This is a genomic window from Kribbella sp. NPDC050281 (assembly GCF_040655855.1).
Taxonomy (GTDB): Bacteria; Actinomycetota; Actinomycetes; order Propionibacteriales; family Kribbellaceae; genus Kribbella.
The window spans coordinates 1-56,362 of the sequence record NZ_JBFAKS010000049.1 but is presented as its reverse complement, the minus strand read 5'-3'; the positions used below and the strand labels follow the sequence as shown (position 1 = coordinate 56,362).

At 68.8% G+C, this 56,362-nt stretch carries 55 protein-coding genes and 1 riboswitch (1 of these 56 cut by a window edge); of the genes, 41 read left to right on the top strand and 14 right to left on the bottom strand.

All coding sequences use genetic code 11. The features are described from left to right. On the top strand, positions 1–1,352 hold the 3' portion of the coding sequence (locus AB0I34_RS37900; protein ID WP_360455247.1) for an alkaline phosphatase D family protein. It extends 187 nt beyond the left edge of the window; only the last 1,352 of its 1,539 coding nucleotides appear in the window; its start codon lies off the left edge, out of view; it ends in the stop codon at positions 1,350–1,352. Positions 1,353–1,502: 150 nt separating this feature from the next. Beyond that, positions 1,503–3,566 (top strand): prolyl oligopeptidase family serine peptidase, encoded by a 2,064-nt coding sequence (locus tag AB0I34_RS37895; RefSeq protein WP_360455244.1) that lies wholly within the window; start codon positions 1,503–1,505, stop codon positions 3,564–3,566. A gap of 11 nt (positions 3,567–3,577) precedes the next feature. On the opposite strand, the gene AB0I34_RS37890 is transcribed toward AB0I34_RS37895, so the two are convergent. After that, complete coding sequence (locus AB0I34_RS37890) at positions 3,578–4,942, bottom strand: aminotransferase class V-fold PLP-dependent enzyme (protein ID WP_360455241.1); 1,365 nt, start codon at positions 4,940–4,942, stop codon at positions 3,578–3,580. A gap of 16 nt (positions 4,943–4,958) precedes the next feature. Beyond that, positions 4,959–5,072, bottom strand: a riboswitch (SAM riboswitch). A 70-nt stretch (positions 5,073–5,142) separates the two neighbouring features. Between AB0I34_RS37890 and AB0I34_RS37885 the strand changes: the two genes are divergently transcribed. The 12 genes from AB0I34_RS37885 to AB0I34_RS37830 all read left to right on the top strand — a co-directional run bounded on the left by AB0I34_RS37885 (position 5,143) and on the right by AB0I34_RS37830 (position 17,101). Continuing rightward, positions 5,143–5,931 carry a hypothetical protein gene (locus AB0I34_RS37885; RefSeq protein ID WP_360455239.1) on the top strand — a complete coding sequence of 263 codons (789 nt, stop codon included), beginning with the start codon at positions 5,143–5,145 and terminating at the stop codon, positions 5,929–5,931. A 5-nt stretch (positions 5,932–5,936) separates the two neighbouring features. Then, complete coding sequence (locus tag AB0I34_RS37880; RefSeq protein WP_360455236.1) at positions 5,937–6,461, top strand: DinB family protein; 525 nt, start codon at positions 5,937–5,939, stop codon at positions 6,459–6,461. A gap of 72 nt (positions 6,462–6,533) precedes the next feature. Beyond that, positions 6,534–8,624 (top strand): DUF6351 family protein, encoded by a 2,091-nt coding sequence (locus tag AB0I34_RS37875; RefSeq protein ID WP_360455233.1) that lies wholly within the window; start codon positions 6,534–6,536, stop codon positions 8,622–8,624. A gap of 26 nt (positions 8,625–8,650) precedes the next feature. Further along, positions 8,651–8,863, top strand: a complete 213-nt coding sequence (locus AB0I34_RS37870; RefSeq protein ID WP_360455230.1) for a DUF4184 family protein — start codon at positions 8,651–8,653, stop codon at positions 8,861–8,863. Beyond that, positions 8,824–9,438: a DUF4184 family protein gene (locus AB0I34_RS37865; RefSeq protein WP_360455292.1), complete on the top strand. Its 615-nt coding sequence runs from the start codon at positions 8,824–8,826 to the stop codon at positions 9,436–9,438. The genes AB0I34_RS37870 and AB0I34_RS37865 overlap by 40 nt, the downstream gene beginning before the upstream one ends. A gap of 73 nt (positions 9,439–9,511) precedes the next feature. Next, positions 9,512–12,139 carry a DNA translocase FtsK 4TM domain-containing protein gene (locus AB0I34_RS37860; RefSeq protein ID WP_360455227.1) on the top strand — a complete coding sequence of 876 codons (2,628 nt, stop codon included), beginning with the start codon at positions 9,512–9,514 and terminating at the stop codon, positions 12,137–12,139. A gap of 1 nt (position 12,140) precedes the next feature. After that, the gene (locus AB0I34_RS37855; protein ID WP_360455224.1) at positions 12,141–12,707 is read left to right on the top strand and encodes a hypothetical protein; all 567 of its coding nucleotides are present in this window, start codon (positions 12,141–12,143) and stop codon (positions 12,705–12,707) included. A gap of 116 nt (positions 12,708–12,823) precedes the next feature. Then, positions 12,824–13,573, top strand: coding sequence for a RodZ domain-containing protein (locus tag AB0I34_RS37850; protein WP_360455221.1), 750 nt, complete (start codon positions 12,824–12,826; stop codon positions 13,571–13,573). 178 nt (positions 13,574–13,751) lie between these two features. Next, positions 13,752–15,428: a 30S ribosomal protein S12 methylthiotransferase RimO gene (gene rimO / locus AB0I34_RS37845; protein ID WP_360455218.1), complete on the top strand. Its 1,677-nt coding sequence runs from the start codon at positions 13,752–13,754 to the stop codon at positions 15,426–15,428. Beyond that, positions 15,425–16,042, top strand: coding sequence for a CDP-diacylglycerol--glycerol-3-phosphate 3-phosphatidyltransferase (gene pgsA / locus AB0I34_RS37840; RefSeq protein ID WP_360455215.1), 618 nt, complete (start codon positions 15,425–15,427; stop codon positions 16,040–16,042). The genes rimO and pgsA overlap by 4 nt, the downstream gene beginning before the upstream one ends. Before the next feature lie 83 nt (positions 16,043–16,125). Then, on the top strand, positions 16,126–16,659 hold the full coding sequence (locus tag AB0I34_RS37835; RefSeq protein ID WP_360455212.1) for a CinA family protein: 534 nt from the start codon (positions 16,126–16,128) through the stop codon (positions 16,657–16,659). A 151-nt stretch (positions 16,660–16,810) separates the two neighbouring features. Further along, entirely contained in the window at positions 16,811–17,101 is a 291-nt protein-coding gene (locus AB0I34_RS37830; RefSeq protein WP_360455209.1) for a helix-turn-helix transcriptional regulator, read from the top strand. A 20-nt stretch (positions 17,102–17,121) separates the two neighbouring features. Here the strand turns inward: AB0I34_RS37830 and AB0I34_RS37825 are convergent, their stop codons facing one another. From AB0I34_RS37825 to AB0I34_RS37815, 3 genes are all read right to left on the bottom strand, one after another. Then, positions 17,122–17,568, bottom strand: coding sequence for a DUF4262 domain-containing protein (locus AB0I34_RS37825; RefSeq protein ID WP_360455206.1), 447 nt, complete (start codon positions 17,566–17,568; stop codon positions 17,122–17,124). An 84-nt stretch (positions 17,569–17,652) separates the two neighbouring features. Then, positions 17,653–18,459: a DNA-formamidopyrimidine glycosylase family protein gene (locus AB0I34_RS37820; RefSeq protein ID WP_360455203.1), complete on the bottom strand. Its 807-nt coding sequence runs from the start codon at positions 18,457–18,459 to the stop codon at positions 17,653–17,655. A gap of 3 nt (positions 18,460–18,462) precedes the next feature. Beyond that, the gene (locus tag AB0I34_RS37815) at positions 18,463–23,073 is read right to left on the bottom strand and encodes an ATP-dependent helicase (RefSeq protein WP_360455200.1); all 4,611 of its coding nucleotides are present in this window, start codon (positions 23,071–23,073) and stop codon (positions 18,463–18,465) included. Positions 23,074–23,168: 95 nt separating this feature from the next. On the opposite strand from AB0I34_RS37815, the gene AB0I34_RS37810 reads away from it, so the two are divergent. Both AB0I34_RS37810 and AB0I34_RS37805 read left to right on the top strand, forming a co-directional pair. Continuing rightward, entirely contained in the window at positions 23,169–24,311 is a 1,143-nt protein-coding gene (locus tag AB0I34_RS37810; RefSeq protein WP_360455197.1) for a hypothetical protein, read from the top strand. Then, positions 24,308–24,502: a DUF3046 domain-containing protein gene (locus AB0I34_RS37805; RefSeq protein ID WP_131351713.1), complete on the top strand. Its 195-nt coding sequence runs from the start codon at positions 24,308–24,310 to the stop codon at positions 24,500–24,502. Before AB0I34_RS37810 ends, AB0I34_RS37805 begins: the two co-directional genes overlap by 4 nt. 3 nt (positions 24,503–24,505) lie before the next feature. On the opposite strand, the gene AB0I34_RS37800 is transcribed toward AB0I34_RS37805, so the two are convergent. The 3 genes from AB0I34_RS37800 to AB0I34_RS37790 form a co-directional block, all read right to left on the bottom strand. Then, on the bottom strand, positions 24,506–26,620 hold the full coding sequence (locus tag AB0I34_RS37800) for an MMPL family transporter (RefSeq protein WP_360455194.1): 2,115 nt from the start codon (positions 26,618–26,620) through the stop codon (positions 24,506–24,508). Positions 26,621–26,730: 110 nt separating this feature from the next. Then, the gene (locus AB0I34_RS37795; RefSeq protein WP_360455191.1) at positions 26,731–27,294 is read right to left on the bottom strand and encodes a GrpB family protein; all 564 of its coding nucleotides are present in this window, start codon (positions 27,292–27,294) and stop codon (positions 26,731–26,733) included. Between the two features lie 44 nt (positions 27,295–27,338). After that, the gene (locus AB0I34_RS37790; protein ID WP_360455188.1) at positions 27,339–28,130 is read right to left on the bottom strand and encodes a hypothetical protein; all 792 of its coding nucleotides are present in this window, start codon (positions 28,128–28,130) and stop codon (positions 27,339–27,341) included. A gap of 250 nt (positions 28,131–28,380) precedes the next feature. On the opposite strand from AB0I34_RS37790, the gene recA reads away from it, so the two are divergent. The 7 genes from recA to rny all read left to right on the top strand — a co-directional run bounded on the left by recA (position 28,381) and on the right by rny (position 37,145). Further along, complete coding sequence (recA, locus tag AB0I34_RS37785; protein ID WP_131351723.1) at positions 28,381–29,457, top strand: recombinase RecA; 1,077 nt, start codon at positions 28,381–28,383, stop codon at positions 29,455–29,457. Between the two features lie 1,504 nt (positions 29,458–30,961). Beyond that, entirely contained in the window at positions 30,962–31,456 is a 495-nt protein-coding gene (locus tag AB0I34_RS37780) for a regulatory protein RecX (protein ID WP_360455185.1), read from the top strand. A gap of 290 nt (positions 31,457–31,746) precedes the next feature. Beyond that, positions 31,747–33,174 (top strand): alkaline phosphatase family protein, encoded by a 1,428-nt coding sequence (locus tag AB0I34_RS37775; protein ID WP_360455182.1) that lies wholly within the window; start codon positions 31,747–31,749, stop codon positions 33,172–33,174. Positions 33,175–33,260: 86 nt separating this feature from the next. Then, the gene (locus AB0I34_RS37770) at positions 33,261–33,659 is read left to right on the top strand and encodes an MmcQ/YjbR family DNA-binding protein (protein WP_360455178.1); all 399 of its coding nucleotides are present in this window, start codon (positions 33,261–33,263) and stop codon (positions 33,657–33,659) included. A gap of 174 nt (positions 33,660–33,833) precedes the next feature. Then, positions 33,834–34,313 (top strand): antitoxin, encoded by a 480-nt coding sequence (locus AB0I34_RS37765; RefSeq protein ID WP_360455175.1) that lies wholly within the window; start codon positions 33,834–33,836, stop codon positions 34,311–34,313. Positions 34,314–34,455: 142 nt separating this feature from the next. Then, a complete protein-coding gene (locus AB0I34_RS37760; RefSeq protein ID WP_360455172.1) occupies positions 34,456–34,947 on the top strand; it encodes a hypothetical protein in 492 nt (163 codons plus the stop codon). Positions 34,948–35,453: 506 nt separating this feature from the next. Continuing rightward, positions 35,454–37,145 carry a ribonuclease Y gene (rny, locus tag AB0I34_RS37755; protein ID WP_360455169.1) on the top strand — a complete coding sequence of 564 codons (1,692 nt, stop codon included), beginning with the start codon at positions 35,454–35,456 and terminating at the stop codon, positions 37,143–37,145. Here the strand turns inward: rny and AB0I34_RS37750 are convergent, their stop codons facing one another. Continuing rightward, the gene (locus tag AB0I34_RS37750) at positions 37,146–37,517 is read right to left on the bottom strand and encodes a nuclear transport factor 2 family protein (protein ID WP_360455166.1); all 372 of its coding nucleotides are present in this window, start codon (positions 37,515–37,517) and stop codon (positions 37,146–37,148) included. 45 nt (positions 37,518–37,562) lie between these two features. Between AB0I34_RS37750 and AB0I34_RS37745 the strand changes: the two genes are divergently transcribed. Further along, complete coding sequence (locus AB0I34_RS37745; protein WP_360455163.1) at positions 37,563–38,054, top strand: GNAT family N-acetyltransferase; 492 nt, start codon at positions 37,563–37,565, stop codon at positions 38,052–38,054. On the opposite strand, the gene AB0I34_RS37740 is transcribed toward AB0I34_RS37745, so the two are convergent. The 5 genes from AB0I34_RS37740 to AB0I34_RS37720 form a co-directional block, all read right to left on the bottom strand. Then, entirely contained in the window at positions 38,033–38,335 is a 303-nt protein-coding gene (locus AB0I34_RS37740; RefSeq protein ID WP_360455160.1) for a DUF6458 family protein, read from the bottom strand. The genes AB0I34_RS37745 and AB0I34_RS37740 overlap by 22 nt on opposite strands. A gap of 84 nt (positions 38,336–38,419) precedes the next feature. Then, positions 38,420–39,583, bottom strand: a complete 1,164-nt coding sequence (locus AB0I34_RS37735; RefSeq protein ID WP_360455158.1) for an acyl-CoA dehydrogenase family protein — start codon at positions 39,581–39,583, stop codon at positions 38,420–38,422. 54 nt (positions 39,584–39,637) lie between these two features. Further along, complete coding sequence (locus tag AB0I34_RS37730) at positions 39,638–40,123, bottom strand: NUDIX domain-containing protein (RefSeq protein ID WP_360455155.1); 486 nt, start codon at positions 40,121–40,123, stop codon at positions 39,638–39,640. Further along, the gene (locus AB0I34_RS37725; RefSeq protein WP_360455152.1) at positions 40,120–40,695 is read right to left on the bottom strand and encodes a DUF1707 domain-containing protein; all 576 of its coding nucleotides are present in this window, start codon (positions 40,693–40,695) and stop codon (positions 40,120–40,122) included. Before AB0I34_RS37725 ends, AB0I34_RS37730 begins: the two co-directional genes overlap by 4 nt. Before the next feature lie 38 nt (positions 40,696–40,733). Further along, positions 40,734–41,456, bottom strand: a complete 723-nt coding sequence (locus AB0I34_RS37720) for a type 1 glutamine amidotransferase (protein ID WP_360455149.1) — start codon at positions 41,454–41,456, stop codon at positions 40,734–40,736. An 89-nt stretch (positions 41,457–41,545) separates the two neighbouring features. On the opposite strand from AB0I34_RS37720, the gene AB0I34_RS37715 reads away from it, so the two are divergent. From AB0I34_RS37715 to AB0I34_RS37695, 5 genes are read left to right on the top strand one after another with little or no spacing between them, the layout of a single operon-like run. After that, the gene (locus tag AB0I34_RS37715; protein ID WP_360455146.1) at positions 41,546–42,400 is read left to right on the top strand and encodes an FHA domain-containing protein; all 855 of its coding nucleotides are present in this window, start codon (positions 41,546–41,548) and stop codon (positions 42,398–42,400) included. 46 nt (positions 42,401–42,446) lie between these two features. Beyond that, a complete protein-coding gene (gene dxr, locus AB0I34_RS37710) occupies positions 42,447–43,658 on the top strand; it encodes a 1-deoxy-D-xylulose-5-phosphate reductoisomerase (protein WP_360455143.1) in 1,212 nt (403 codons plus the stop codon). Continuing rightward, positions 43,655–44,965, top strand: coding sequence for a M50 family metallopeptidase (locus AB0I34_RS37705; RefSeq protein ID WP_360455141.1), 1,311 nt, complete (start codon positions 43,655–43,657; stop codon positions 44,963–44,965). Before dxr ends, AB0I34_RS37705 begins: the two co-directional genes overlap by 4 nt. Positions 44,966–44,989: 24 nt before the next feature. Continuing rightward, positions 44,990–46,141 (top strand): flavodoxin-dependent (E)-4-hydroxy-3-methylbut-2-enyl-diphosphate synthase, encoded by a 1,152-nt coding sequence (gene ispG / locus AB0I34_RS37700; RefSeq protein ID WP_360455138.1) that lies wholly within the window; start codon positions 44,990–44,992, stop codon positions 46,139–46,141. 13 nt (positions 46,142–46,154) lie between these two features. Next, positions 46,155–46,703, top strand: coding sequence for a nucleosidase (locus tag AB0I34_RS37695; protein WP_360455136.1), 549 nt, complete (start codon positions 46,155–46,157; stop codon positions 46,701–46,703). Here AB0I34_RS37695 and AB0I34_RS37690 read toward each other — a convergent pair. Then, complete coding sequence (locus AB0I34_RS37690) at positions 46,684–47,190, bottom strand: NUDIX domain-containing protein (protein WP_360455133.1); 507 nt, start codon at positions 47,188–47,190, stop codon at positions 46,684–46,686. The two genes, AB0I34_RS37695 and AB0I34_RS37690, sit on opposite strands and share 20 nt — an antisense overlap. Positions 47,191–47,296: 106 nt before the next feature. Here AB0I34_RS37690 and AB0I34_RS37685 point away from each other — a divergent pair, with 106 nt between their 5' ends. The 12 genes from AB0I34_RS37685 (at position 47,297) to AB0I34_RS37630 (ending at position 56,339) form a co-directional block, all read left to right on the top strand. Beyond that, on the top strand, positions 47,297–48,082 hold the full coding sequence (locus AB0I34_RS37685) for a cyclase family protein (RefSeq protein WP_360455130.1): 786 nt from the start codon (positions 47,297–47,299) through the stop codon (positions 48,080–48,082). Further along, positions 48,079–49,689: a thiamine pyrophosphate-binding protein gene (locus tag AB0I34_RS37680; RefSeq protein ID WP_360455127.1), complete on the top strand. Its 1,611-nt coding sequence runs from the start codon at positions 48,079–48,081 to the stop codon at positions 49,687–49,689. Before AB0I34_RS37685 ends, AB0I34_RS37680 begins: the two co-directional genes overlap by 4 nt. 81 nt (positions 49,690–49,770) lie before the next feature. Next, on the top strand, positions 49,771–50,139 hold the full coding sequence (locus tag AB0I34_RS37675) for a MerR family transcriptional regulator (RefSeq protein WP_360455124.1): 369 nt from the start codon (positions 49,771–49,773) through the stop codon (positions 50,137–50,139). Beyond that, positions 50,136–50,471: a thioredoxin gene (gene trxA / locus AB0I34_RS37670; protein ID WP_360455122.1), complete on the top strand. Its 336-nt coding sequence runs from the start codon at positions 50,136–50,138 to the stop codon at positions 50,469–50,471. The genes AB0I34_RS37675 and trxA overlap by 4 nt, the downstream gene beginning before the upstream one ends. 164 nt (positions 50,472–50,635) lie before the next feature. Further along, entirely contained in the window at positions 50,636–50,800 is a 165-nt protein-coding gene (locus tag AB0I34_RS37665; protein ID WP_360455119.1) for a CopG family transcriptional regulator, read from the top strand. Beyond that, on the top strand, positions 50,797–51,444 hold the full coding sequence (locus AB0I34_RS37660) for a VOC family protein (protein ID WP_360455116.1): 648 nt from the start codon (positions 50,797–50,799) through the stop codon (positions 51,442–51,444). The genes AB0I34_RS37665 and AB0I34_RS37660 overlap by 4 nt, the downstream gene beginning before the upstream one ends. Beyond that, complete coding sequence (locus AB0I34_RS37655) at positions 51,441–51,923, top strand: GNAT family N-acetyltransferase (protein ID WP_360455113.1); 483 nt, start codon at positions 51,441–51,443, stop codon at positions 51,921–51,923. Before AB0I34_RS37660 ends, AB0I34_RS37655 begins: the two co-directional genes overlap by 4 nt. Before the next feature lie 18 nt (positions 51,924–51,941). Further along, complete coding sequence (locus AB0I34_RS37650) at positions 51,942–53,198, top strand: MFS transporter (RefSeq protein ID WP_360455110.1); 1,257 nt, start codon at positions 51,942–51,944, stop codon at positions 53,196–53,198. A 69-nt stretch (positions 53,199–53,267) separates the two neighbouring features. Beyond that, entirely contained in the window at positions 53,268–54,092 is an 825-nt protein-coding gene (locus AB0I34_RS37645) for a GNAT family N-acetyltransferase (RefSeq protein WP_360455107.1), read from the top strand. Positions 54,093–54,182: 90 nt separating this feature from the next. Then, positions 54,183–55,493, top strand: a complete 1,311-nt coding sequence (locus AB0I34_RS37640) for a M14 family zinc carboxypeptidase (protein WP_360455104.1) — start codon at positions 54,183–54,185, stop codon at positions 55,491–55,493. Between the two features lie 10 nt (positions 55,494–55,503). Continuing rightward, complete coding sequence (locus AB0I34_RS37635) at positions 55,504–55,875, top strand: hypothetical protein (protein ID WP_360455101.1); 372 nt, start codon at positions 55,504–55,506, stop codon at positions 55,873–55,875. A gap of 110 nt (positions 55,876–55,985) precedes the next feature. Next, positions 55,986–56,339: a YciI family protein gene (locus AB0I34_RS37630; protein ID WP_360455098.1), complete on the top strand. Its 354-nt coding sequence runs from the start codon at positions 55,986–55,988 to the stop codon at positions 56,337–56,339. Positions 56,340–56,362 lie beyond the last annotated feature (23 nt).

Here is a 56,362-nt window from a genome sequence, read left to right as displayed (position 1 = left end):
CCGACCGCCGCGCCCGGCTGGTCGTCGACCTGACCAGCAACGGCCGCTTCGACCGGGCGATCCGGTTGCGTGGCCCGGTCACCGGTCCCGACGACGACTTCACCGCACAGCTTCCGCTGAAGGGCCTGCGCCCGGGCCAGCGCTACGACTACCGGATCGCGTTCGAGGACTCCGAGGGCCGCCGCGGCGAGACCCTCGAGGGGTCGTTCGGTACGCCGGGCCGCAACCGCGGACTGTCGTTCGTGTGGACCGGCGACACCGCCGGACAGGGGTACGGGATCAACCCGGAGATCGGCGGCATGGCGGCGTACAAGGCCATGCACCAGACCCGGCCGGACTTCTTCCTGCACTCCGGCGACAACATCTACGCCGACGGCCCGATCGAGGCCGAGCTGAAGGTTGCCGACGGCACCGTCTGGAAGAACGTGGTGACCGAGGAGGTCTCCAAGGTCGCCGAGACGCTGGCCGAGTACCGCGGCCGGTACAAGTACAACCTGCTCGACCACAACGTCCGGGCGCTGTACGCCGACGTTCCGATCGTCAGCCAGTGGGACGACCACGAGACGCTGAACAACTGGTATCCCGGTGAGATCCTCACCGACGACCGCTACACCGAGAAGCGGGTCGACGTCCTGGCGGCCCGGGCCCGGAAGGCGTTCCTCGAATACCTGCCGATGGTGCACCCGGCCGGCCGGAACCGGATCTACCGCAAGGTGAGCTACGGCGCGTTGCTCGACGTGTTCTGCCTGGACATGCGGACGTACCGCGGCGCGAACCCGACGCCCGACACCGTCGGCCCGGTCGCGATGCTCGGCGCCGAGCAGGCCGCGTGGCTGGTCCGCGAGGCGGCCGCGTCGAACGCGACCTGGAAGGTGATCGCGAGCGACATGCCGCTCGGCCTGCTGGTTCCGGACGGCACGCTGATCGAGGCCGTCGCGAACGGCGTCAGCGGCGCGCCCGGCGGCCGTGAGCACGAGATCGCCTGGGTGCTGAGCCAGTTCAAGCGGCGCAAGGTCCGCAACACGATCTGGCTGACCGCGGACGTGCACTACGCCGCGGCTCACCACTACGACCCGTCCCGCGCGGCCTACACCGACTTCGACCCGTTCTGGGAGCTCGTGGCCGGCCCGGTCAACGCGGGCGCGTTCGGCCCGAACGCACTGGACTCGACGTTCGGTCCGAAGGTCGAGTTCGTGAAGGCGGCCGACTTCCCGAGCCAGTCGCCGGCCAGCGGCAACCAGTTCTTCGGTCATGTCTCGATCGACCCGCGCAGCGGCGTGTTCACCGCGTCCCTGCGCAACCTGTTCGGCACCGTGCTCTGGTCCCAGGACATCAACCCGGCCCGCCACTGAGGGCCCGTCGTACCCACCTGCCTCCGGCGCCTGCGCGGGATGCCGCCCACCGGGGGCGGTGGGTACGACGCTCGCGGCACGACGATGTCGACCCGCGGCCGACGTACGGGCTTGTGCTGAGAGTCGCACTGGCCGGATAGGTTGGATCGCATGACCGCCGCTTACCCCGAGAGCCGTCGCGACGACGTCGTCGACACGCTGCACGGCCACCAGATCGCCGACCCGTACCGCTGGCTGGAGGACCCGGACTCCGCCGAGACCCAGGACTGGGTCCGCCGGCAGAACGAGTTCACCCAGGCCGAGCTGTCGACGTACCCGGAGCGGGAGTGGTTCGAGGCCACGATGTCCGCGATCCTGGCGCGGCCGCGGGCCGGCGTACCGGCGAAGAAGGCCGGCTGGTACTTCGCCGGCCGCAACGACGGCACCCAGGCGCAGGACGTCGTGTACGTCGCGGAGTCGCTCGAGGAACTGCTCGACGGCGGCCGGGTCCTGATCGACCCGAACACGCTGTCCGCCGACGGCACCGACTCGCTGGGCTCCTTCACCGTCAGCCCGGACGGCAAGTACTTCGCCTACGGCATCAACGAGAGCGGCAGCGACTGGACGACGTTCCGGCTGCTCGACATCGCCACCGGCACCGCGGTGGACGACGGTGTCACTGAGGCGAAGTTCTGTGAGGCCACCTGGCTCCCGGACAGTTCGGCGTACCTCTATCTGCACTATCCGCCGACCGGCCGGAGCGAGGGCACGGAGACGAAGTCGCTGACCGGTGGACGGCTGATGCTGCACAAGGTCGGCGATCCGCAGTCGTCGGACGAGCTGGTGCTGAGCTTCCCCGACGAGGACCGCTACTTCATCACGCCCGAGGTGTCCGAGGACGACCGCTACCTGGTCGTGCACATCACCGAGGGCACCGACCCGGCGACCCGGCTCTGGGTCTTCCCGATCACGTCGGACGGCCTCGGCGATCCGGTCAAGGTCGTGGACGAGTTCACCGACGAGATCGCGTTCGTGCGGATGTCCGGTGATCAGCTCGTGCTGCGAACCGACCGGGACGCGTCGCGTGGTCGCGTGGTGCTCTCCTCGCTGGACGGCACGTTCACCGATCTGATCCCGGAGGGCGAGGCGACCCTGCAGGCGGTCCGCGGCACGGCGGCCGGCCTGACGACCCTCACACTTGTCGACGCACAGCCGGTGCTGACGCTTTACGCGCTGGACGGCTCCGGTGCTCGCGTTGTCGACGTGCCAGGCGGGGGAGTGGTCGGTCTCAACGCGTCGCCGGAGTACGACGAGATCTTCGTCGGCCTGTCGACCACCACCGATCCCACACTCTCGTACGTCGTATCGGCCGGGTCGGGCTCTGTGCGTGCGTTGCCAGAGCTGGTCCGTGGCGGAGGTGGCTTCACTCCACCGTCGGTCACGGTCACTCGCCGGATCGCGCCGGGCCGCGACGTGCCGTACTTCCTGATCACTCGCTCCGACCTGGACTTCTCACAGCCGCGCCCAACTCTCATGTGGGGGTACGGAGGTTTCCGCATCCCGGTCCTGGCCGACTACCGGCCGGGTTGGCCGGCGTGGCTCGCGGCCGGCGGAGTGCTGGTGATCGCCAACCTGCGCGGTGGTGGTGAGTACGGCAGCGACTGGCACGACGCCGGGCGGCTCAAGAACAAGCAGAACGTGTTCGACGACTTCATCGCCGTGGCCGAGCACCTGCGCGACACCCGCGTGACCACTCCGGAGCAGCTGGCGATCCACGGCCGCAGCAACGGCGGTCTGCTCGTCGGTGCGGTGATGGCGCAGCGCCCGGACCTCTTCGCGGTCGCCCTGCCGGGCGTGGGTGTCATGGACATGTTGCGCTTCCATCTGTTCACCGTGGGAGCCGCCTGGGCCTCCGACTTCGGGCATCCGGACGACGCGTCGCAGTTCGAGGACCTGCTGGCCTACTCACCGCTCCACAGTCTGCGCGACGGTACGTCGTACCCGGCGACGCTCGTGGTCACCGGCGACCACGACGATCGCGTCGTGCCGTTGCACAGTCACAAGTTCATCGCGACGCTGCAGCATGCCCAGTCCTCGGCCGCACCGATCTTGACTCGGATCGAGGTCAACACCGGTCACGGCTTCGGCAAGCCCGCTGCAATGGTCGCGTCGGAATGGGCGGACCTACTGGCGTTCGCTGCTCACCACGTAGGTCTCGTGACTCCTGAGCAGTAGGAGGCGGGTCTTCACCAGATCCGCGGTGCCTGGAGGTCGCGCGGGTCATCAACGGGCTGACAGCCGTGGGCGGCGTCCTCGTACTCCGTCCGCGGTCCGCTCGTGGCGAGCGTCCGTACGGCGTTGACGAGACGGTCCACGTGCTCACGCGTCGTACCGAGGCCAAGGCTCGCGCGGACGGCAGTGCCGTGCTCGGGGGAGCCGGCGAGCAGGTGGCCGACCAGGGGGTGGGCGCAGAACTTGCCGTCACGCACACCGATGCCGTACTCCGCACTGAGCGCCGCCGACACGAGCTTCGAGCTCAGCCCTGCGATCGTGAAACAGACAGTGCCGACGCGGTCCGCGTCCTCAGCGAAGATCGAGTACGTCGTGACGCCGGGGAGCTGGGCGAGACCGGTGCGGAGCCGGGCCAGCAGACTGCGCTCGTGCTGCTCGATGGCGTCGCGATGCTTGGTGATCGCGGCACACGCGGAGGCCAGTGCGATCGCACCGATGACGTTGGGGGAGCCGCCCTCATGGCGAGCCGGGCCGGTAGCCCAGACCACGGTGTCGCCCGTGACTGCGGTCGTGGCGCCGCCGCCGTACAGGTAGGGGGCGGCGGCGTCGAACCAGTCCACGCGACCGATGAGCGCACCAGCGCCGTACGGGGCGTAGAGCTTGTGGCCGGACAGTGCGACCCAGTCGACATCCAGCTTCTCGATGTCAACGGCGCGGTGGGGCGCGAGCTGGGCGGCGTCCAGGCAGACCCTCGCCCCGTGGGCCTTGGCTACTGCGGTGATCTCGGCGATCGGGAAGATCTCACCCGTGACGTTCGATGCACCCGTGACCACGACCAGCCGGGGGCCTTCGGGCGCGGCCCGGAGCGCGTCCGCGACGTTCGTCACGGCCTCGGTCGGGGAGCTCGGCGCGGCAAGGCGGACGGTCCGCTCGGCCGGCCAGGGGAGGAGCGCGGCGTGGTGCTCGGACTCGAAAACGATGACGGTCGCGTCCGCCGGCACCACATGTGCGAGCAGGTTCAGCGCGTCGGTGGTCTGCCGGGTGAAGATCACCTGGTCGTCCGCACGGGCGCCGACGAAGGCGTGCACCTCGGCGCGGGCCTGCTCGTACCACTGCGTGGTGATGCGGGAGGCGTAACCGTTGCCGCGATGCACCGACGCGTACGACGGCAGTGCGGCCTCGACACTGGCGCGGACCGACTCCAGACACGGCGCGCTGGCCCCGTGGTCGAAGTTCGCGTAGTCCGTCACTCGGCCGTCGGCCAGCGGGACCAGGAGGTCCGAGCCGACGGTGGCCGGGACGCTGCCGGTGGCGAGCCGGGCGACGGTCGGCCGCGGGGTCGCCGTACTGGCAGGCTCGAGGATGGAGAGGATCGACATGGTGCTGCTCCCAGGAAGTCCGCGCTTGCCGAACGGGGTATCCGCACGGCCCGGTCTTCACCCGGGGCACCCCACCGCGGAGGAGGGTTGCCGGCCAGCAAGCCGGGGCTTGACGCTGGCACTCATGACCTGCCGAGAACGGTAACGAACGGGCCTCGATCCACGCCAGCCCGATCTCGTGATGTGAGATCGTCGCACGCATGTTGAGACGCCGGTCCGGACCGCAACCATTCGCGCGGCTGGTGCGTCCGACCGGGCGGGAGGTGGTGGGGATGTGGTGGAAGAAGGCCAGCTGTCCGGTCCGGAGCGTGGAGCAGCTCTGGATCGAGGAGAATCTCGACTGGTTCGTCGCCGAGTTCGGTGACGAGCTCCTGCGCCGGCCGGTGGTGGTTCCCGAGGAGTCGTGGTTCCCGGCCGGGTACAGCGGCTCGGAGGACGACGTACGGGCGGTGTTCCGGACGTTGTGCGATCACGTGGAGGTGCCGGTGGACCGAGTCCGGCTGGACCTCGAGCCGGATGAGCCCGATGAGCTTGTCGCGAATCTGGGGTTGAACTCCGAGTCGTCCGGGGCGGCAGCGCACTGGCGTCAGCGCGACGGCGTCACCGTGGTGACGGTGGACATGAAGCAGGCGCAGCGGCCGGTGGCTCTGGTCGCGACCATGGTCCACGAGCTCGGCCACGAGCGGCTTCTCGGCGAGGACCGGATCGATCCGGACCGGCGCGACGGCGAACCGCTGACCGACCTGTTCACGGTCTTCGTCGGCTTCGGGATCTTCAGCGCGAACGCGTCCTTCGAGTTCTACCGGACCCATACGCACTACCGAACCTCCAAGCTCGGCTACCTGACCGAGGCGATGTACGGGTACGCACTCGCGCGCTACGCCTGGCTGCGCGGCGAGTCCGAGCCGGCCTGGGCGGAGCGGCTCGACACCAATCCGCGCGAATGGATGAAGCAGGGGCTGCGCTACCTGGAGGCTGGTGTTGGATAGGGGCCATGACGACGGAGTGGACAGCGCCTGACGTAGACCGGCCCGACGGCTCGCTGACCGCGCCGGAGCGCGAGCTCCTGCAGGGGTATCTGACCTTCTACCGCACCACGCTGCTGCTCAAGTGCGCCGGTCTGACCGCGGAGCAGTTGGCCGAGCGCCCGTCGCCGCCATCGAATCTCTCGCTGCTCGGGCTGATCCGGCACCTGACCAAGGTCGAGCGCATCTGGTTCCGCATCCACTTCGCCGACGATTCGCCGGCCGAGCCGCTGTTCGCGCCCGAACTGGGCAAGGACGCCGACTTCGAACTGATCGATCCGGCCGAGGCGCAGGCGGCGTACGACGATCTGATCGCGGAGTGGAAGCTGTCCGACGACGCGGCCGCCGGGCGGTCGCTCGACGATCGATTCACCTTCGGCGGTACTGAGTCGACGCTGCGGATGATCTACATCCATCTCATCGGAGAGTACGCGCGGCACTGTGGTCACGCCGACCTCGTCCGTGAGCAACTGGACGGCACCACCGGCGCCTAGTGGTCCACTCCAATCTGGAAATCGATTGCCTTGACCCTTCCGGTCTGCATCGCACTGTGATCGACTCGTCGCATGAAGCGACCGACCGCCCTCGTTCTGCTCCTGATCGCGTTGCTCTCCAGCCTGCTCGCGGTGCCCGCGCACGCCGCGGGTGTCCGGCTGGAGGTGCTCTCGTCGCCCCGACCGGACATGGTCAGCGACGGCAACGTGCTGGTCGGGGTCTACGGCCCGCACCTCGACCACCTCACCGTCCGGCTGGACGGGCGCGATGTCACCGACGCCTTCGCCCGGACCGGTGATCACCTGACCGGCCTGGTCGACGGCCTCGTGGACGGCCGCAACACCATCACGGCCGACCGCGAGCGGCTGGTGGTCACGAACCACCCGCGCACAGGTCCGATGCTCGCTGGGCCGCACGAGACGCCGTACATCTGTGGGACCGCCGACTTCACCACGCTCGCGAAGGTCAAGCTCGGACCGCCAACGGATGCGAACTGCTCGGTGCCGACCCGGGTCGACTACCTGTACCGGTCCACGATCGACCGCTCGCTGAAAGTGCTGCCCTCGGATCGGCCCGCGGACCTCGCGACCACGACCACCTCGGACGGCCGGACCGTGCCGTACATCGTCCGCGTCGAGACCGGCGTGATCAACCGGTCCATCTACGAGTACGCCGTACTCCACGACCCGGCGGCAGGCGAGCCGGACGTCCGGCACGCGCCGACCGGCTGGAACGGCCGGCTCGTCTACACCTTCGGCGGCGGCTGCCCGGGCGGCTGGTACCAGCAGGGCAGCGGCACCGGCGGCATCAACGACGACCTGATGCTCGGTCGCGGGTATGCCGTCGCGTCGTCGAGCCTGAACGTGTTCGGTGTCAACTGCAACGGCGTGCTCGCGGCCGAGACGATGTCGATGACGCGGGAGCACATCGCCGAGACCATCGGCGTACCGCGGCAGACCGTCGGCTGGGGCTGCTCGGGTGGGTCGTACCAGGTGTTCCAGATCGCCGACGACTACCCGGGGCTGCTGGACGGCATCGTCGCATCCTGCGTGTTCCCCGAGGTCGGGTTCGCGACCCTGCACACGATCACGGACGCGCTGCTGCTGGACCACTACTTCCAGTCCGCGACCGGCTGGACCGACGAGCAGAAGCGGGCCGCGGCGGGCTTTGGCAAGGTCGGCACGATCGCCAACCTGGCCGGCGCCGGGCGCCGCATCGATCCGCGGGTCTATTGCCCTGGGCAACTTCCGGTGGAGCAGCGGTACGACCCGGTGACGAACCCCGGCGGAGCGCGCTGTGACGTCTACGACCACCAGGTGAACGTCTGGGGCAAGGATCCGGCGACCGGCGCGGCGCGACGTCCGCTGGACAACGTCGGCATCCAGTACGGCCTGGACGCGCTGAACTCCGGCAAGATCACCGCGGACCAGTTCCTCGACCTGAACCGGGCGGTCGGCGGCTTCGACACCGACGCGAACTTCGTCCCCGCCCGGACTGTTGCGGATCCGGCGGCGATCAGTACGGCGTACCGGACCGGGCAACTGATCAACGGTGGCGGGGGACTGGCGAGTACGCCGATCATCGACTACCGGCAGTACTGGGACGAATTGCCGAACGGCGACATCCACCTGATCTTCCACTCGTTCTCGCTGCGGGAGCGGCTGCGCAAGGCCAACGGGGATGCGGCCAACCAGGTGATGCTGGTGCAGGCCGGCGACGCTCCGGGTGGATTCAGTACGACGAACCCGGTGCTGGCTGACGCACTGACGGCGCTGGACCACTGGATGGACGCGACGGACGCTGACACCAGGCCCGGCTCGCCGCACGCTCGGTTGCTGCGCAACAAGCCGACGTCGTTGGCGGAAGCCTGCTGGAGCCCGCAGGGCGAGAGGATCGTCGAGACGCAGATCAACGGCATCGGCACGACCCGGTGCAACACCTTGTATCCGGTGTGGCCGGCGCCGCGGCAGGTGGCCGGGGCATCCGTTGCCAACGACATCATCAAGTGCCGGCTCCACCCGCTGACGCCGTCGGACTACAAGGTGCCGTTCACTCCAGCTCAGTGGGAGTCGCTGCGGCAGGCGTTCCCCAACGGTGTCTGCGACTGGAAGGCACCCGGCGTCGGCCAGCAGCCGCTGGCTGGAAGCTGGCCCACCTTCTGACCTCTGGTCTACCTAGGCTGCGGGGCGTGCCGTTCACCCTCGCGCATCCCGCAGCCGTCTTGCCCCTGGTCCGACGTCCTCTGGTGGCGTCGGCCCTGGTGGCAGGTGCGGTGGCGCCCGACCTCTTGTACCTCGACCCGATCTACCGCTTCGCCACGCAAGGGATCAACGGCAACTTCACGCTGACCTCACGCACAAGCTGTCGTCAGGCCTCTGGCTGGACCCGCTCCTGGCTTTGATCCTGCTCCTGGCCTTCCAGGTTGTGGTGAAGCGGCCGCTGCTCGCCCTCGCTCCGTCCGGTCTGGCTGCTCGCCTGCCCACCCCCTCCTTGCGCATGCCCTCCACGGCTGTCCTGCTGTGGACGGTCGTGTCGGCGGTGATCGGTGCCCTGACGCACGTCCTCTGGGACTCGTTCACCCACTACGACGGCTACTTCGTCCGCCGGTACCACTCGTTCTTCGCGGCGCAGGTGACTGGTGCGTGGGACGTCAACCGCATCCTGCAGTACGTGAGCACCGTCGGTGGCTGCCTGGTCCTCGCCGTCTGGCTCTACCGCTGGTACCGCCGGGTCGACGCACGGCCCGTCGCCACGCACGACCACATCCCGTCGTGGGTCCGGTACGTCGTCCTGGCCGCGATGGTGCTCATCGGTCTGGCCGGAGCCGTCGTGCAGCTGAGCAGGGCGGACCTCGTCGGCGAAGCGGCGGCCCGGTCGGTGCTGACGGGAGTCGCCTCCGGATGCCTGGCGGCGCTCGCCTGGTACGTGGTCCTCTGGCACCTCTTCCGGCTTCGCAGCCGTGTGGCGGCGCTGTGACGCTACGGATGGGGCAGCGTGATCGGCGTGTGACACGTGGGACTCGAGAGGTAATCGGGGTAGCCTGCTAGATATGGCGACCCGCACGTCTTCCCCGGCGCGGGCGCAGAAGTCGGCAGCCAAACGACCGAGTACGGCTCGTTCGGCCGCTGGTGGACGCTCCCGTCCGTCAGGAGCCCAGAAGCGTGGGCAGAGCGCGAAGCGCGGTGGATCCTCCGCCGCGCGGACCAGTACGCCCAAAAACGGCGGAGCGGGCCCGTTCGCGGCCGCCATGATCGCTCTCGGCCGCGGTGTCGTGAAGATCTGGATCGGTATCGCGCACCTGCTCGGCAGCATGGTCCGCGGTATCGGCCACGGCGCCCGCGACCTCGACCCCGAGCACCGCCGCGACGGCGCCGGCATGTTCCTGATCGGCCTGGCGGTCGTGGTGGCCGCCGCCATCTGGTGGGACCTCCCGGGCGCGGTCGGCCATGGCATCCGGACCGTCGTCGGTGGCAGCGTCGGCATGCTCGGCTGGGCCGTGCCGCTGCTGCTGCTCTTCGTCGCGGTCCGCACGCTGCGTCATCCGGACCGCAACGGTCCGGCCGGACGTCAGGTGATCGGCTGGACCGCCGTCTCGCTCGGCGTACTCGGCCTGGTCCACATCGCCAACGGCCTGCCCCGTCCCGGCAACCCGGCCGACGCCCCGCTGCAGGACGCCGGCGGCGCGATCGGGTACGTCGTCTCCTCACTGCTCTCGGACCTGCTCACGCAGTACGTCGCCGCGCCGCTGCTGGTCCTGCTCGCGATCTTCGGTGCGCTGGTCATCACCGCGACGCCGGTCTATGCGATCCCGCTCCGTGTCCGCGCGGCGTTCGACGTACTGATGGGACGTACGGCGCTGCCCGAGGACGCTCCGTCCGTAGCGGCGGCCCCGACCGACGACACCGTGCGGCTGACCCGCAAGGAGCGCCGGGCCAAGGCTGCCGGCCTCGACGAGGACGGGGAGCCGACGATCAAGCCGTACGACTCGCCGGTGCTCGAGGGACGGGAGATCTCCAAGCGGGGCCGCAAGGCGAAGGCCGCCCCGCCGCCGGAGGACGACGCGTACGACGTCGACGTGGATGCCGCCGCGGCCGCCGGTGCCGCCGTCACGGGGCCCGTGGCCACCCCGAAGAAGGCGGCGGAGGCGCCGCCGGAGCCCCCGCCGCACACGCCGATCCCGCAGCGCGTGGAGCAGCTCAGCCTGTCCGGCGACATCACCTACACGCTGCCCGACGGCCAGATGCTCAAGCCGGGTTCGGTGCACAAGGCAAGGACCAAGGCGTCCGACCAGGTGGTCGACCGGCTGACCGAGGTGTTCGAGCAGTTCGGCATCGACGCGCAGATCACCGGCTACACCCGCGGTCCGACAGTGACCCGCTACGAGGTCGAGCTCGGCTCGGCGGTGAAGGTCGAGAAGGTCACCGCCCTGTCGAAGAACATCGCCTATGCGGTGGCGTCGGCCGATGTGCGGATCCTGTCTCCGATCCCAGGCAAGTCCGCGATCGGCATCGAGATCCCGAACACCGACAAGGAGATCGTCAGCCTCGGCGACGTGATCCGCTCCGCGACCGCCCGCAACGACCACCACCCGATGGTGGCCGGGCTGGGCAAGGACGTCGAGGGCGGCTTCGTGGTCGCGAACATGGCGAAGATGCCGCACCTCTTGGTCGCGGGTGCGACCGGCTCGGGCAAGTCGGTGTTCGTCAACTCGCTGATCACCTCGGTCCTGATGCGGGCCACGCCGGACGAGGTGCGGATGATCCTGGTCGACCCCAAGCGGGTCGAGCTGAACCACTACGAGGGCATCCCGCACCTGATCACGCCGATCATCACCAACGCCAAGAAGGCGGCCGAGGCGCTGCAGTGGGTCGTCCGCGAGATGGACATGCGGTACGACGACCTCGCTGCATTCGGGTTCCGGCACGTCGACGACTTCAACAAGGCGGTCCGCGGCGGCAAGGTGAAGCCACCGCCGGGCAGTGAGCGCGTGTTGACGCCGTACCCATATCTGCTGGTGATCGTCGACGAGCTCGCCGACCTGATGATGGTCGCCCCGCGCGACGTCGAGGACTCGATCGTCCGGATCACCCAGTTGGCCCGCGCGGCCGGCATCCACCTGGTGCTCGCCACCCAGCGGCCGTCGGTGGATGTGGTGACCGGTCTGATCAAGGCCAACGTCCCGTCCCGGCTGGCGTTCGCGACCTCGTCGCTGGCCGACAGCCGCGTCATCCTGGACCAGCCCGGTGCGGAGAAGCTGGTCGGTCAGGGTGACGGCCTGTTCCTGCCGATGGGTGCGAGCAAGCCGATGCGAATCCAGGGCGCGTGGGTGACCGAGTCCGAGATCCACGGCGTGGTCGAGCACTGCAAGACGCAGTTGGAGCCGACGTACCGCGAGGACGTCACCGCCGTGGCCGGGCCGAGCAAGGATCTCGACGACGAGATCGGCGACGACCTCGACCTGGTCGTGCAGGCAGCCGAGCTGATCGTGTCGACGCAGTTCGGCTCCACGTCGATGTTGCAGCGTAAGCTGCGCGTCGGCTTCGCGAAGGCGGGCCGCCTGATGGACATCCTGGAAAGCCGCGGAGTCGTGGGACCGAGCGAGGGGTCCAAGGCGCGCGACGTACTGGTCAAGCCGGACGATCTAGAGGACTTCATCGCGACCCTGCGAGGAGAGTGACGTGACCGCCGCTAGTGCGCAGCCCCGGACCGATCGCTTCGACATGGATCCCAGGCCGGTGCCGTTCACCATCCGTTCCTCCCAGAAGGTGCACGGGGGACTGGCGCTCGGCGCGGCCCTCGTCGCGGTGGGCTTCGCCGCGTCCGCCTCCACCAGCCCGACCGGCGTACTGCGCTGGATCGCGGCCGCGGCGTTCGCCGTACTCGCCGTGATCTGCGCGCGGGCGTTGACGGTCGGGGACATGCTGGTCGCCGACGATGTCGGGATCCGGTTGCGAATCGGCAACGAATGGATCGGGACCCGGTGGGAGGACATCGACCAGGTGACGGTGCTGAAGCGCCGCCATCCGCTCGACGACGGCCGGATTGCCGTTCATTTACAGGATCCTGGGCCCGTCCTTGGTGCGATGCCGAGTTCCAGTCGCAAGCGAACTGATGCGAATCGGCGGTTGACCGGCTCGTCACTCGCGGTACCGTTCGGGTTGACGGCACGCCCGTCGAACGGGGAAGTGGTACAGGCACTGCACATGCTGGCGGACGCCAGATGTCCGGTCAGGGAACAACTCTGAGTCTGGCGTGACCCCGTCGTACCAAGGCCGTTGACTTGATGTCGAGGGTCCTAGCCGTCGACGAAGACGACGACGGTCCGAGCATCCAGTCGGGCGATGGAGAGGACGGTGGGGACGTGAGCATCGGCAGCGAGCTCACGGCGGCCCGCGAACGGGCCGACATGACGATCGAGCAGCTGAGTGCCGCTACCCGGATCAGAACCGGGCTGCTCGTCGCCATGGAGGCCGACGACTTCTCTCGCTGCGGTGGGAACTTCTACGCCCGCGGGCATATTCGCTCGATCGCTCGCGTGGTCAAGGCCGACCCGGCACCACTGCTCGCGACGTTCGACGCCGAGCACGCCGTCGAGGAGGAGAAGTCCCGCCGCGAGGAACGTGCCGTGGTCAAACGGCCCTCGCTGCATCCAGCCCGCCCGCGCTGGGCGGTTGTGGTCGGCGCGATCCTGGTCGGCTTGATGGGCTGGGGCATGGTCCGCCTCTTCACGCTGCCGAACGACATCGAGGCCAACGCGTCCAACACCGCCAGCACCACCCCGGCCGTGACCACGCCGGTGGCGCCGAAGCCGACTCCCACGCCGAAGGCCACCCCCAAGCCGCCGCCGAAGCCAGTCGCCACTCACGTCAGGCTGGTGCTGACCGCGAAGGGCGATGGCTCGTACGTCACGTTGCGGAACAGCAAGGGTAAGCGCCTCTTCCAGGGGATGGTCGGTCCCGGCGTGACCCAGACCGTCATCAACAAGGGCATCGTCCGCGTCTCCATCGGCGTGCCCGCCAACCTGGTCCTGAGCCTGAACGGCGAGCGCCTGCGCACCACCCTCTACCGCTTCACCGTCAAACCCGACGGCACCATCCAAAAGCCGTCCTGACACCGCCAACCGGGAGCGTCATCCCGCTGACTCCTGTCGAACCGGTAGTCGGCGCTGCTGCGCTTCGGCGCCGCGTGCGCCGCCCGCCAGAACTGGCGCGTGCGGTGTGGTGTGCAGGCGGTACGGCAGGTGATGGCTGGTTAGGTGGGGGACTGCGCGGCGAGTCATACTCGTGGGGATGACTACGCCACCCACCACCGTCGCCCTGGTCACGCTGGGCTGTGCCCGCAACGATGTCGACTCCGAGGAACTCGCCGGCCGTCTCGAAGCCGGCGGCTTCCGGCTCGTCGAGGACGCCGCCGAAGCGGACACCGTGGTGGTGAACACCTGTGGCTTCGTCGAGGCCGCCAAGAAGGATTCGGTCGACACCCTCCTGGCCGCCGCTGACTACAAGGACTCCGGCCGCACCCAGGCAGTCGTCGCAGTCGGCTGCCTTGCCGAGCGGTACGGCGAACAACTCGCCGACGCGCTCCCCGAGACCGACGCAGTCCTCAGCTTCGACGACTACGCGGACATCTCCGACCGCCTCCGCTCGATCCTCTCCGGCACCAAGCACCAGCCCCACGTCCCGCGCGACCGCCGCAAGCTCCTCCCGCTGGCCCCCTCCGCCCGAGCCGCCACGACCGGCGTAGCCATCCCCGGCCACGGCGACCACATCCCAGCCGAACTCAAGCCGGTGCGGTCCACTGAGTCGGCGGAATCTGACGACGGACCTCAACCTCTCAAGGGACGCTTCGTCACGACTGCCCCCGAGGAGTTGACGATCGACGCGCCGGATCTCGCGTCGGCGCCGGCGAGCGGGCCGCGGGTTGTGCGTCGTCGGCTGGACGGTGGACCGATGGCTCCACTGAAGCTGGCGTCCGGCTGCGACCGGCGTTGTGCGTTCTGTGCGATCCCGATGTTCCGCGGCGCCTTCGTCTCCCGCCGTCCGACCGAGGTGCTCGGCGAGGCCCAGTGGCTCGCGGAGAACGGCGTCCGCGAACTGTTCCTCGTCTCCGAGAACTCCACGTCCTACGGCAAGGACCTCGGCGACCTCCGCCTGCTCGAGACCCTGGTCAGCGAGATCGCGGAAGTCCCGGGTATCGCCCGCATTCGGGTCTCCTACCTGCAGCCCGCGGAGATGCGCCCGACCCTCATCACCGCGATGACGTCGACCCCCGGCGTCGTCCCGTACTTCGACCTCTCCTTCCAGCACGCCTCCGGCCCGCTCCTGCGCCGCATGCGCCGTTTCGGTGACGCCGAACGCTTCCTGGACCTGATCGCCCAGGTCCGCGCCACGGCTCCCACGGCAGGCATCCGCAGCAACGTGATCGTCGGCTTCCCCGGGGAGACGGAGGAGGACGTCGACATCCTGTGCGACTTCCTGTCCCGCGCCGGCCTCGACGCGATCGGCGTCTTCGGGTACTCCGACGAGGACGGCACCGAGGCCGAGACGTACGACGGCAAACTCGATGAGGACACCATCGCCGCGCGCCTCGACCGCGTGACCCGCCTCGCCGAGGACCTCACCTCTGCCCGCGCCGAGTCCCGTGTCGGCGAGCTCCTCGAGATTCTCCTCGAGTCCGTCGACCCAAGCACGGACCCAGCCACCGAAGCCGACACGGAAGCCAACACGGAAGCCGACACCGACGCCGACACCGACCGGGCAGACGGGCGGTCGGGTGAGGGGCGGGCGGCTCATCAGGGCCCCGAGGTGGACGGTTCGACGACGGTGATCGGTCTTCCGGACGACGTGAACGTCGGGGACATAGTCTCGGCGAAGGTGGTCGGGACGGACGGTGTGGACCTGATCGCAGAGTTCGCGGCACTCGTGAGCCCCCAGGACAGCCGTCGGGCAGCTAATCTGACCGCGTGACCAACCCGCCGAACCCGGCGCCGCGCGCAGCCGGCCACCTCCACGCGCCCAGCGCGTGGAACGTGCCGAACGCGCTGACGGTGTTGCGGCTCGCGCTGGTCCCGCTCTTCGTTTGGCTGCTGCTGCGCGACGGTGGCACCGAAGACGGCAACCGGTTGCTCGCCACCGCCGCGTTCGTGGTCGCGATCGTCACCGACCGCTTCGACGGCGACATCGCCCGCCGGTGGAACATGGTCACGAACTTCGGCAAGATCGCCGACCCGATCGCGGACAAGGCGCTCACCGGAGCGGCCTTCATCGGCCTGTCCATCCTCGGCGAGCTCCCGTGGTGGGTCACTGTGGTCGTGATGGTCCGCGAGTGGGGTGTCACGGCCCTCCGCTTCTGGGTGATCCGGCACGGCGTGATGCCCGCCAGTCGCGGCGGCAAGCTGAAGACCGTCCTCCAGGCGATCGCTCTCGGCCTCTACCTCCTTCCGTGGCAATCGGTGGCGGTCCTCCACTGGACCGCCATGGTGGTGATGGCCGCAGCCGTCATCGTGACGATCGTCACCGGCATCGACTACGTAGGCCGGGCCATCCGCCTGCGAAACGCCGCCAAACGTCCCCTCCCATGACCTCCTGCGGTCGTTGGCCGGAGCGGTGTGTCGTCTGCGCGGTGGCTGGATAGGTGACTGGTGCTGAGCAGAAGGAGGGTGCAGTGACGGACGGCGTCGTAGTTGGTGGGGGAGCGGACGACGAGTTGGGCGAGGCAGTACGGCGGCTGGTCGCGCGGCTGAAGGACCGTGGCGAGACACTGGCCACTGCTGAATCGTTGACGGGCGGACTGGTCGGCGCAGCGCTGACCGACATACCCGGCGTGTCGGCCGTCTACCGGGGCGGCCTGGTCGTCTACGCAACCGATCTGAAGGCCCAGCTGGCCGGCGTGCCTGAGGACCTGCTGGCGGCTGTAGGGCCGGTTCACCCGGACACAGCCACAGCCCTGGCCAACGGCGTACGAGAGCGTCTGGACGCCACCTACGGGCTGGCGACGACCGGTGTAGCCGGACCCGACCCACAGGGAGGCATTGAGGCCGGGATTGTGTACGTCGCCGTCGCCGGACCGGGCACTGTGCGGGTGCGGAAGCTCGCGTTGAGCGGTGACCGGGCAACTGTCCGCAGGCGGAGCGTGCAGGCAGTTCTGGAACTCGCCGTCGATCTTGTGCCGGAAGATCTCGACTCATCGGTGTGTTGAGACCAGCATGGGGAGAGGTAAGGCAGACTGGCACGGCGCACCGAAGCTGGACATTGCGACGAGTAGTGACCCAGCAACGGGTACCGTTGGTTCCTACGGTCGAGCTACCGTGCGGGTAGAGACGACCGGACAGGCGGAAGGGAGAAAGCTCATGGTGCTGGTTCGTGGCCTGCTGGGCGACGTACTGCGGCGTAAGCGGCTGCGCCAGGGGCGCACTCTCCGCGAGGTATCCGCCGACGCGCGCGTCAGTCTCGGCTACCTGTCCGAGGTGGAGCGCGGCCAGAAGGAAGCCTCCAGCGAGTTGCTCGCGGCAATCTGCATGGCGCTCGAGGTCCCGCTGTCGACGGTGTTTGCCGAGGTCAGCGAGGACCTGGCCCGCGAAGAGGCCCTGGTCCTGACGCATCCGACCATCGAGCCCGAGGTCGTTGCCTCCGCCGCCTGACACCACACTCAGGCACGTCATCACACGCTCCGTCCGGGAGCGACCGGCTGGATCAGGCCGGTCCTGGTCGGCCAGATCAGCTGCAAAGCCGGTATCGGGCCGGCGCCGGGCTCCCTGAACATGCTGTTCGCAGTGAACAGATGTGTCGCCGAGTCGGGGAACCGCAGCAACTCGGCCTGCTCCGGCGGCGGGAAGTACTCCGACAGGTCGTCACCCTCGTCGAACGCCGCGCCACCCAGCACCGCCCAGGCGAGCGGCTTCACGCTCAGATAGGCCCACCGTGGATCGGCGTCGAAGACGATGATCTCCGGATGATCGTGCAGGCTGAGCCCGAGTGAGTAGCCGAACCCTGGATTGCGGTCGCCGTCGCCATCGACGTACTGCATCGTCCAGCCGTAGGTCTGGATGTTCTGGACCAATTGCCGCGAGTACTGCTCGTCGGTCAAACCACCGCACCGGTCGCACATCACCTTCTCCTCTCGTTCGAACAGATGTTCGATACGCCGGAGAAGATATCCGTGTTCCGGCCTGTCGCCGGGGTTGTCCACAGGTCAGTTCGCGGGCTCACCGTCCGGCGCGCCGGGCTGGCACACCGGACACCAGTAGCTGACCCGCTCGCGGGTCGGTTCGCCGATCGACGCCGTCCGAATCGTCGTGCCGCAGCGCCTGCACTGTTTGCCGGCGCGCTCGTGCACCCAAGACCGCTGGCCGGGCCGGTCGATGCCGGTACTCACCTGGGTGCCGTTGCGCAGGTTGGCTTTCATCAGCCGCCGGCTCAGGTCGACGGCGGCGGGGATGTCGACGTCCGAGACTGGTCTCCAGGGGTCGAGACCGAGCAGGAAGCAGACCTCGCTGCGGTAGAAGTTCCCGATTCCGGCCAGGTTCCGCTGGTCCAGGAGTGCCTCGCTGATGGTCCGTGCGGGATCGGCCTCCAGGTTCGCGATCGCCTGGTCGCGGTCGAACGAAGGAGACAGCAGGTCCGGCCCGAGGTGGCCGACCACGGTGTCTTCGGCGTCCGTCGCCACCAACTCGAGGACCGGCAGGCGGTAGCCGACGGCCTTCCACGCCGCGGTCTCCAGCACGGCGCGGATCTGGTGGTCCGGCCCGCCATGCCAACGCTCGCCAGGCCGGTACAGATGCCAGGTCCCGTCCATCCGGAAGTGGCTGTGGATCGTCACCCCGCCGGAGACACGCATCAGCAGGTGCTTGCCGCGCGCAATGACCTCGAGCATGGTCCGGCCGCTCAGATCGGTCGTCGCCAGCGTAGGCACGCGGAAGTCTGTCGCCGTCAGCTCCTGCCCGCTGAGCGCCTGGTGCAGCCGCTTGCACGCCCGCCACACGGTGTCTCCCTCGGGCATGGCTCAGGCCCGTAGCCGCAGGCCCCGCGGCGTCGCATGGAAGCCGGCCTTGGCCAGAGCGTCGCCGAACGCGGTATGCCGGACCTGCTCGCCGTCGGCTGTCTCCACACTCAGCTTCCCGAGCTGGCCGTCGCGGATCGAGAGCGCGAGTGCGTCAACAGCCGGCTGCAGCAGATCGGGGTCTTCGGCGAAGCTCAGCACCGTCCGCCCACCGCGCTCGACGTACACGATCAGCTGTCCATCGACCATCACGACCAACGCACCGGCCTTCCGCCCCGGTCGATGCCCGCTCGCACTCTCGCGCTCCGGCCAAGGCAGTGCCGCGCCGTAAGGGTTCGCCGGGTCGGAGGCCGCCAGTACGACGGCCCGTGCCGACAACTCGTCATCTCGGCGGTTGCGGCCCGCACCAACTCGGATAGATCGGATGTCGGCGCTCGGGGCCGTGCCAGGGAGCTCAGCCATCGCACGCAGCCGGTCGACTGCGCCGGGCAGCGCGAACTGCGCCGCACCGAGGCCGGCGACGAAGTACCCGCGACGGCATCGCCCGGACTCCTCGAACGCGCTCAGCACCTTGTAGACCGCCGCGAACCCGCCCGGCGTCCGCTCGGTGATCACTGATCCACGCGTGACGATCCCGTACCGATCGAGCAGCGTTTCCGCCGCGGCATGGGCCCGCCGGGTCGCATCCTCACTCCGCTCCGGCAGCAGCGACCAGCGCCCGCCAGCGGTCGGAGGGCCACTGCGCGCCGGCATGGCTGGGCGGCCGGGCCGGATCGGACGACCCGGCCGGGCACGAGGCGTCGTACGACGGGTCCGATGACTGCCGCGACCTCCGCCGACCAGTGATCGCACCGGTGCGAGCGTGTCGTTCGTCAGATGTCCGGCCCAAACGAGATCCCACAACACGCCGACCAGCGTCTGATCGTCCACCACACCCGAGGCTGCGCCGACGACATCACTCAACTGACGGAAGAAGAACGCACCGCCACCCGACAACGCGTCCAGCACTGCCTGATGGGTCTCCCCGGGCTCGAACGACGGATCCGGATCGGGCAGCGTCAAGTCGCAGTTGTCCGCGAGATGCAGCGACACCCACCCGTCAGTTCCCGGCAGCGAGCCCGAACCCGCCCACACGACCTCGCCAGTCGCCGTCAGCTCATCCAGCATCGACGGCTGATACCCGGGCACCCGCGACGGCAGCACGATCGACTCCAGCGCCGATGCCGGCACGGCGCATCCCGCCAACTGCTCGACTGCTCCGAGGAGTACGTCGTACCCGCGCCCGCGGCTACTGGTGATGCCTTGCCAAGCAGGCAGGAAGCGCGCGAGCGCCGACGGATCGACCGGCTCGACCTCCTTGCGGAGTGCCGCCAGTGACCTCCGCCGGAGCAGGCGCAGCACCTCGCTGTCGCACCACTCCAGCGCGATGCCCCCGGGCAGGAACTCGCCCTCGACCACGCGCCCCGCGGCACCTAGCCGACGCAACGCGTCGGTGACGACGGCGACACCGATGCCCAGATGCGTCGCAAGGTCGATCGCCCGGAACGGCCCGTGCGTCCGCGCGTACCGCGACACCAGATCGCCGAGCGGATCGGCGACCGGCTCGGCATGTGCCTCGGCAACCCCTGGTGGCAGCGGTACGCCCAGCGCGTCGCGCAAACGTGCGACATCCTCGACCACGGCCCACCGGTGCTCGCCGGCGATCCGGACCCGCACCACCCGGCGAGCGGCCGCGAGCTCGGTCAGCCAGGACTCCGCATCAGCACCCTCCACGCACCGCTGCGACGCCTCGGACAACGAGAGCGGACCGACCATCCGCAGTACGTCGAACAACCCTTCGCCATCGCGGGCGCGGCGATCCTCGGCGAGCCGCTGCAGCTCGGCCTCGGTCCGCAGAACCACCTCGGCGTCGAGCAACTCGCGCAGCTCGGTCCGCCCGAGGAGCTCCGCCAGCAGGCTCTGATCCAGCGCGAGCGCGGCCGCACGCTTCTCCGCGAGCGGCGTGTCGCCCTCGTACATAAAGGCGCCGACGTAGCCGAACAGCAAGGACTTCGCGAACGGTGAGGCCTCGGACGTCTCTACCTCGACCACCGAGATCCGCCGCTCGCTGATCCCCGTCAGCAGCTCCTTCAGCGCCGGCAGGTCGTAGACGTCCTGCAGCACCTCGCGCAACGTCTCCAGCACGATCGGGAACGAGCCGTACTTACTCGCCACACTCAGGAGCTGCGCAGACCGCTGGCGCTGCTGCCACAGGGGCGAACGCCGCCCAGGATTCCGCCGGGGCAGCAGCAACGCCCGCGCAGCGCACTCCCGGAACCGTGCAGAGAACAGCGCCGACCCGCCGACCTCTCCGGTGACAAGATCCTCGATCTCTGCCGGGTCGAACAGCACGAGCTCCGCACCCGGGGGCGCCTCGTCCGTCTCCGGCAACCGCAGCACGATCCCGTCGTCCCCCGACACCGACTGGGCATCCATCCCGTAGCGCTCGCGCAGTCTCGCCGCGATCGCCAGCGCCCACGGCCCGTGCACCTGACCGCCGTACGGCGAATGCACGCAGACTCGCCAGTCACCCAGCTCATCGCGGAACCGCTCGACGACCACGGTCACGTCGTCGGGCACCCGGCTCGTCGCGTCCCGCTGCTCGGCGAGGTACGAGACCAGGTTGTTCGCCGCGTACTCGTCCAAGCCGGCCGCTCGCGCACGCTCGACCGCTTTGCCCGCCGGGAGGGAGGCCATCTTCCGGATGAACGCACCGGTCGCCTCGCCCAGCTCGGCCGGACGGCCGACCGCGTCACCCTTCCAGAACGGCAACCGCCCGGGCTGTCCGGGTGCAGGGGAGACCAGCACCCGGTCGTGCGTGATGTCCTCGATCCGCCAGCTCGACGCACCTAGGGTGAACACGTCGCCCACCCGCGACTCGTACACCATCTCCTCGTCCAGCTCGCCGACCCGATGGTTGGTGGTTTCGCCGACCAGGAAGACACCGAACAACCCGCGATCGGGGATCGTCCCACCGCTGGTCACGGCCAGCCGCTGCGCGCCCGGCCGCCCCGAGATCTCGCCGCTGACCCGGTCGAACACGATCCGCGGTCGCAGCTCGGCGAACTCGTCCGACGGATACCGGCCCGACAACATGTCGAGCACTCCGTCGTACGCCGATCGTGGCAGCGTCGCGAACGGGGCACAGCGTCGTACCAAAGCAAAGAGCTCGTCGGCGTCGATCGTGTCCAGCGCGACGATCGAGACGATCTGCTGCGCCAGTACGTCGAGCGGATTGGCCGGGATGTGCAGGCTCTCGATCAGCCCGTCCCGCATCCGCTGCACGACGACAGCCGTGTCGATCAGGTCGCCGCGGAACTTGGGGAACAGCACTCCGCGCGACACCGCACCCACCTGGTGACCGGCACGGCCGACCCGCTGCAGCCCGCTGGCCACCGACGGCGGCGCCTCGACCTGGACCACCAGATCGACCGCGCCCATGTCGATGCCGAGCTCGAGACTGCTCGTCGCGACCACACACGGCAGCCGCCCCGACTTCAGATCAGCCTCGATCAGCTGTCGCTGCTCCTTGCTGACCGAACCGTGGTGCGCCCGCGCGACCAGCGGCGGAGCGGCGAGCGAGGCACCCGACTGAGCCATCACCTGCGCCGGCGAACCGGCTTCGGCAAGCTCCAGCTCGGCTCGCTCGGCGGCGATCTCGTTCAGCCTGGCGGTGAGTCGCTCGGCCAGGCGGCGTGAGTTGGCGAAGACGATCGTGGAGTTGTGCTGCGCGATCAGGTCGAAAACCTGCTCCTCGACATGCGGCCAGATCGATGCGTGCTGCGGCGGACCGGCGGCCGATCCGGACGTCTCCAGCTCGGTGCTCGCCAGCTCGGCCATGTCCTCGACCGGCACGACGACACTCAGGTCCCACTGTTTGGCGAACTTGGGCTGGACGACGGTCACCGGCCGCTCGCCGCCGAGGAAGCGCGCCACCTCGTCGACCGGTCGCACGGTCGCCGACAAGCCGATGCGTTGCGCGGGTTTGGGCAGCAGCGAGTCCAGCCGCTCCAGAGTGAGCGCCAGGTGTGCGCCGCGCTTCGTCCCGGCGACCGCATGCACCTCGTCGATGATCACGGTCTCCACGCCGCGCAGCGACTCGCGTCCCTGCGACGTCAGCAAGAGGAAGAGCGATTCCGGCGTGGTGATCAGTACGTCGGACGGCCTGGTGGCGAAGCGGCGTCGCTCGCCGGCCGGCGTGTCTCCCGAGCGCACCGCGACCTCGATGTCGAGCGGCGCCTCACCGAGCCGCCGCGCCGTCTCCCGGATCCCGATCAGCGGGGCGCGCAGGTTGCGCTCGACGTCGACCGCGAGGGCCTTCAGCGGCGACACGTAGAGCACCCGGCACCGCAGCTTCGGGTCGTCCGGCGGGGGAGTCGTGGCCAGGCGGTCCAGAGCCCACAGGAAAGCGGCAAGGGTCTTGCCCGAACCCGTCGGGGCGACCACCAGCGCATCCCGGCCAGCGGTGATGGCGTCCCACGCCTCGAGCTGGGCCGGGGTGGCCGCCTCGAAGACGTCGCCGAACCACGCCCGGGTCGCGGGCGAGAACCGGCTCAACGCGCTGGTTTTCGTCACGTCGCCATCTTGCCGGGTACCGCCGACAGTTTCACGCCCGCCCGGATCGCCCCGGACCGAGGGCGATGTCCGCACCGTCTGGAATGATCGTGGGCATGATCAACCGCGTACGTGCAGCGCTTGTCGTCGTGGCGTGCCTGGTCGCGCTCACCGGATGCGTGAAGCTCGACGCCGACCTCAAGGTCAGCTCGAACGAGACGGTCTCGGGCACGATGGAGATGGGCGTCGACAAGCAGCTGGTGGAGTCCAGCGGTCAGTCGCTGGAGAAGATCCGCAGCCGCGTCGAGGACGCCATCAAGGAGCTGACCACCGACGGTGTCAGCTGCAAGCCGTTCGAGGACGATCAGTACGTCGGTTCCACCTGCCAGTTCGACAGTGTTCCGTTCGAGAAGATGGGCACGTCGACCGGTGAGGGCGTCGGCTTCCGCAAGGAGGGCAACCGGATCATCGTCTCGGTGAAGGAGTCCGATCTCGGTCAGGTCCCGTCCGGCACGCAGCCGTCGGTGAACTTCAAGATCACGATGCCGGGCAGGATCCTCGAGCACGACGACGGTGCGTCGATCAGCGGCCGGACGGCGACGTACGACAGCCTGGACAAGCTCGGCAAGGTGTCGCTGATTTCGGAGGCGGGCAGCACCTTCCCGCTCTGGTTGATCATCGTGATCGCTGTGCTGCTGTTGCTGGCCGCTGCGGCGGTGGTGTTCTTCGTGCTGCGTGGTCGCAGGAGACAACAGGCGTACGCGCAGTACCCAGGGCAGTATCCGGGCCAACCGCAGCAGGGACAGTGGGGCCCGCAGTACGGCGGGCAGCCGGGGCAGTACCCGGGTCAGCCTGGGTACGGCGGGCAGGGCGGCTACCCGCCCGGCGGCCAGTACGGCGGCCAACCGGGGCAGTATCCGGGGCAACCGGGTCAGGGACAGCCGGGGCAGACGCCGTACCCGGGGCAGCCCGGGCAGCCGCAGTACCCTGGACAACCTCAGCAGGGGCAGTGGGGTCAGCAGGGACAGCCGCCGCAGCAGGGGCAGGGCAGCTGGGGGCAGCAGCCCGGCCAGGGCCAGCAACCCGCTCCGGGGCAGCAACCTGGTCCGGGACAGCCCGCTCCAGGACAGCCTGGTCAGGGACAGCCCGGTCCAGGACAGCGGCCGGTGCCGCCGCCTCCGCCGGGCCGGCCTGGACCGCAGGACGGCTCACAGGGTGGTTGGGGACAGCCACCGAAGGACGACGACGGGCAGGCATGAGACTGACGGAGTTCTGGGCGCGGATGGACCAGCATCTCGGTCCCGCGTACGCACGGACTTGGGCCGAGACGCAGGTCGTCCGCGACCTCGGCGGCCGGACGGTCGTCGAGGCGCTGGCCGACGGCGAGCACGCCAAGACGGTCTGGCGTGCCGTCTGGGCCCACCTGCAGTTGCCGCCCAGCGAACGCTGACGGTCAGGTGCTGGACAGCTCGGGCTCCGGCTCAGGCAGTTCGTCGGCAGGTTCCGGATCGCGCTGATGCGCCAGCTTGCTCGGCCACCACAGGTGCCGGCCGACGTCCAGGTTGAGCGCGGTGACCAGCACCGAGCGGACAATGATGGTGTCGAGCAGGACGCCGAGCGCGACCGCGATGCCGATCTCGGCGAACGCCACCACCGGGAGTGTCGCCAGCACCGCGAACGTCCCCGCCAGCACCAGTCCGGCCGACGTGATCACCCCTCCGGTCGCGGCGACGCCGATCAGCGCACCACGCCGGGTGCCGTGCACTTTCGACTCCTCGTGCACGCGCGTCATCAGGAAGATGTTGTAGTCGATGCCCAGGGCAACCAAGAAGACGAAGACGAACAACGGCAGCGACGTGTCCGCCCCCTCGAACCCGAGCGCGTCGAACACCAGCGCGCTGATCCCCAGCGCCGCGCCGAACGACAGCACGACCGTTGCCACCAGCAACACCGGTGCGAGCAGCGCCCGCAGCAGCAGGGCGAGGATGAGGAACACCACCAGGAGCACGATCGGGATGATCACCTTGTTGTCCTGATCGGCCGCCCGCTGGGTGTCGAGCAGAATCGCCGCGCCACCCCCGGCACGCGCGTCGGCACCCGGTACTGCGTGCACGGCGTCGCGGACGCGATCCACGGTGTCCTTCGCGGCCTGACTGTCCACCGCGTCCGTCATGGTGGCCTCGAGGTAGGCCAACCCATCGGCCGTCTGCGGTTCGGCCACCGACGCGATGCCTTGCGTCGAGGCCATCGCCGTACGGACCTCTTCTGCCTGGGCCTCGTTGCTGACCACGACCAGCGGGTTGCCCGCACCGGCTGGGAAGTGGGTGGCCAGGATTCTCTCGCCGACCACGGAGTCCGGCGTACCGACGAACGACTCCTCGTTGGACAGGCCGGTCGGGTCCAGGCGGAAGATGCCGAGGGCTGCGATCCCCAGGACAACGGACGTCGTGATCCAGGTCAGCCGCGGACGTACGGCGATTCGCCGTCCGATGCGACCCCAGACACTGTTCTCGGTGTGGTCGTCCGAGCCGTACGTCGGACGGAGCGGCCAGAACACCCAGCGGCCGCAGATGACGAGCAGAGCGGGTAGCAGAGTCAGCATGGCGAGTAGTGCGACGACGATGCCGACCGCTGCGACCGGTCCAAGGCCACGGGTCGAGTTCATCGACGCGAAGAGCAGACAGAGCATGCCCGCCACCACGGTTGAGCCGGAGGCGACGATTGCCGGGCCTGCGCGGTGCATAGCAAAGGCCATGGCCTCGTGCCGGTCCTCGTGCCTTCGGAGCTCTTCCCGATAGCGGGCGACCAGCAACAAGGCATAGTCCGTCCCAGCGCCGAACACCAGAACGGTCAGAATGCCTGCACTCTGGGCGTTGACGGTCAGATCCGCCTTGGTGGCGAGGTAGTAGACGACAGCCTGCGCTGCGAAGAGTGCGACACCTGCCGACACCAGTGGCAGCAACCAGAGCACCGGACTGCGATAGGTCAGCAGCAGGATGATGATCACCACAGCCGCGGCGGAGTACAGGAGTTTGCCGTCGATACCGGCGAACGCCTCCTGCGAATCAGCGGCGAATCCGCCTGGTCCGGTGAGGTGGAACGACAGACCGTCCGGCCGGTCCGCGGCAACGCGTCTGATGTCGTCCGCGCGTGCGCCGATCGTCTCCCAGCCTCCGCTGCCCGCGTTGATCGGTACGAGGACCTGCAGGGCCTTGCCGTCTTCGGACGGCAGCGGCCCGACCACCTCGCGGTCGACGTTCTCGAGTTGCGCGAACTGCGCCAGGTGTTGCGTGACCGCTTGCCGATCGGCCGCAGTGATACCGGACGATCGCTCGTACACGAGCACTGCCGGGATCTCATCCGGCGACGAGAACTGCTGCGTCGCCTTCAGGACCTCGGTGGACTCCGCCTTGCCCGGCAGCCACGAGACGGCGTCGTTCTCCTGAGCGCCCGTCAGCTTGCCGGCCGGACTGAACGCCGCGGCCATGGCCACGATCCACAGTCCCAGCACGATCCACTTCGACACCTTGCCGCACGGCAACGCCGCCAGCCGACCCACTCCGCCCACCCGAACCACGCCCCCTACGGAGGGACGCCACGTACCCCCCGAATCCAGCGTGGTGGCTGCACCGCGACAGGGTCAACGACCCCGGAGTAGTACTCCCCTCACCCTGTGTTTCAGGCAGTCCAGCCGGTACGGGCGGCCCACTCCTCGGCAGGCAGGTAGATGAGATCGCAGACCGGGTCCTTCAGATCGGAGTACTCCGCCGTCGACTCGATCGGCAACGCAGCCGCGCGCACCTTGAACTCCCCATAGGCGCGAGCGGTGTCCGGGTGGTTGCGGAGGTAGTCCCGGAACAGCAGCGCATAGCGCTGGTTGGCTCGACCAGCGACGCGGATGTGCAGGTTCACGCGCCGCCGGTACATCGGCTCCACCAGTAGTCGCTTGACCCATTGCAGGTCGTCGGCCGGGAGGCCAGGCACCGGGTGGTCGCGTTTCGGTGGGCGGACCTCCCAGTCCGCGGCGGCCATGCGTTCCACCACGTCGTCGAGCTCTGGTTCCGTCCCGACGGTCACCTGCATGTCGATGATGTCCTTGGCGGGCAGTCCCGGTACGGACGTCGATCCGATGTGATCGATCCGCTGTGCGGTCTCGCCCAGCAGTTCGCTCACCACCCGAGCGGTCTTCTCGTACTGCGCGGGCCAGCTGTCGTCCGGACGCACGATGACGATCCCAGTCATGCCGAGATCATCCCAGGCCGACGTCCGTACCCCCAGTCCTGGGCTCAGACCGGCTTGACCCGGAACGCGCTGGTGGTGAGGAGGTCCGCAGCCCGGTACGCCGCCTTGCGGATGGCCAGGCGCTCGTCGAAGAACCCACCGACCATCCCGACCACCGGCAGCTTGCCGACGAATCGGGCCCCGATGCTGCCGCGGGGGCGCTCCTCGAACACGTCGCCGAGCCCGCCGAACAGCTTGCTGATCCGCCACACCAGGCGGACGCCCTTGCGCAGGCCGGCTTCCTCGGACTCATCGCCGAATCCCAACTGCTTGGCGACGTCCTGGCCGGCTGACGTCGGGTCGTCGTACTCGAGGACGTCGTCCGGCGTGATGGGCCGGTCGGTGAGTACGCGTGCGATCACCGCCGTACGGTCGGCATGCGCTTCGACGCCGTACTCGCGGCAGACCGCACCGATGACCATGGCCTGGACGGCCGCACCGAGCGTGTCCTTGACCGGGAGCCGGTCCGCGGCCGCGCCGCCGATCCGGGGGAGGCCCGCGACGATCGCGGCGAACCCGCCGAGGCGCTCTACCCACCAGTCGCAGCGATCTGCCAACGGCAGCGTCGGCCACTCGGTGTGACCGGGCACCTTCATCTTCAACAGCCGGTCGATGGCCAGGATGAGGGCCTTCTCGGCCAGGTTGGGGCGCTCCTGCGCGGAGTACTCGACCAGGATGCTGCGGATGCCGAACGGGTCCTGGGTGCGGAGCGCGTCGAGCACGGAGTCGATGCCGAACTCGACCCGGCTGAGGGCCAGGACGACGGCTGCGTCGGGGACGTCGGGACGGTCTGCCACGCCCGCAAGAGTAGGGAGTGGGCGGTCCAGGATGGTTGCCCGGGCAGACTTCGGCGTGTCAGTTGCGATTCGAACAGGTGTTCGGGATAGCTTGGTCCCTGAAGGTGCGCCGGACGGCCGAAGTTGTCCACAGATTCGAAGTGGCGGCGAAAACTGTCCGACGTGATGGATATCTTCTCTGGCGACACGAGAAGTCCTCCGGGCGGCTGGGAAGCGGCCCCGATTATGAGATGGGTCAGGTGGCAGTCACATGGCTGGTGCAACGGCGAGTGCGGAGCGCGCGGCGAGCGATCGCGAGAAGGCGCTCGCGACTGCGCTGACGCAGATCGAGCGGCAGTGCGGCAAGGGTTCGGTGATGCGCCTCGGGGAGCAGAACAGGCCGCCGATCGAGGTCATCCCCACCGGGTCGATCGCGCTCGACATCGCGCTCGGGATCGGCGGGCTGCCGCGCGGTCGCGTGGTGGAGATCTACGGTCCGGAATCCTCCGGTAAGACGACGGTCGCCCTGCACGCGGTCGCGAACGCTCAGCGCGCCGGCGGGATCGCGGCCTTCATCGACGCGGAGCATGCCCTCGACCCGGAGTACGCGCGGAAGCTGGGCGTCGACACCGACGCGCTGCTGGTCTCGCAGCCCGACTCCGGTGAGCAGGCGCTGGAGATCGCCGACATGCTGGTCCGCTCCGGCGCGATCGACATCGTCGTGATCGACTCGGTGGCCGCGCTGGTGCCGCGGGCCGAGATCGAGGGTGAGATGGGTGACAGCCACGTCGGTCTGCAGGCCCGGCTGATGAGCCAGGCGCTGCGGAAGATGACCGGTGCGGTCAGCGGGACGAACACGACCGCGATCTTCATCAACCAGCTGCGCGAGAAGATCGGCGTCATGTTCGGCTCCCCGGAGACGACGACCGGTGGTAAGGCGCTGAAGTTCTACGCGTCGGTGCGGCTGGACGTGCGCCGGATCGAGTCGCTGAAGGACGGCACCGACGTCGTCGGTAACCGGACCCGCGTCAAGGTCGTGAAGAACAAGGTGGCCCCGCCGTTCAAGCAGGCCGAGTTCGACATCATCTACGGCCAGGGCATCAGCCGCGAGGGCAGCCTGCTCGACCTCGGTGTGGATCAGGGCTTCGTCCGCAAGGCCGGTGCCTGGTTCACCTACGAGAGCGACCAGCTCGGTCAGGGGCGGGAGAACGCGCGGAACTTCCTGCGCGACAACCCCGATCTGGCCAACGAGCTGGAGAAGAAGATCAAGGAGAAGATGGGCATCGGCCCGACGCTGGACGCACCGGCCGACGCGGCCGCCACGGCCGAGGTCGATGTCGACTTCTGATCACCCCACCGCGGGTGGCAGCGCTCCTCGGCAGACCACTGCCGACAACGCTGCCCCCGCGGCGCTGTCTCTCCCACACGCCGACCGCCTGGCCCTAGCCCGACACCTCCTCGCCCGCGGCCCAGCAGCAGCCGGTGGTGCTTCGGCAGGATCCGGCGAAGGCAACGAACCGTCCGGAGACGCATCCCGGGCTGGTCGTCGGTCTACCGAGCGCCGTTCGGATCAGCGAGCCTCTCGCAGTGCGGGCCGTGATCGCGGCTCTGGTGCCAATCGCGCCGAGTCGTGGTCGGATCCGTTCGCGGATGACGATCCGTTGGACCCGACGTCAGCCCGGCCTCGCGCAGGCAGGATCAGGCGAACCGCCGGGGCCGATGACCCGTGGGCAGACTCCGAAGCGTCCCCGAGCAGCACTGAGGAACCGGCGGACGGGAGCGCTCAAACCTCAAGTCAGCGCCGCCGGCCCCGGAACACCTCGAGACGTGGCTCGGATCCGAAGCCTGTCGACCCGTGGGGCGATCTGGATGACAGGGCCGTACGAGCATCCGAGGCGAGGAGCGCTGACCGGCAGGCGGAAGCACGAGCGTTTGCCGCCGACACCCCGGAGCCGAGCCCGGCGCGAGACACGACCAATCGCGATCCTGGATTTGACCGGTTTGAGGTAGCGACCGGGGCGTCAGGCAACGATCAGCCGGGGCGCAATCCTGCGCGAGATCAGAGCCCGGCTGCGGCCGATCCGTGGGGCGACTCAGATGGTTCTGCTGCTGATAACCCGGCCAGCCCCGAGCTGCGTCGAGGTACGGCAGCCACTACCAGCCAGCCTGCCGGCGAGCAATCACCTATCACTCAGACATCAGGCGAACACAGGTCCGCAAGCTCCGCGGAGGCGATTGCATCAGGTGTGGAGTCGATCGATCGGTCGAGCGACCCGGCTGTTCCTGCGGCGGACCGGCTGAACGCGAGCCCAGCCCGACGTCGAACGGTTCCCGCGCCCGACCCGACGCTCCCCGGGACAGACCCGACGGACCGGAGCCCAGTTCGAGGTCGAACGGTTCACGCGGAGGACCCGCTGGACGCGGGCCGAGGTCGGGGTCGAGCGGTTCACGCGGAGGACCCGCTGGACACGAGTCGAGGTCGGGGTCGCGCGGTTCACGCGGAGGACCCGCTGGACACGAGCCCAGCTCGGGGTCGAGCGGTTGGCGCGGAGGATCCGCTGGACGCGGGCCGAGGTCGGGGTCGCGCGGTTCCTTTGGACGACGCGCTGGAAGCGGGCGCAGGTCGGGGTCGCGCGGTTCCTGTGGAGGAGTCGCTGGACACTGGCCCAGCTCGGCGTACGACGAAGCAGGCATCGGCGGGTGGTGAGTCCTCGGGTGGACGTGGAACTCGCGGGCGGCGGACGGTGGCTCGGCGGAGTTTTGGTGGGGGTCGGCGGGGGAGTCGGCGGTCGGCGGATGAGCCCGACGGGCCGGGGGATCCCGGGCTGGATGGGGTGGAGGATCCGCAATCGGTGGCGCGGACGATTTTGCTGGACAAGCTGACCGGGCAGCCGCGGACGCGGGCCGAGTTGGCGGATCTGCTGGCCGAGCGGGAGATCCCGGAGGACGTGGCGGAGGAGGTGCTGGATCGGTTTACCGAGGTCGGGTTGATCGACGACGCGGCCTTCGCGAACGCGTGGGTCGAGTCCCGGCACCGCGGTCGCGGGCTTGGCAAACGAGCTCTGGCCCAGGAGCTCCGCCGTCGGGGCGTGGACGATCAGTTGGCGCGCGACGCGCTGGACGAACTGGATCCGGACCAGGAGGAAGAAACCGCCCGCGCTCTGGTTCGCCGCAAGCTCCCGTCGATGCGTTCGCTCGACCGCCAGGTCGCCATGCGCCGCCTGCTCGGAATGCTGGCCCGCAAGGGCTACCCCGGTGGCCTCGCGATGACAGTCATCAAACAAGAGCTCGCCGCCAGCCACGAAGAACTCCCACTCCTGGACCCCTCCGGCCTGGAACCCGACTAATTCCACCGCAACCCAAGCCAGTCCCAACCTCTGCTACCACCATGAGGCGGGACGAGCCAATACCACCGTGAGGCGGGACGAGCCACTGCCACCGCGCAGCGGGACGGGCCTCTACCACCGTGGGGCGGGACGTGACGGTGGGCTCGGCGTGTGCTTAATCAGTTAACCTCCGCAAAAGGTTGTGCTCGGAAACTAGTTCCGCGGCGTTGGAGCACGGGCCGGGTGACGGACACCTTCGAGGCGGAAGGTCATTGACGGAATCACCGCCTACCTTCGAGAGGTTCCGCCCAATGTCCGACTTCACCCGCCGCCGCTTCCTCGGCGGCGCCGCCGCGACCGCCAGCCTTGGTGCCGCCGCAGCCCTGATGCCCGCGAGCGTGCAGAAGGCCCTGGCCACCCCACCGCCGCGGCCGGCCCGGCTCGGCGACATCAAGCACGTCGTGATGCTGATGCAGGAGAACCGCAGCTTCGACCACTACTTCGGCACGCTGTCCGGAGTGGCCGGGTTCGACGACCCGCAGGCGATCAAGCTGTCCACCGGACGCAACGTGTTCCACCAGCCCGACGCGGAGAACCCGGACGGCTACCTGCTGCCGTTCCACCTCGACACCCACTCGACGAACTCGCAGGCCATCCCGTCCACCAGCCACGCGTACTCGGTCCAGCACCAGGCGTGGAACGGCGGCAAGATGGACAACTGGCTGCCCGCGCACCGCACCGCGGACAAGGCCAACGGGCCGTACGTGATGGGCTACTACACCCGCGACGACATCCCGTTCCAGTACGCGCTCGCCGATGCCTTCACGATCTGCGACCAGTACCACTGCTCGGTGCAGGGCCCGACCTGGCCGAACCGCCTGTACTGGCAGACCGGCATGGTCGACCCGGGCGGCACGCTCGGTGGTCCGATCACCTCGAACTCCCTGCCGAACGGCGCGTACCGCTGGACGACGTACGCCGAACGCCTCGAGGCTGCGGGAGTCGGCTGGAAGGTGTACCAGGACCAGGTCGGCCTGAACAGCTACAACATGCTGCCGCACTTCCAGCAATTCCAGGATGCCGCCCCCGGTACGCCGCTGTACGAGAAGGGCATGAAGGTCTCGTCGCTCGGCCAGTTCGAGTACGACGCTCTGCACGACCAACTGCCCACGGTTTCCTGGCTGATGACGGCCGGTGGCGTCTCGGAGCACCCGAAGGAGATGCCGGCCGCCGGCGCCGACTTCGTCGCCTCGAAGATCGCCGCGATCGCCGCCAACCCGGACGTCTGGAAGAAGACCGTCTTCATCCTCAACTACGACGAGAACGACGGCCTGTTCGACCACGTCGTTCCCCCGACCGCGCCGGCCGGTACGCCGGACGAGTACGCCCTGGACCTGCCGATCGGCGGCGGGTTCCGGGTGCCGTGCATCATCGTGTCGCCGTGGACAGCCGGGGGCTGGGTGACCAGCCAGAAGTTCGACCACACCTCGGTCCTGCAGTTCCTGGAGAAGCTGACCAGCGTACGCGAGACCAACATCAGCCAGTGGCGTCGCAAGACCTTCGGTGACCTCACCTCCGTCTTCCGCCAGGACCACGCCGCGAAGCCCCCGCTCCTCCCGGAGACGGGCTCCCGGCTGAACCTGGCCACCTACGAGACCGCGCAGTTCCCGGCCCCGACCTTCCCCGGTGCCGCGCAGGTGGTTCCGCACCAGGAACGCGGCACCCGCCACCGTCTCTGACGAACCGGCGTGCCCAGGCGATCGCCCCATCGCCTGGTCACGCCATCGTGCGGTAGAGGCCTGAACGACGCTGTAGCTTGAGGGTTATGGCGACCCTGGAGGACGTGGAGCGGCTGGTCGCGGCACTGCCCGAGACCATGGAGACGACGAGGCACGGCAATCGCACCTGGGCTGTCGGAGGCAAGGCGTACGCCTGGGAACGGCCTTTCAGTAAGGCGGATCTGCGACGCTTCGGCGACGAAGCCCCGCCGGACGGGCCGATTCTGGCCGTCACGGTGGAGGATCTCAGCGAGAAGGAAGCGGTGCTGGCGGCTCGTGCGGCCGACGGGTTCTTCACGATCCCGCATTTCAATGGTTATGCCGCCGTACTGATCCAGTTGGATGAGGTCCCGGAGTCCGTCCTGAGAGAGGCGCTCCTCGACGGTTGGCTGGTCCACGCACCGCCCTTGGTGGCGAAAGCGCACCTCGGCAAGAGCAAGACTTAGCCGCCGGAGTCGGTGCGGACGGAGAGTGAAGGGCGGAATCTGCGGGGCTGTGGGCGGCGAGGGGCGTTGACGGTTGCGGTGTGACGGTGTGTTATCCGAAGTGGGGCCGGTGTTTGGTCCGGCCCGTACGCTGGGGATTTTCGTCGATCCGCCCCTGACACCGCGGAGGGTGCAATGAGCGATTTCCAGGAACAGGCGAAGAACTGGCTCCGGAACGTCGTCAAGCAGAACCCGGACAAGATCAAAGCCGGTGCGGAGAAGGCCGGCGACCTGATCGACAAGCACACCGGCGGGAAACACGCGGAGAAGGTCGACGCCATGCAGAAGAAGGTCGGCGACTACGTCGACGGACAGACCACTGAAGGCGAGGCGGGCGGAGTCCCGTCGCCCGGCGGCGGCGTCGACCCCGCAACCTCCGGCGAAGCCCCCGAGCCTCCCCGCGACACCACCCAAGCAGGCAGCGACACCAGCGAGGCGGCCCGTGATGCGGCCGAGTCGACCGAGGAAGCAGTCGACGGCGGCGTAGTCGGCGGCGACGCGCCAGACCCGTCGGCCGAGCCGACCAGCTCAGCCGGCTCAACCCCCGAAGGCACCCAAACCGGCAGCACCGTCACAGGCCAAGACTCCAACGACCTCCCCGGCCCCCGCCCCTGACTCAATCCACCCGGCAGTCGTCCTCCCCCGAGGACGACTGCCGCATGCGTTGCGCGGGAGTACTCGATGTCAAGGCGACCCGCCGTACAGCAATGCGGAGAGTAGTCGAGCAATCCTAGAGTGTCATCCTGGGGAGGATGGCATGGGCAGAACGCGACGGCGCGGTGGGAGTCGGTCGGCGCAGTTCCGTTCGTGGGGATGGCTCCTGGCGGCTTGCGCCGCGCTCGCGATCTACAGCCACAGCTGGCGGACGGCTCTGTACCTCGCGCTGATGTGGCTGGTCTATGTCGTGTTCCTGCAGCTGGCCATGTGCAGGGTCGAAACCCGGAAGCATCAACCGTGCAAGTGGCTGGTCCGGGGACTGATCGGGACCTGCAAGTACCACGTCGGCAGCAAACGCGGTCTGCCCCGGTTGGTTCGCGGACCGAGGTACGTCGGCCTACCGAGACTCATGTGGCCGCGGGACGACTTCGACGGTCTCGTGGCCGTGCGGGCCGAACCGCAGCCGAAGCCGGGCCGCGCTGTGACTGCGAAGGCGAGTCAGCCGAGGTACGACCGGCTGAATGTGCTGATCGCCGTCGGTGCGTTCCTGGTCACCGCGGTCGGGGTGATTCGCGACTTCGTTGCTGGTTGAGGCCCGAGCACAACCGTAGATGTGGAGTAGACCAGTCGGGGGAGTGGTTTGGGTGGGTGGGGTGTGAGTGTCCTTCTTGACCGGGTGGTGGGGCGCGCCTAGCCTCGGAATCAGTAAGGGATCACTCCACCTGACGGTGGCGGACATAGCACCGGCGGGTCGGTTGATGACCGGCTGACCGGCCGGAGAAAACACGAAACCACGCTCGACCGAGCTGAAGGATGACGACGGCGACTCGTACGCCGTCGATTGGACGGCACCGCGGCGGACGGATCCGGCGGTGACAGCGGCCTGAAGTCTGTTCCTGGGTGACGCACACCCGGAAACGGCGACGGCAGCGGTCACAATCGGCACCGTCAGCGAGCAGTACCGTCACAACGGACGGACCGCGCACCCCGGAAACCCCGGTGGTGCGTTCAGCCGTACCGTCTCCTCGACCGTAGGCGGATCCCTTCGACCGACGCCACAGTCCCGCCCGGTGCGTGACTCGACGAGGGGAGAAGCCGATGTCACTCGCGGCCATGCCGACGGCGACGTCAGTCGGGCTGACCCTGATCGGACTGCTGATCGCGGGCCTGCTGGCCTGGATCGGCTTCACGCTCTCCCGCCGCAAGGCCGCCGACAACACCGCGGCCGCCGCCAACGCCCAACTCGAGGCAGCCACCATCGCCGCCGGCGCCAAGTCCGCCGCGGAGTTGGTACGCCGCCAGGCCGAGGAGGAGGCCGCCGTACTGCGGACCCGCGCGGAGACGGCCGAGAAACGCGCCGAGGAGATCCGCCGCGCCGCGGAGGACCGCGCCTCTGAGGTACGGCGTGAGGCCGAGCACCGCGCGTCCGACGTACGCCGGGAAGCCGAGACCGAGGCCCAGTCGATCCGGGACGACCTGCGCGAGCAGCGGCTGGAGATGGAGCGTCGCGACCACCGGCTGACCGAGCGTGAGGAGCGGCTCGACGAGCAGCACCGTTCGATCGAGGAACGCCAGATCGAGCTGACCGCGCAACTCGCGGAGCTGGATCAGCGCAAGGCCGAGATCAGGAACCTCGAGGAGGAACGCCGCCGGATCCTGGAAGGCGTCGCGAACCTCAGCTCCGAGCAGGCGAAGGCGGAGCTGGTCGCGTCGATCGAGGCGGAGGCGAAGCGGCACGCGCATTCGATCGTCCGTGAGATCGAGCGGCAGGCCTTGGACGAGGGCGAGACCAAGGCACGCAAGATCATCACCGGCGCGGTGCAGCGGCTGGCGTCGGAGCAGACCAGCGAGTCGGTCGTCTCGGTGGTGCACCTGCCGAGCGACGACATGAAAGGCCGGATCATCGGCCGCGAGGGTCGCAACATCCGATCGTTCGAGCAGACCACGGGCGTCAACCTGATCATCGACGACACCCCTGAAGCCGTGCTGCTGTCCTGCTTCGATCCGGTACGCCGGGAGACCGCGCGGCTGACCCTGGATTCGCTGGTGCTGGACGGCCGGATCCACCCGAGCCGGATCGAGGAGATCTACGAGCGCAGTCGCGGCGAGGTTGCCGAGCTGTGTGAGCGTGCGGCCGAGGACGCGATGGCGGCGGTCGGCATCACCGACCTGCACCCCGAGCTGATCCGGACGATGGGCCTGCTGCGGTACCGCACGTCGTACGGGCAGAACGTGCTGAAGCATCTGATCGAGTCGGCGCACATCGCCGGCATGATGGCGGCCGAACTCGGGCTGGATCCCAAGCTGTGCAAGCGCGGCGCGTTCCTGCACGACATCGGCAAGGCGCTGACGCACGAGTCCGAGGGCAGTCACGCGATCGTGGGTGCGGAGCTGGCCCGCAAGTACGGCGAGAACGACGACGTCGTGCACTGCATCGAGGCCCACCACAACGAGGTCGAGGTGCGGACCGTCGAGGCCGTACTGACCCAGGCCGCGGATGCGGTTAGTGGCGGCCGGCCGGGTGCGCGGCGCGAGTCGCTGGAGGCGTACGTGCAGCGGCTCGAGCGGCTCGAGGAGATCGCGATGCACCACGACGGTGTCGAGAAGGTGTTCGCGATGCAGGCCGGCCGGGAGATCCGCGTGATGGTGCTGCCGGACGCGGTCGACGACATCGCCGCGCAGGTGATGGCGCGCGACATCGCCAAGCAGGTCGAGGAGGAGCTGACCTACCCGGGCCAGATCCGGGTCACCGTCGTCCGCGAATCCCGCGCCACCGAGGTCGCCAAGTAGTCACTCGGCGTACTTCGCGCGCCACTGCGGCGGATCGAACGGCGAACCGTAGATCCGGGTCTCGCGCGCGATCCGCCCGTCCTTGAACTCGACGACGTTCGCGACGTAGTAGATGTCGCCGCTGTAGTCCGAGCGGCCCAGTACGACGAAGTGGTCGCCCGCACCGGTGATGCGCAGGATCTGGATCGACGGTGGCGCAGGGTATTCCTGCTGCATCGCCCGCATCCGGTCCCGCCCGACGATGCGCTCGCCGGACTGCGGCATCTCCAGCACGTAGTCCTCGGCGCGCAACTCGTGTTCGGCCTCCGCCGACAGCGCCAACTGGTCGTCCGTCGGCCACAACCGCTCCAGCAACTCACGATTCCTGTCCATGATTTACGGTCGCGACGACCCTTCAATCAGTCTTAAAGTCTGCGAATGGACATCAGACCCGCGACCCCCGCCGATGTCGAACAGCTGATCGCAGGCGTCGCCGAGTATCCGGCAGCGCAGCACCACCTCCGCGCCCGCTGGGACATCCAGGAAGGTGGCGACGGTCTGTTCCTGCTGGCCCACCGCGACGGCGAGATCGTCGGGCAGACGATGCTGCTCAGGGAGTCGAAGTACGCCGAGGTCCGCGCCGACGCGGATCCGGCCGAGATCAACGCCCTCAGCGCCGTCGTCCACAACCAAGGCATCGGTACGGCGATCATCCGCGTCGCCGAGGCGATCGCGGGGGAGTGGAACAAACCCGCCATCGGCCTGGCCGTCGGCGCCGACAACCCCAAGGCCCGCAGGCTGTACGAGCGCCTGGACTATCGGCCGTGGTCAGGCCCGCCCGTCGTCGACGAATGGACCGAGCAGGCTGCCGACGGCACGGTGGTCCGCACCCACGCGGACGAGTGTGACTACTTCCTCAAGTCTTTGTGATCCCCGCGCAGGTGCGTCGGGGTGACGTCGATGGGATGGTCGGCGACCTGGTCGGGCGGGGTGGTGTTGTACTGCTTCTCGACGTCCGGGTCGATCACCACGACGTCATCATGCCCCCGGCGCCGGTTGGCCAGCCGGTACGACAGCCAGATTCCGGCGGCGCCACCGAGCATGATGATGATCCCCAGGGCGGTGAGGTTCAGAGTGTCGGACGTGTCTCGCACGGCGAACGCGATGATGGCTCCCGCCGCGATGAGCGCGATTCCGGCCCCGATCCTCATACCGGCTCCTTCCTGACCTCCCGAAGCGGTCACGTTGAGTAGCTGATCTCACTCCTGGTACCCGATCAGCCCCTCGACCATGCGTCAGCGGAAGGCGGCGTGCCCGGTCAGCGCCTGGCCGATGACGAGCTGGTGGACCTCCGAGGTGCCTTCGTAGGTGAGGACGGACTCGAGATTGTTGGCGTGCCGCATGATCGGGTACTCGCCGCTGATGCCGTTCGCGGCCAGGATCGTGCGGCACTCGCGGGCGATCGCGATCGCCTCGCGGACGTTGTTGAGCTTGCCGACGCTGACCTGCTCCGGGCGCAGTGTGCCCTTCTCCTTGAGCCGGCCGAGATGGACGGCGAGCAGGATGCCCTTGTTCAGCTCGACCGCCATGTCGGCGAGCTTGGCCTGGGTCAGCTGGTACGCCGCCAGCGGCTTGTCGAACACGATCCGCTCACCGGCGTACGCGATCGTCGTCTCCAGGCAGTCGCGGGCCGCGCCCATCGCGCCGAAGATGATGCCGAAGCGGGCCTCGTTCAAGCAGCCGAGCGGCCCGGACAGGCCGCGTGCCTCGGGCAGCATCGCGGACGCCGGCAGCCGTACGTCTTCCAGCACCAGTTCCGACGTGACCGACGCCCGCAGCGACATCTTCTGCTTGATCTCCGGTGCGGAGAAGCCAGGAGTCGTGGTCGGTACGACGAAGCCGCGTACGCCGTCGTCGGTCCGGGCCCACACCACCGCGACATCGGCCACGGAGCCGTTGGTGATCCACATCTTCGAACCGTTCAGCACCCAGTCGTCTCCGTCGCGGCGGGCGTTCGTACGCATGCCGGCCGGGTTCGAGCCGAAGTCGGGCTCGGTCAGGCCGAAGCAGCCGATCGCCTCGCCCGCCGACATCCGGGGGAGCCATTCATCCTTCTGCTCGTCACTGCCGTACTTCCAGATCGCGTACATCGCCAGCGACCCCTGCACCGACACCAGCGACCGCATCCCGGAGTCCGCCGCCTCGATCTCCAGGCAGGCGAGTCCATACGCGACGGGGCCGACCCCGGCGCACCCGTAGCCGGTCAGATGCATCCCGAGGAACCCGAGCGCCCCCAGCTCCTTCGCCAGCTCCCGCGCCGGGATGCTCGCCGTCTCGAACCACTCCGGCAACGCCGGCCGCAACCGCTCGTCCGCGAACCGCCGAGCCGTCGCCCGGACGTCGACCTCCTCCTCGGTCAGCAACGAGTCGACATCCACGAGATCCAGCGAAACGGTCATACCCGAACGCTAACCTGTCGCCGCCGCACCGCGGTGGTGTGGAAAGCCACATGCTCACTTGACGATCAAGGTGCCGTCGAACGCGTCGAGATCCGCCAAGGTCTCCCGGTAGACGGATCGCAGTGGTGGCAGCCCGGACCGTGGAAAGAACCGCGCGTCCCGGGTCTCGTCGGTCTCGGTGGTCAGCGTCCCGCTCCAGCGGTCGACCCGGAAGACGACCGTGAACATCTGGTGCTGCCCGCCGTAGGCGTTGGTGAACCAGTACTGCGGACCCGTGTACAGCGCGATCGGCGTCGCCGACTCCACGATCAGTCCGGTCTCTTCCGACACCTCGCGGACGAGCGCATCCCAGATCGACTCGCCCAGCTCGAGCCCTCCGGCCGGCATCACCCAGGTGTCGTCGTCGCTGCGGCGGACCAGCAGTACGTCGCCCGTGTCGTCGACGATCACGGCACGCGGGCCCGGTGTGATGATCCGCTGATCGCCGACGTGCGTGCGCAGGATGCCGGCGTACGACTGCTCGAACGGGGCGGCCGTCACTTCCGGTACCAGGGCCACCACCAGTGGCGTTTGCGGGGGTGGCGGATCACGATGCTGCCGTGGCGGGCCTGGCCGGTCACGTGCAGGCGTACACCGCCGGACCTCGGTGGACCGGCCTTGTTCTTCGCACTGCTGTGGACCATGTCGACCTGGTCGATGTCGACGCTCCAGCCTTCCGGAATCACCATCACGACCGAGCTGTGCTTGGCGTGCGCGTCGACGTGGATCACGCTCCAGTGCACCACCGCGTCGGTGAAGTCGAGCTTCACCGAGGAGTGCTCCGCGATCGCCGTCATCCGCTCCGGCACGGTCCAGGCGCCCTCACGCTTCTGCGCGCTGTGCTTCGCCCGGAGCGTGAGCTCGGCGGCGCTGCCGTGTGCGACCGGCACGAGATCGGCTGTCGCGTTGCGCAACTCCACTTGGGTCTTGGCCGTGTAGACCTGGGTCAGCCGCTCGTCCAGCTCCTGGAAGTCCAGCCGCCCGTCGGTGTGTGCTTCCTGGACAACGGCGGCGGCGCGCTCACGATCGTTGTCGGACGCCCGTTGCCCGGGCGGCGGCTGCTCCAGACTCATGCCCCCAAAGGTAGCGCCGCTACCGGTCCCTCCGGACGTCAGTCGGCAAGATCCAGGAACCGGCCGAAGACCGTCGACCAGGTCTGGTCCAGCTCGGCCTCGTGCCGCTCGGCGCCGGCGACGACCTCCTCGGGCACGAATCCCCACGAGCGCAGGGTTTCCGGGTTCCAGCGCCGTACTCGCTCGGCGGCGACCTCCGGGTGGAACTGGACGCCCCAGCTGCGGCCGATGCGGAGCATCTGGTGGGGGCAGCGCTCGCTGGACATCAGCAGAACGGCGTCGGCCGGGAGTCGGGTGATCTGATCCTGGTGGCTCTCAATCGCACGGACGGTCGACGGCAGACCGGTGAGCAGCGGGTCGTCCTCGGCGCCGGGCAGCAGCTTCAGTTCGGTGACGCCCTTCTCGGGCAGTCCGTACTTGCCGCGGACCTCACCGCCGAAGGTGTGCGCGATCAGCTGAGCGCCCAGGCAGATGCCGAGGACCGGCGCACGGTCGTGCTCAGTGGTGGTCCGCAGCAACTCCCGCTCGGCCTTCAGCCACGGCTTGGCATCGTCGGCGTCGGGCAGCATTCCGCCGCCGAGCAGGATCAGTGCGGCATGGCCGTCGATGCCTGCGGGAATCGGCTCGCCGTCCCAGGCACGGACGACGACGGGTGAGAACCCCCGTCCCTCGAGCCAGTCGAGCAACCGGCCCGGACCACTGCCCGGATCGTTCTCGATGATCAGCACTGTCTTGGTGTGGCGAGTGGCGGCAGGAGACACAAGCCCTAAAGATATGCCACCGGCGGCACACCGGACACCGCCGTACCGGAGTGGTGGTTCCGCGATACTGAGTTGCTGGGGGTGTGCGGATGGAGCCGATCAGTGGGTTCGTGAGGGCCGTGGTGGGAGACGTGAACTTCACCTTCGGCAAAGGCATGGTGGCTGCGTTCCTCGAGGCGCGCGGCAAGGCACGTGCGTCCGGTGGCGACCGGTCCGTCCAGCCGCAGTTGGACGTGCTGATCAGAGCGCACGGCCAGTACGAGCCGTTGTTCATCCCGGCCGGCACAGTGCCGGCGGTGGATCGGTTGGCGGGGTTGGAGCAGGCCGAGCCGGCGCCGCAACTGACTGTCGAGTTCACTCCGGGCGACGGTGGTGCGCAGGCACACCTCACGGCGAACGATCCGGTGCTCGTAACCATCACCGATGTCAGTCACCCGGAGTTCGACGCTGTGGTGTTGACCACGTCGCTCGGCGGTGCGACGTACGCGCGGCTGCCTCCGGGGTACTACCACGTGTCCGCTGTCGTGATCGACGAGTCCGAGGACCTGCTGCTCGGGTACGGCGCTCAGCACAACCTGCACCTGGCGAGTGGTGACGACCTGCTCCTGTCGCTGGCGATTCACACCGAGGGTATGGCGGAGATCGAGGCTGCGCTGGCGGCACCACGGCAGCCGGTGCTGGTGGGTCCGGACGGGGACGCGATGCCGATCCTCGACCTGGTGCTGATCGGCCGGTCGTCGGACTGCGACCTGATCCTGGACCACCCGCAGGTGAGCCGGCACCACGCCGAGTTGCTCCGGATCGACCAGGTCACCTTCGAACTCCGCGACCTCGGCTCGACCAACGGCACCACCGTCAACGGCGTACCGGTCCGCAGCATCCACGTGGGCGACGGCGACGAAATCCGCCTCGGCAACTTCCCCCTCCTCCTGTACCTCTCCTAGAACCACCACCTCGTCACCTTGTGTGTTCACCTGGGACAATGGCCGGGTGAATCCGCGATCCGTTGTCATCCTCGGCTCTACCGGCTCTGTGGGGACCCAGGCGCTCGAGTTGATCGGGCGCAACCGCGAGCGATTCCGGGTGGTCGCGCTCTCGGCGGGCGGGAGCAACGTCGGTCTGCTCGCCGCGCAGGCGCTGGAGTTCGGGGTCGAAGTGGTCGCGGTGGCCAAGGCGACGGTCGCCCAGGACCTGCAGCTCGCGTTCTACGCCGAGGCACAGCGCCAGGGGTACGCGCAGGGTGAGTTCCGCATCCCGAAGATCATCACCGGCCCGGACGCGTCCAGCGAGCTCGCGGCGATGCCGTGTGACGTGGTCCTCAACGGCATCACCGGCTCGGTCGGACTGCAGCCGACGCTCACGGCGCTCGACGCGGGGACGACGCTCGCACTGGCCAACAAGGAGTCACTGGTGATCGGCGGCCCGCTGGTCACCCGCCGGGTCAAGCCCGGGCAGATCGTGCCGGTCGACTCCGAGCACAGCGCGATCGCGCAGTGCCTGCGCGGCGGAACGGCCGACGAGGTACGCCGTCTGGTGGTGACCGCGAGCGGCGGTCCGTTCCGGGGCCGGTCGCGGGCCGAGATGGCCGACGTCACCCCGGAGCAGGCGATGAACCACCCGACCTGGGACATGGGTCCGGTGATCACGATCAACTCGGCCAATCTCGTGAACAAGGGCCTCGAAGTGATCGAGGCGCACCTGCTGTACGGGCTGCCGATGAGCCGGATCGAGGTGGTCGTGCACCCGCAGTCGATCGTGCACTCGATGGTGGAGTTCGTGGACGGCGCGACCATGGTCCAGGCGTCGCCGCCCGACATGCGGTTGCCGATCGCGCTCGCGCTCGGCTGGCCCGACCGGATTCCGGACGTGGCGCCGGCCTGTGACTGGACCACGGCGAGCAGTTGGGAGTTCGAGCCGCTCGACGACGAGGCCTTCCCGGCGGTCCAGCTGGCCCGGGAGGCGGGGACCCGCGGCGGCACCGCCCCGGCCGTGCTGAACGCGGCGAACGAGGTCTGTGTCCAGGCGTTCCGGGACGGCCGGCTGCCGTTCCTGGCGATCGTCGACACCGTGGCCCGGGTAGTGACCGAACACGACGTACCCTCGTATGAGGAATTGTCCATCGACGACGTACTGGCCGCGGACGGCTGGGCCCGTGCCCGGGCCCGTGAACTCACCGGCGTACAGGAGACCACCAAGGCATGACCGCGCTTCTCACTCTCCTCGGCATCGTGCTGTTCGCGGCCGGCATCCTGATCTCGGTCGCACTGCACGAAATGGGCCACATGCTGCCCGCCAAGGCCTTCGGGATGAAGGTGTCGCAGTTCTTCGTCGGCTTCGGCCGGACCGTGTGGTCCACCAAGCGCGGCGAGACCGAGTACGGCCTGAAGCTGATCCCGGCCGGCGGGTTCGTCCGGATCATCGGCATGATGCCGCCCGCCAAGGGCGATGACCCGACCAAGGTGCGCAAGGCCAACACCGGCCCGATCCAGTCGATGGTCGAGAACGCCCGTACCGCGGACTACGAGACGATCGCGCCCGAGGACAACGGCCGGCTGTTCTACCAGAAGGTGTGGTGGAAGAAGCTGATCGTGATGGCGTCCGGGCCGCTGGTCAACGTGGTGATCGCGTTCGTGCTGTTCGGCGGCCTGTTCATGCTGTACGGCGCCAACGTCGCGCAGACGACCGTGGCCACGGTCACCGACTGTGTGATCCCGGCCTCGCAGGCGTCGACCGACCGCAAGTGCGTCGACACCGACAAGGTGTCGCCGGCCAAGGAGGCCGGGTTCCAGGTCGGCGACAAGATCGTCGCGTTCAACGGCACCGCGATCTCCAGCTGGGACCAGCTGACCCCGCTGATCCGGGCCAACACCGACAAGTCCGCCACCATCGTTGTCGAGCGCAACGGTCAGCGGACCACGCTGCAGACCCACACGATCGTCAACCAGGTCCCCGACGAGGCGGGCTCGGACAAGATCGTCTCGGTCGGGTTCCTCGGCGTCTCGCCGGAGATGAAGACCGAGCGGCAGGACTTCGGGTTCGTGGTCAGCAAGATGGGCGAGCTGACCGTGGCGACCGTGAAAGCGATCGGGAACTTCCCGCAGAAGCTGGTCGGCGTAGCCAAGGCGATCGGCGGCGGCGAGCGCGACGAGAACAGCCCGATGAGCGTCGTCGGCGCCAGCCGGGTGGCCGGCGAGATCGCGTCCAACCAGTCGCTGACGGCCGGCTCGCGGATCGCGTTCCTGATCTCGCTGCTCGCCTCGCTGAACCTGTTCCTTGCCTTGTTCAACTTCATCCCGCTGCTACCGCTGGACGGCGGACACATGATCGGCGCGATCTGGGAGGGCATCCGGCGCGGCTTCGCCAAGCTGTTCGGCCGGCCCGACCCCGGGTACGTCGACGTGGCCAAGCTGCTCCCGATCGCGTACGTCGCGGCCAGTGTGATCGTGGTGATGGGCGTCCTGCTCGTCATCGCCGACATCGTCAACCCGATCCGTCTCTTCAACGGCTGACCCTCACCCAACGGTTAAGGACACATGAGCATCAACCTGGGCATGCCCGCGCTGCCGCCGCCGACCCTTGCCCCGCGCCGCAAGACCCGCCAGATCAAGGTGGGCAAAGTGCTGGTGGGTGGGGACGCGCCGGTCTCGGTGCAGTCGATGACGACCACGAAGACGCACGAGGTCAACACGACGCTGCAGCAGATCGCGGAGCTGACCGCGGCCGGCTGCGACATCGTCCGGGTCGCCTGTCCGCGGCAGGAGGACGCCGACGCACTGGCGGAGATCGCCCAGCACTCGCAGATCCCGGTCATCGCCGACATCCACTTCCAGCCGAGCTACGTCTTCGCCGCGATCGAGGCGGGATGTGCGGCGGTCCGGGTGAACCCGGGCAACATCCGCAAGTTCGACGACCAGGTGAAGGAGATCGCGCAGGCCGCGAAGGACCACGGGACGTCACTGCGGATCGGCGTGAACGCCGGCTCGCTGGATCCGCGGCTGCTGCAGAAGTACGGCAAGGCGACGCCGGAGGCGCTGGCCGAGTCGGCCGTCTGGGAGGCGTCACTGTTCGAGGAGCACGACTTCCACGACTTCAAGATCTCCGTGAAGCACAACGACCCGGTCATCATGGTCCGCGCGTACGAGCTGCTGGCCGAGCAAGGTGACTGGCCGCTGCATCTCGGCGTGACCGAGGCCGGGCCGGCGTTCCAGGGCACGATCAAGTCGTCGGTGGCCTTCGGCGCGCTGCTGTCGAAGGGCATCGGCGACACGATCCGGGTGTCGCTGTCCGCGCCGCCGGTCGAGGAGGTCAAGGTCGGCCTGCAGATCCTGCAGTCGCTGAACCTGCGCGAGCGCAAGCTCGAGATCGTCTCCTGCCCGTCCTGCGGCCGCGCCCAGGTGGACGTCTACACGCTGGCCGAGCAGGTCACGGCCGGCTTGGAGGGGATGGAGGTCCCGCTCCGCGTCGCTGTCATGGGCTGCGTCGTCAACGGCCCCGGTGAGGCCCGCGAGGCCGACCTCGGCGTGGCCTCCGGCAACGGCAAGGGCCAGATCTTCGTCAAGGGCGAGGTCATCAAGACCGTCCCCGAAGCCGCCATCGTCGAGACCCTGATCGAAGAAGCCATGCGCATCGCCGAGGAAATGGGCGAGACCGCAGACCCCGGCACCCCCACCGTCACCGCAGGCTGACATCAGTCCTGCCGTGAACGAGTACGTCGTGGTGAGTGCTGTGGCGGGGGAGGCTCGGTATGTGCCGGCCGGGGTGCAGGTGGTGGTGACTGGGGTGGGGAAGACTGCGGCGGCGGTGGCTACCTCGCGGATGCTGGCGGGGCGGGACACCTCTGAGTTGGTGGTGCTGAATGTTGGCACCACCGGAGCGCTCAGAGATGGGATGTCGGGGTTGTATTTGCCGAGCACGGTGATCAATCACGATGTGAATGCGGAGGCGATCCGGGCGATCGGACTGGATCCGCAGGACGAGTTGCACGTCGAGGGCGGCGACGGGACGGTGCTGGCGTCGGGGGACGTGTTCGTGACGGATCCCGTCGTACGGGCGCGGCTCGCGGAGCGGGCGCAACTGGTCGACATGGAGGCGTACGGCGTCGTCTACGCCTGCCGCGAGTACGGCGTACCGGTGCGGGTCGTGAAGCATGTGTCGGACTCGGCCGACGAGGCGGCGCTCGACTGGCCGGCGCTCGTGGATGCCAGCGCGAAGATCCTGGGGGAGTGGGTCAGCGACTACGTGCGCTGAGCCACTCCAGTACGGCGATCTCCCGCACCAGCCACCGCATCACGCCGACCCCACTGGCGAGCACAGCCCGGTTGGCCGCGAGCGCGAAATCCACCGTGACCCACTGCGGCGTGAGCTCCAACTCCGCCTCGTACCCCTCCAACTGCTGCCCATCACGAGCCGACCCACCCGTGCATGAGAAGTAGTGCGACGTCATCCCGAAGACGTCGTACGCCGCCTCGATCGCCGGCACCTCCTCCCTGGTCGTGCCGAGTTCGGTGCCGACCGCAACATCGACGTACCCGCACTCCTCGTGGAACTCCCGCTGCAGGGCCTCCGCGAATGACTCACCCGGATCCACCCCGCCGCCGGGGAACTTGTAGTCGCCGTGGCGCGAGGCGAGGAGTAGCAACTCCCGCCCGCGGAAGAGCACACCTCGGACCGCGGTCCGCTCGACCAGCCGTCCGCCAGGCGAGAGTTCGGGCGAACGAAAGGTCGCCAGCAGCATGCGGCCAATGCTGCCTGACCCATGACGCTGGGCGAAATCCTGGACGAGGTGACGGTCGTCGCCCTAGCGTCGGGGGGTCTCGTACGCCACTGTTCTGGAGGTCCACATGACCGGCTCGTCGCCCTTGTCGGTACTCGTCGCAGCACTCGCCGATGGGTCGGTCGAGGTGGTGGACCTGACGTCGCCGCTGTCCGCGTCGACGCCGGTCATCCAGCTCCCGCCGGAGTTCGGGCAGACGGCGCCGTTCGCACTGGAGGAGATCAGCAGGTACGACGACCGCGGGCCGGCGTGGTACTGGAACAACTTCACCAGCGGCGAGCACACCGGCACCCACTTCGACGCGCCGAACCACTGGGTCACGGGCAAGGACCTCGCCGACGTGGCGTCGGTCCCGGCCCGCAAGCTGATCGCGCCGGCGGTTGTGCTCGACTTCAGCGCCGAGGTCGAGAAGAACCCCGACTTCCTCGTCGAGGTCGACCACCTCAAGGCCTGGGAGGCGGAGAACGTACCGCTGCCCGCCGGCGGCTGGTTGTTCGTGCGCACGGGGTGGGATGCGCGGTCACACTCGCAGGAGGCGTTCCTCAACGCCGACGGGAACGGGCCGCACACGCCGGGCCTGTCGCCGGAGTGCGCGCGATGGGTGGCGCAGGAGTCGCCGGTACTCGGCCTCGGCGTCGAGACCGTCGGCACCGACGCCGGGCAGGCGCACTCGTTCGACCCGCCGTTCCCGTGCCACGCAAACCTGATGGGCAGCGACAAGTACGGATTGACGCAGTTGCAGAACCTGGCCAAGCTGCCGCCGACCGGCGCCGTCGTCATCGCCGGCCCATTGCCGATCGTCAGCGGCTCCGGCGCTCCCGCGCGGGTGCTCGCGCTGGTCGAATCCCGATGAACGTCGCGGTCGCCGTCGGCCGGACGTTGGCGGCCGCGGGTGTCCGCCAGGTGTTCGGCGTGATCGGGTCGGGCAACTTCCACCTCACGAACGCGATGGTGGCCGGCGGCGCGCGGTTCGTCGCCGCGCGGCACGAGGGCGGCGCGGCCACGATGGCAGACGCGTACGCACGGATGAGCGGGACGGTCGCCGCGCTCTCGGTCCATCAGGGCTGCGGCCTGACGAACGCGATGACCGGGATCGCCGAGGCGGCGAAGAGCCGGACGCCGATGGTCGTCGTGGCGGCGGAGGTCACCGAGCCGCGGTCGAACTTTTACGTAGACCAGGAGGCGCTCGCCCGTTCGGTGGGTGCGGTGCCGGTGCGGGTCACCTCGGCGGAGACCGCGGTGGCGGAGGCCCTGGGCGCGGTGGCGACGGCCGTTCGCGAACGCCGTACGGTGCTGCTGAACGTTCCGCTTTCCCTGCAGGCATTGGAGACTGCGGCACCGGCGGTCGCGCCACCGCCTTCAAAGGACCGGGTGGTGCCGGACGCAGCCGAGGCCACCAAGTTGACCGACCTGCTGCGGCATGCGGAGCGACCGGTGTTCGTCGCGGGCCGCGGGTCCCGCGGCCATCGACAAGTCCTTGAATCTCTGGCGGAACGATCCGGCGCGCTCCTCGCGACCTCAGCCGTCGCGCACGGTCTGTTCCAGGGCAACCCATGGTCGCTCGGGATCTCCGGAGGCTTCGCGTCGCCACGGACTGCCGAGCTCATCCGCGCCGCCGACCTCATCGTGGGCTGGGGCTGCGCGCTGAACATGTGGACGACGCGGCACGGCGCGCTCATCGGACCTGACGCGACCGTCGTGCAGGTCGATGACGATGCGACCGCGCTGGGCGTCCACCGCGAGATCCAGGTCGGCGTCACCGGCGACGTCGGGCTCACCGCCACGACGGTGCTCGACGCGTTCGGCGAGCAGCGGGTGGGCTATCGCTCGGCGGAGCTCGGGAGCGTGCGCTGGCGCGACGTGGCGTTCGACGACGAGAGCACGGGGGACCGGATCGATCCACGGACGTTGAGCCTCGCGCTCGACGACCTCCTTCCGGCGGAACGGGTGATCGCCGTCGACTCCGGCAACTTCATGGGCTACCCGAGCGTGTGTCTTTCGGTGCCGGACGAGAACGGCCTCTGCTTCACCCAGGCGTTCCAGTCGGTCGGGCTGGGGCTTGCCACCGCGATCGGTGCCGCGCTGGCGCAGCCGGACCGCCTGCCCGTCGCCGTACTCGGTGACGGCGGTGCGCTGATGAGCGCCGCGGAGCTCGACACCGTACGCCGGCTCGGCCTGCCGATGCTGGTGGTCGTGTACAACGACGACGCGTACGGCGCCGAGGTGCACCACTTCGGTCCCGGCGGGTACCCGTTGAACACGGTGACGTTCCCGCCGACCGACATCGCTGCGATCGGACGCGGGTACGGCTTCGAGGCAGTGACCGTACGCACCGCCGAAGACCTCGCCGCAGTCGCGGACTGGCTGAACGGACCACGGTCCGCACCGATGCTCGTGGACGCGAAGGTCGTCGCGGACCATCCGTCGTGGTGGCTGGAGGAGGCGTTCCGCGGCCACTGACACCGGCGAACGGCATCCGGGCTATTCTGGCTTGACCTTGACCCGAGGGTCAAGGTTTAGCGTCGGAGCGAAGGAGGCGGAATGCGGATCAGCGATCTGGCGGCCGAGGCCGGAGTGACGGTCAAGGCGGTGCGGTACTACGAGTCCCAGGGACTGCTCAAACCCCGGCGCGAGGCCAACGGGTACCGGACGTACGAGCCGGACGACGTGGTCGTGGTGCGCGAGGTGAAGGCGTTGCTGAGCCTCGGGCTGACCGCGGAGCAGACGTACCCATTCATCGAGTGCCTGCGGGCCGGCAACGAGCGGGCGGACGTCTGCCCGGCGTCGCTGACGGCGTACCGGGCCCGGATCGCCGAGGTGGACCAGCGGATCACCGAACTCACCGATCTGCGGGCCCGGCTCACCGACCTCCTGTCCGATGCCGAGAACTGGAGGATGAAGCAACTATGACTGACCTGCAAGCGGTCGACGAGGGGACCTTCGACGACGTGGTGCTGCGCTCGGACAAGCCGGTGCTGGTGGACTTCTGGGCGCAGTGGTGCCCGCCCTGCCACCAGATCGCGCCGCTGCTGGCCCAGGTCGCCGCCGAACGCGCGGACCAACTCACGGTGGTGAAGCTGAACTCCGACGAGAGCCCGGGGATCTCCGCCCGCTACCGCGTCATGGCGTTGCCCACGCTGATGCTGTTCCACCGCGGCGAGGTCATCTGGTCCGTCGTCGGCGCCCGCCCCCGAGCCAAACTCAACAAAGAACTCGACGACGCCCTCCTGGCCGCGGTGTAGAGACTGGCAGCTCCGTCCGGTGGCGGGTTGTTTCATCCCTGACCCGCAACAACCCGCCAGCCAGCAGGTAACCCGCCAGCCAGCCACCTACCCACCACCTGCCGGCGTTCATCGTCGGACTCCTCTGTTGACTGGTAGTTGTCTAGGATGCTAGCAATATAGCCATGAGTGATGACGGCGGCAAGAAGGTGCAGTTCAACGTGTACCTGCCGCCCGAGTTGGTCCGCCGGGTGAAGCACAAGGCGATCGACGAGGCGGCAAGCCTGTCCGCGCTGGTGGAGCAGGCACTGACGGAGTACCTGGACAAGCATGGGGAGGCGCGGGGATGACTGGCGTGGTGATCCGGCCGCTGCGGTTCACGAACGACGTGGACGCGATGCGGGCGTTCCTGGAGACTGTCGGACTGACGGCCCGGATCGAGTCCGAGCGGGGAGGGTGGGCGGTGATGCTCGCGGGGCACGGGATGATCGCGCTGCACGACGCCGCTACCAGTTCGACCGGTGGGCGGCCGGGGCAGACGGACCTGGTCTTCGAGGCCGAGGACGTCGACGCGCTGAAGGCGACGCTGGACAGTACCGGGTACGCCGACGTGTCGATCTGGGACGAGGCGTACGGGCGGGTGCTGTCGGCGATCGCCCCGAACGGGACGAAGTTGTGGGTCGACGAGCGCAGCGAGGACCTGTACGGCTACCGGCTCAACGAGACGCCGCCGGACGAGCGCTGGAGCGTCACGCCGTACCTGGCCGGGACGGACCAGGCGGCCTGGACGCAGATCCTGGACCTCCTCGGGGCGCGACAGCACGTGTACTTCGGTCCAGGGGAGAAGGAGGGCGTGCGGATGGATCTGTCGACCAGCGAGGACCTGGCCGCGGTCCTGCAGCGACTGACGGACGCCGGCTATCAGACGACCCGGACCGGCGACACGCTCGAGGTCGTGGATCCGGACGGGCAGCCGATGGTGGTGCACGGATGATCGCGGTCCGCCGGGCCGAGGTCGGTGACGTCGAGGCGATCCGGCGGATCGGGCTGACGACCTGGCCGGTCGCGTACGGCGGTCTGGTGTCGGACGAGTTCATCACCGACGGACTCGCGCAGTGGTGGTCGCCGGAGGCGGTCGAGCGCGGCATCCGCAACGGCATCACCCTGGTCGCGGCCGAAGGCGAGCAGTTGGTCGGGATCGTCGGCCTCGGCCGTGAGGACGACTTCTGGGTGATGTGGAAGCTCTACGTCCTGCCGGACCAGCAGCGGAAGGGTGTCGGCAAGGCGCTCCTCGACGCGGCAGTCAACGCCTTGCCGGAGGGTACGACGGAACTCCTGCTGGACGTTCTGGTCGGCAATGAGCAGGCGATCGGCTTCTACCGGGCCAACGGGTTCAGCGAGGCACAGAAGACCCCGGACCGCGATCTCGGCGTCGAACTGATGTGGATGAGCCTTGACCTCCAGACGGCTTGAAGTTGCAGAGTGCCCCGCATGACGACGACGATGCCCGACCGACTGCGGGACGATCCGGACTTCCGGCGGTACTGGCTAGCCCGTGCCCTGTCCGTCACGGGGTCGATGGTCACCGCGATCGCATTGCCGGTGCTGGTCTACCGGTTGAGCGGTTCGACCGTCCTCACCGCGCTGGTGTCCGCGCTCGAAGCAGCGCCGTACCTGCTGACGGGTCTGTTCGCCGGCGCGCTCGCCGACCGGTGGAACCGGCGCCGGGTGATGGTGAACTCCGACCTGGTGAACGCAGTGCTGGTCGGCTCGGTCCCGGTCGCGCATCTGCTCGACATGCTGACCGTGGCGCATGTGCTGGTGGTCGCGTTCCTGGTGCAGAGCGTCTACACATTCTTCGACGGCGCGAACTTCGGTGCCCTGCCGGTCCTGGTCGGCCGGGCCCGGGTAGCGCAGGCGAACTCGGTCGTCTGGACGGCGTCCAGCCTGATCGAGTTGTTCGTCCCACCGCTGGCCGGTCTTTCGCTGGCGGTGCTCAATCCGGCGAGCCTGCTGACCCTTGACGCACTGAGCTTCGTCGGGTCGGCTCTCGCGGTCCGCGGGATCATGCGCGCGATGTCCGAGCAGCGGGACGGACGGCAGCCGCTGCGGACGCGGGTGGTCCTCGCCGATATCGCCGAAGGGTTGCGCTACCTGGTCGGGCACGCCGGAGTGCGGACGATGACGATCGTCGGCAGTCTGCAGTCCTTCGCCGGCGGTGGGTTCATGGCACTGATGGTGGTGTGGTGCGACCGAGTTCTGCACGTCGGTACGTCGGGACTCCGCTTCGGAGTCGTGTGGGGGACGTGGGGGATCGGCGGACTGATCGCAGCCGTCGGACTGCCTCGGCTGCTGAAGCGGATGTCGCCGGCCGCGATCACGCTCTACGCACTGCCGGTCTCGGCCCTCCTCGGGATCATCACGCCGATGGCACCGGGCTGGGAGTCGGCCGCGATCGCGCTACTCGTGTGGGGATCGGCGTACGTGCTGGTCATCGTGAACACCATCTCTTACCGTCAGCAGGTGACGCCGGAGCACTTGCTCGGCCGGGTGAACACGGCCGCCCGGATGCTGTCGTGGGGTGTGGGCTGGACGTTCGGATCGGTGGTCGGCGGTGTGCTCGGCAACCACTACGGCGTCCGGACCGGCATGGTGGTGATGGGATCCTTCATCGTCGTCGCGGTCGCCGTGGCCTGGACGTCGCCATTGCGCCGGATCGCGGCCGGGCACGAAGCGACGGTGGCCTGAACCGGTCCAGCCCGGCCCGCCGACGCCCCGTTGCATGCTGATCCGGGGATCATCCGCTAGGTTCTGCGCGTGGGCGTACGGGTTCTCGGTCCTCGTGACCTCGCGGCGGCGCGCGCCGTGATCGCCCGCGACCCGGTGGTCAACGTGTTCGTCGACAGCCTGGTGCAGGCGTCCGGACTCGATCCGCGGCGGGGTGCCGAGGTCTGGGGGTACGTCGAGAAGGGCGACCTCGAGGCACTGTGCCATGCGGGCGGCAACATGGTGCCGGTGGGCGCGGACGACGCGGCCCTGCGCGCGTTCGCGGCGTACGCGTTGCGTCGCGGCCGGAACTGCTTCCAGATCCTCGGACCGGCCCGCGAGGTCGAGCAGCTGTGGACAGCGCTCGAGCCGCACTGGGGTCCGGCCCGCGAGGTGCGCGACAACCAGCCGTTCATGGTCATCGAGGACCCGCCGCTGATCGCCCCGGACCCGCTGGTCCGCCCGGTCGAACCGGTCGAGCTGCCGATCCTCTACCCGGCCTGCGTGGCCATGTACACCGAGGAGGTCGGCGTACCACCGCAGACCGGGCCGGACGGGACGTTCTACCGGTCCCGGGTGGCCGAGCTGATCCGGGCCGGGCGTGCGTTCGCGCGGATCGAGGACGGCCGGGTCGTGTTCAAGGCGGAGGTCGGATCGGTCGGGACCGGGGTGTGCCAGATCCAGGGGGTGTGGGTCGATCCGGAGTTCCGCGGCCGCGGACTGGCCGCGCCGGGGATGGCTGCGGTGGTCGAGCTGGCGCGACAGATCGCGCCGGTGGTGACGCTGTACGTCAACGCGTTCAACGCGCCGGCCCGGGCCGCGTACGAGCGGGTCGGCTTCCGGACGATCGAGACGTTCGCGACGATCTTGTTCTGATACTGCGTGCTCTCCGTGATAGTGCAGTGACCGCGGGTGGGGTTGGCTGAGTCTCTACGCCGCCCCGCCCCGCGGAAGGAATCCCACAGCATGCGAAGGCTTGTCGTTGCCCTGTGCAGCTTTGCCCTGATCCTTGTCTCGCTGACCAGCGTCTCTGCCGCCGCTCCACCGGATCTCTCGTACTACTCGATGCGCCTGCCCGCCGCCCTGTCGGTCGCCGACCTGATCAAGGACGGGTACGACGTTACGCACGGCACCCGGCCGACGGTGGTCGCGACTCCGGCCGAGGCTGAGCACCTGCGCGCACGAGGCGTCGTACTGGGGAAGACCGGGGACGTGTATCACCCGGTACCGCGGTCTGAGCCCGGGGGAGCGACGTACTACGGCGGGTACCACACGGCCGCCGGACACGAGCAGCACAACGCTGCCGTCGCCGCGGCGCACCCGGACCTGGTGAAGCTGTACGACATCGGCGACTCGTGGCTGAAGACGCAGGGACAGGGCGGGCACGATATCCAGGCCCTGTGCATCACCAAGCTGGCCGCCGGCGACTGTGCACTCGACAGCACCGGGAAGAAGCCGAAGTTCGTGCTGCACACCCAGATCCACGCACGCGAACTGGTGACCGGCGAGACCGCGTACCAGTGGATCGACCTGCTGGTCTCGTCGTACGGCAGTGGCCCCGAGATCACCGAGTTGATGGACACCCGTGAGCTGTGGGTCGTGCCGATGGCGAATCCGGACGGCGTCGACGTGGTCGCGTCGAACCCGGACCGGCCGGTCCTGCAGCGCAAGAACGTCGACGACAGCGCCGGCGGCTGCCCCGCGTCGGATGCCGGCGTCGACCTGAACCGCAACTCGTCGTTCCAGTGGAACGTCAACGAGGGTGGGCCGTGCGACGAGACGTACCCAGGTGCCAAGGCGCTGTCGGAGCCGGAGACGATGGCGATCCAGGGTCTGCTGGACAAGCTCTTCGCCGACACCAAGGGCGACATCGACGACCCGGCCGCCGCGAGTACGACGGGTGTCTTCCTCACCCTGCACAGTTTCCGCAACGACATCCTGGCGCCGTGGGGTTACACCAACAACGATGCGCCGAACAAGGCAGCTTTGGTTGCTCTGGGCAAGAAGATGGGTGCGCTCACCGGCTATCCGGTGTCGACCGGCGACGGCGGGGTCGGGTACTTCGCGCCGGGGGCGACGGACGACTGGTTGTACGGCACTCGCGGCGTTCCGTCGTACACGTTCGAGATCGGGCCGGACGGCGGGTCGTGCGGCGGATTCCTGCCGGCGTACTCATGCATGGCGTCGATGTTCTGGCCGACGCTGAAACCCGCGTTGGTGTACGCCGCCCAGGCAGCTGCGACGCCGTACGGCGAGCTGCCGATTACCGTCGGGTAGGCTCCGCGGCATGGCGTCTCGGAGCGGAACCACCACCGGCCTGGCGTTGCTGTTCGGTGTGCTCGGGACGCTGCACTTCGTGAAACCCGAGCCGTTCGAGCAGATCGTGCCCCGGGCGCTGCCGCGGAAGAAGGAACTGGTCTACGCGTCCGGAGCGGCCGAGCTGGCCTGCGCGGCCGGGCTGTTGCACCCGCGGACGCGGCGGGTGGCAGGCCTGGTCAGCGCGGGCCTGCTGGTGGCAGTCTTTCCGGCGAACGTGCAGATGGCAGCGGACCTGCAGCGGAAGGGGTCCCTGCCGGCCAAGGCGGTGGCCTGGGCCCGGCTGCCGCTGCAGCTCCCGCTGATCAGACGGGCATTGAAGGCGGCCCGCGGGGATGGCTGAGCCGCGGTCCCGGAGAATTTCTGCCGATAGCCTGTCGGATCCGGAGTGACGCGTTCGTAGCACGGGTGAGAGGCGGCCGGAGGAAGGTCGCTGGGACTAGGAGTGATGAGATGGCGCGGTACTTGATCTCGTTCGAGCGCGGTGCGATGGACCACATCCCCGACGAGGACTTTCCCCAGGTGGGCAAGGACTCTCACGCGGTGATCCAGGAGATCAGGGACGCCGGCGTGTTCGTCTTCGGCGGCGGACTGAGCTACGACGACGGCGACGTGGAGCACGCCGAGGTGGCCATCGACGGGATGGTCACCGACGGCCCGTACCCGGAGAGCAAGGAGCTCATCGGCGGCGTCACCGTCGTCGACGTACCCACCCGGGAGGAGGCCCTGAAGTGGGCCGCCAAGATCGCGGTCGCCTGCCGCTGTGCGCAGGACGTCCGCAAGTTCATGGACGACCCGGAGATGTGATGCGGCGGCGATCACCCGGGCGC

What these genes read in the sequence shown, in the direction of transcription:
- AB0I34_RS37740 (WP_360455160.1), bottom strand. Translation starts at nt 38,335, where the DNA reads ATGAGGATCGGGGCCGGAATCGCGCTCATCGCGGCGGGAGCCATCATC.
- AB0I34_RS37650 (WP_360455110.1), top strand. Translation starts at nt 51,942, where the DNA reads ATGACGACGACGATGCCCGACCGACTGCGGGACGATCCGGACTTCCGG.
- AB0I34_RS37745 (WP_360455163.1), top strand. Translation starts at nt 37,563, where the DNA reads ATGGACATCAGACCCGCGACCCCCGCCGATGTCGAACAGCTGATCGCA.
- rny (WP_360455169.1), top strand. Translation starts at nt 35,454, where the DNA reads ATGTCACTCGCGGCCATGCCGACGGCGACGTCAGTCGGGCTGACCCTG.
- AB0I34_RS37655 (WP_360455113.1), top strand. Translation starts at nt 51,441, where the DNA reads ATGATCGCGGTCCGCCGGGCCGAGGTCGGTGACGTCGAGGCGATCCGG.
- AB0I34_RS37860 (WP_360455227.1), top strand. Translation starts at nt 9,512, where the DNA reads ATGGCGACCCGCACGTCTTCCCCGGCGCGGGCGCAGAAGTCGGCAGCC.
- AB0I34_RS37760 (WP_360455172.1), top strand. Translation starts at nt 34,456, where the DNA reads ATGGGCAGAACGCGACGGCGCGGTGGGAGTCGGTCGGCGCAGTTCCGT.
- AB0I34_RS37635 (WP_360455101.1), top strand. Translation starts at nt 55,504, where the DNA reads ATGGCGTCTCGGAGCGGAACCACCACCGGCCTGGCGTTGCTGTTCGGT.
- AB0I34_RS37880 (WP_360455236.1), top strand. Translation starts at nt 5,937, where the DNA reads ATGACGACGGAGTGGACAGCGCCTGACGTAGACCGGCCCGACGGCTCG.
- AB0I34_RS37715 (WP_360455146.1), top strand. Translation starts at nt 41,546, where the DNA reads ATGGAGCCGATCAGTGGGTTCGTGAGGGCCGTGGTGGGAGACGTGAAC.
- AB0I34_RS37805 (WP_131351713.1), top strand. Translation starts at nt 24,308, where the DNA reads ATGAGACTGACGGAGTTCTGGGCGCGGATGGACCAGCATCTCGGTCCC.
- AB0I34_RS37665 (WP_360455119.1), top strand. Translation starts at nt 50,636, where the DNA reads ATGAGTGATGACGGCGGCAAGAAGGTGCAGTTCAACGTGTACCTGCCG.
- AB0I34_RS37775 (WP_360455182.1), top strand. Translation starts at nt 31,747, where the DNA reads ATGTCCGACTTCACCCGCCGCCGCTTCCTCGGCGGCGCCGCCGCGACC.
- AB0I34_RS37890 (WP_360455241.1), bottom strand. Translation starts at nt 4,942, where the DNA reads ATGTCGATCCTCTCCATCCTCGAGCCTGCCAGTACGGCGACCCCGCGG.
- AB0I34_RS37660 (WP_360455116.1), top strand. Translation starts at nt 50,797, where the DNA reads ATGACTGGCGTGGTGATCCGGCCGCTGCGGTTCACGAACGACGTGGAC.
- rimO (WP_360455218.1), top strand. Translation starts at nt 13,752, where the DNA reads ATGACTACGCCACCCACCACCGTCGCCCTGGTCACGCTGGGCTGTGCC.
- trxA (WP_360455122.1), top strand. Translation starts at nt 50,136, where the DNA reads ATGACTGACCTGCAAGCGGTCGACGAGGGGACCTTCGACGACGTGGTG.
- AB0I34_RS37725 (WP_360455152.1), bottom strand. Translation starts at nt 40,695, where the DNA reads ATGAGTCTGGAGCAGCCGCCGCCCGGGCAACGGGCGTCCGACAACGAT.
- AB0I34_RS37770 (WP_360455178.1), top strand. Translation starts at nt 33,261, where the DNA reads ATGGCGACCCTGGAGGACGTGGAGCGGCTGGTCGCGGCACTGCCCGAG.
- AB0I34_RS37680 (WP_360455127.1), top strand. Translation starts at nt 48,079, where the DNA reads ATGAACGTCGCGGTCGCCGTCGGCCGGACGTTGGCGGCCGCGGGTGTC.
- AB0I34_RS37630 (WP_360455098.1), top strand. Translation starts at nt 55,986, where the DNA reads ATGGCGCGGTACTTGATCTCGTTCGAGCGCGGTGCGATGGACCACATC.
- ispG (WP_360455138.1), top strand. Translation starts at nt 44,990, where the DNA reads ATGAGCATCAACCTGGGCATGCCCGCGCTGCCGCCGCCGACCCTTGCC.
- AB0I34_RS37895 (WP_360455244.1), top strand. Translation starts at nt 1,503, where the DNA reads ATGACCGCCGCTTACCCCGAGAGCCGTCGCGACGACGTCGTCGACACG.
- AB0I34_RS37885 (WP_360455239.1), top strand. Translation starts at nt 5,143, where the DNA reads ATGTTGAGACGCCGGTCCGGACCGCAACCATTCGCGCGGCTGGTGCGT.
- AB0I34_RS37750 (WP_360455166.1), bottom strand. Translation starts at nt 37,517, where the DNA reads ATGGACAGGAATCGTGAGTTGCTGGAGCGGTTGTGGCCGACGGACGAC.
- AB0I34_RS37705 (WP_360455141.1), top strand. Translation starts at nt 43,655, where the DNA reads ATGACCGCGCTTCTCACTCTCCTCGGCATCGTGCTGTTCGCGGCCGGC.
- AB0I34_RS37810 (WP_360455197.1), top strand. Translation starts at nt 23,169, where the DNA reads ATGATCAACCGCGTACGTGCAGCGCTTGTCGTCGTGGCGTGCCTGGTC.
- AB0I34_RS37675 (WP_360455124.1), top strand. Translation starts at nt 49,771, where the DNA reads ATGCGGATCAGCGATCTGGCGGCCGAGGCCGGAGTGACGGTCAAGGCG.
- AB0I34_RS37685 (WP_360455130.1), top strand. Translation starts at nt 47,297, where the DNA reads ATGACCGGCTCGTCGCCCTTGTCGGTACTCGTCGCAGCACTCGCCGAT.
- AB0I34_RS37765 (WP_360455175.1), top strand. Translation starts at nt 33,834, where the DNA reads ATGAGCGATTTCCAGGAACAGGCGAAGAACTGGCTCCGGAACGTCGTC.
- AB0I34_RS37795 (WP_360455191.1), bottom strand. Translation starts at nt 27,294, where the DNA reads ATGACTGGGATCGTCATCGTGCGTCCGGACGACAGCTGGCCCGCGCAG.
- AB0I34_RS37640 (WP_360455104.1), top strand. Translation starts at nt 54,183, where the DNA reads ATGCGAAGGCTTGTCGTTGCCCTGTGCAGCTTTGCCCTGATCCTTGTC.
- AB0I34_RS37690 (WP_360455133.1), bottom strand. Translation starts at nt 47,190, where the DNA reads ATGCTGCTGGCGACCTTTCGTTCGCCCGAACTCTCGCCTGGCGGACGG.
- AB0I34_RS37820 (WP_360455203.1), bottom strand. Translation starts at nt 18,459, where the DNA reads ATGCCCGAGGGAGACACCGTGTGGCGGGCGTGCAAGCGGCTGCACCAG.
- AB0I34_RS37825 (WP_360455206.1), bottom strand. Translation starts at nt 17,568, where the DNA reads ATGTGCGACCGGTGCGGTGGTTTGACCGACGAGCAGTACTCGCGGCAA.
- AB0I34_RS37875 (WP_360455233.1), top strand. Translation starts at nt 6,534, where the DNA reads ATGAAGCGACCGACCGCCCTCGTTCTGCTCCTGATCGCGTTGCTCTCC.
- recA (WP_131351723.1), top strand. Translation starts at nt 28,381, where the DNA reads ATGGCTGGTGCAACGGCGAGTGCGGAGCGCGCGGCGAGCGATCGCGAG.
- AB0I34_RS37735 (WP_360455158.1), bottom strand. Translation starts at nt 39,583, where the DNA reads ATGACCGTTTCGCTGGATCTCGTGGATGTCGACTCGTTGCTGACCGAG.
- AB0I34_RS37830 (WP_360455209.1), top strand. Translation starts at nt 16,811, where the DNA reads ATGGTGCTGGTTCGTGGCCTGCTGGGCGACGTACTGCGGCGTAAGCGG.